A 57490-nucleotide genomic window follows, 5' to 3' on the forward strand; every position below is an offset into this window, starting at 1 on the left:
AGGCGGGCGGCCGCGTGATCGCCGATACGCACCGCGCGCTGACGCTGCGCGAAGCGAGCTACCCCGCCGTGATCTACGTGCCGCGTGAAGACGGGGACATGACGCTGCTCGCACGCACCGACCACGCAACGTACTGCCCCTACAAGGGCGACTGCGCGTACTACTCGATCGTGCCTGCCGGCGAGCGCGCCGTGAACGCGGTATGGACCTATGAAGCCCCGCACGCCGCGGTGGCCGAAATCAAGGACCACCTCGCGTTCTATCCCGATCGCGTCGATTCGATCGAAGTCCTTAACACCTGATTGCCCCGAACGTTTGCTGAACGAATTCAACCTTACTGGAGCAGAACCATGAGCACCGCACCCGTTGTTTTGATTACCGGCGCCCTTACCGGCATCGGCCGCGCCACCGCCCTCGCCTATGCCCGCGACAAGGCCAGCGTCGTCGTCTCGGGCCGCCGCGACGAAGCCGGCCGCGCGCTGGCCGAGGAAATGCGCGCGCTGGGCGCGCAAGCCGAATACATTCGCGCCGACGTCAGCAAGGAAGACGACGTGCGCGCGCTCGTCGAACGCACGGTCGAGCGCTTCGGCCGCCTCGACATCGCCGTCAATGCCGCTGGCGCCGAGGGTGAATCGGGCCCGGTCACGGAGCAGACGCCCGAGCGCTACGCCGCCGTGTTCGACGCCAACGTGCTGGGCACGCTGCTCGCCATGAAGCACGAACTGCGCGCCATGACGGCGCAGGGCAGCGGCAGCGTCGTCAACGTGTCCTCGACGATGGGCTCGCGCGGCGCCCCGAATGTCTCGTTGTACGTGGCCAGCAAGCACGCTGTGGAGGGCCTCACGAAGTCGGCCGCGCTCGAAGCGGCGCCGTTCGGCGTGCGCGTGAACGCCGTGGCGCCGGGCCCCGTGGAGACCGCCATGCTCGACCGCTTCACGCTGAACCCCGAGCGCAAGGCAGCCCTGCTCGCGAACGTGCCGCTCAAGCGCGCGGGCACCCCCGAGGAAATCGCGGATGCGATCCGCTTCGTCGGCTCGCATGCCGCCAGCTTCATGACGGGGGAGGTCCTGCGCGTGAACGGCGGCCGCACCGCGGCGTGACTGCCGAGCCCTGCCGGAGCCGATCATGATCTACGAGATTCGCACCTATACGTTCAAGCCGCTGCGCGCGGCGGACTGGCTCGCGCTCTACCGCGAGGAGGGCCTGCCGCTGCAACAGGAACTGCTGGGCAAGCTGGTGGGCTTCTTCACGACCGAGATAGGCGATCTGAGCCAGATCGTGCATATCTGGGCCTACGAGAGCCTCGACGACCGCCTCGCGCGCCGCGACCGCATGGCAGCCGACAGCCGCTGGCAGGTTTTCGGCGCCAAGGTGAAAGCGCTCGACATTCTCGTCGCGATGGAGTCGCGCCTCATGCGTCCCACCGACTTTTCGCCGCTGCAGTAGCGGCCCCTGCAATCGATCGCGCGGCGTCGCTTGCCGCGCCCTTTCGAAAAGGTCATCGCCATGTCCGCCCCACAATTCGACGCACTTCCCGCCGCGCTCAAAAGCGTGCAGGTTCGCCCCCTCTTCGTCCTGCACCTCGACGTCAAGCCGATCGAGATCGTCGGCCAGACGCCAGGCGCGTTCCGGCGCGTCGGAATCGTCCCGTCCGGCACGTTCGCGGGCGAACGCCTGGCCGGTGTCGTGCTCGACGGCAGCAACGACTGGCAAACCGTGCGTAGCGACGGCAGCACGCGGCTCGACGTCCGGCTTCTCCTGCGCACCGACGACGGCACGAACATCCTCATGTCGTATCAAGGCATCCGCTACGGCGAGGCCGATGTGCTGCGGCGCCTCGACAACGGCGAACCGGTCGATCCCGCGCGCTACTACTTCCGCATCAACCCGGTGTTCGAGGCGCCCTCGGGCAAATACGAGTGGCTCAATCGCGTGATCGCCGTGGGAACCGGCCACCGCTTCCCGGATGGCCCGGTCTACAGTGTTTTTGAAGTGCTCTGAGCCGTTTCGTTGCGGATTCCCTCCACTGCCTGCGCCGGCGCTGCGCTGTCGTGAGCCTCACCCGGCGGCGCAGCGACTCGCCGCCTTTTCCGCGTATTCCGCGGAGGGGCGGCGCCCACCCTCAAGTCTTGCCGCTCGCCTGCCGTTATCCATTTTGAATCGTTGTCTGCCGCAACGGCGGCGCCGAAGCTTTCTTTTCGCTCTCACGGAAAGCTCAAGGTGTGCCAGGATGCGCATATCCGTGCGGCGCGTCCGGCGCCGCCCACCGCCCCTTACATCCAACCGACATGCAACAAGGCACTCAGGCCACCGCCGCCAGCTTCGCCACGATGGGCGTCGATCTGCTCGCTTTTTTCGATGTGACGCCAACGTCTCTATGGCTCGAGGACTATAGCCAGTTGCACGCGCTGTTCGAGCGCTGGCGCGCCGCCGGCGTCACGGATATCCGCCGCTACCTGGAAGAAGAACCGCACCGCGTAGCCGAATGTTCGGCCTGCATCCGCGTGCTCAAGGTCAACCGCCACACGCTGCAGATGTACGGCGCGCGCGACTACGAAGAGCTCGCCCGGCATCTGGGCTCGGTGCTGCGCGACGACATGTTCCAGGCCCACGTGGGCGAACTCGAACAGATGTGGGCCGGCCACGCCACGTTCCAGAGCCAGAGCGTGAACTATGCGCTCGATGGCCGGCGCATGGACATCCTGCTGCGCGGCGTGATCCTGCCGGGCCACGAGCACGACTGGAGCCGCGTGCTGGTCGCCATCGAAGACGTCTCCGCGCTGGAGGAAGCACGCCATCGCGCGACGGCGAACCAGCAGTACGCGCTCGGCATTTTCGAGCACGCACCAGTTTCGCTCTGGGTCGAGAATTTTTCGGCCATCCGCCAGTTGCTGGAAGACGTGCGCATGCAGGGCATCGTCGATTTCCGCACGTTCACCGACGTGCACCCCGAATTCGTCGAACGCTGCATGAGCGAAATCCAGGTGCTGGATATCAACCACTACACGCTCGGCATGTTCCGCGCGCCGGACAAGGCCACGCTGCTCGCCCGCCTGCCCGACGTGTTCCGCGACGAAATGCGCCCGCATTTTCGCGAGCAGTTGCTCGATCTGTGGGAGGGGCGCCTCTTCCACCAGCGCGAGGTGGTCAACTACGCGCTCGACGGCAGCGAAGTGAACGTGCATCTGCAGTTTTCGGTGTTTCCGGGCCACGAGGAGCAATGGGATCTCGTGCTGCTCGCGCTCACCGACATCACGGCGCGCAAAAAAGCGGAGGCCTACCTCGAATTCCTCGGCAAGCACGACGTGCTGACGAAGCTGAAGAATCGCTCGTTCTATGTGGACGAACTGAACCGTCTTCAGCGCAAGGGCCCGTTCCCGGTGAGCGCCATCGTGCTCGACATGGACAACCTGAAGATGGTCAACGACCAGTTGGGGCATGCGGCCGGCGACGCGCTGCTGCGCCGCGCGGGCGAGGCGCTTGCCAAGGCGATCCAGAAACCGTATCAGGCCGCGCGCATAGGCGGCGACGAGTTCGCGGTGCTGATGCCGGGCGCAGACGAACGCGACGTGGAAGTGGTGGCCGAAAGCATCGGCAAGCTCGTGGATCTGAACAACCAGTTCTATGGCGGTCCGGCGCTCAGCTTTTCGCTGGGCTGCGCGACCTGCGAGGAAGGCGAAAGCGTCGAGGCGATGCTGCGCGAGGCGGATGTTGCGATGTATGACGCCAAACGGCGCCGCAACGAACTCAAGCCTGCCGTTCAAAATGGAGCGCATGGCGCCGCCACGCAGGCGGACGATATGTGAATCTCGCAGGGCTGCGGAGGGAAAACGGCGGAACGGAGAGACCGCGCCAGACGTCTTCGATTGATTCGGACGCCGATATAATGCGGTTGACGCGTCAATACGCCGGGACACCGCGCCCGACTACGACGGGCCGCTCGTGTTCGGCCATGCTCGACGATCCGCCGGCGGCACCGGCACCGCGCGCGAAGCGCGCGGCTACCAGCGGCACGCCTGATGGCAGGCGCGCCGGAGCAAACGGCATCAGGCGTTGACAGCGTCCTTGAAAGCCTTGCCAGCCGTGAACTTCACCGTCTTGGCCGCAGCGATCTGGATTTCCGCACCCGTAGCCGGGTTACGGCCCACGCGCGCGGCACGCTGGCCGGTCGAGAACGAACCGAAGCCGACGAGCTGCACGGAATCGCCCGCAGTGACCGTGCGCGTCACGACTTCGAGAATCGCGTCGATAGCGGCGCCGGTGGCTGCCTTGGTCTCGCCCGTGCTTGCGGCGACTGCGTCAATGAGTTCCTGTTTGTTCATCTGCTACCTGTGTTGAGTTGAGAAAACCTGCATACCCTACCTCACGCGGGCGAAACAGGCAAATCGGGTTGCATATCGATACGCGTCTTTCGCCCGCCCGGCACGGCTTTTGCGCGCGCCTTACAACGCATTTCGGCGTGCCACAGAGGAATAACACAAGATCGTGTCAGCGTGTCGGCGAAATGTCCGGTTGCGCTAACTCACTGGCCAGGAACGATTTATGCGCTCATTCAGGCATGAAAAGCTGACATTGCGCACTGCCGCAACTTACAGGAACCAGCGATATTCCCGGCTGCCGATCTCGTTCATGAAGTCCAGATGGTCCTGACGCTTGTTTTCGCAATACACCATCACGAAATCTTCGCCCAGGCCCTCGCGTACCGCCGGATGCTCGCGCATGGCGGCCACGGCCCCGAGCATGTCGCCCGGAAAGGCGATACCGCTCGAGCGATCTTCGTTGAGCGGCGCGATCGGTTCGCGGCCCGCGTCCAGACCGTGCTCGATGCCGGTCAGGATCGCGGCAAGCACGAGATAAGGATTGGCGTCGGCACCCGCCAGACGATGCTCGATACGCAGGTTCGCGTCGTCCGATTCGGGAATGCGGATGCACGCATCGCGATCTTCGAAACCCCAGCTTGCCCGGCTCGCGGCGTTCACCATGGCGCCGTAGCGGCGAAACGCGTTGTGATTGGGCGCGAAAATCGGCATGCAATGCGGCAGCAGCGCAAGACACCCCGCCACCGCGTGACGCAACGCCCGCTTGCCGTTTGCCGCCAGCACGTTGTGTCCGGCCTTGTCGTACAGGCTCACGTGAACGTGCATGCCGCTGCCCGGGGCGTCGAGCCAGGGCTTCGACATGAAGCTCGCCCGATAGCCGTGGCTCATGGCCACACCGCGCGTGCTGCGGCAGAACAGTGCCGACCAGTCGGCGGCACGCAGGCCGTCGTCGCAATGGCCGAAGTTGATCTCGAACTGGCCCGGCCCGAGCTCCGCAGTGATCACCGTGGCATCCACGCCCTGCTCGCGCGCGGTTTCGACCATGTCGTGCAGCACGCTCGAGAAACGCGAGAGGCGCTCGATATGCATGTTTGCCTGATCGTCTTCGTCGTCGCAGAACGGATCGCGTGCATGCGCCGGCAAGCCGTTCTTGAGCTTCGCGTCGAACAGATAAAACTCCAGTTCGAAGGCCACCACGGGACGCATGCCGCGCCTGGCGAAGCGCTCCAGCACCCGCGCGAGCACCTCGCGCGGCTCGAAGCCGATGGGCGTGGGCGTGCCGTCCGAGGTAATCAGCATCTGGCCCAGCGGCGCCTTTTCCCAGCGCACCCGCTTGAGCGTGCCCGGCACGAGTCGGCGCGTGGCGTCGGGGTCGCCGTCGTGAAAGCAGTAGCGGCCGATCGGGTAAACGCCCCCCTGGGTGCCGAGCAGCACACAGTTCTGCGGCAGCTTCAGGAGCGAGCCGGCCGCGACCTTTTCGAGCATCGCGATGGGATAGCGTTTGCCGTAGAAATGCCCCGGAATATCGAGGCAAATCAGATCGACATAGCCTACATCGGGATGCGCCTCGCGAAACGCACGCACTTCGCTGACGAGATCGACTGCGGAAGATGTCACGGTAAAGTCCTCGGTTGCGCAACAGACTACGGTTGATATTTTTAGTTATGGACTACTGATCGACTGGGCGATCCTCTCGGGTTCCGCACCGCACCTCGCAACGCGCAGCGCGCGACCTCTACGGCATCAGGTAAATACCCAAAGCACGCGCGCGGGCTTGTCGCCGAGATTCGCATAGCTGAAGCGACGCCGCGCGGGTAGCTGGAAGCTGTCGTTGGGCCGCAGCGTAACGGGCTCGTCCTCGCCGTCCAGCCAGATCGTCAGCTCGCCTTCCAGCACGAAACCGCCCTGTTCGTCGCTGTCGTCCACCGGACGGTCGCCGTTCGTGGCGCCCGGTTCCAGCAGACTCTCCAGCATCGAAAAGCGCGACGACATGCCAGGCGACACCAGCACGTCGGTAATGCCGCCCGCGTAATAGAGAACGCGCCGCTCGCCCGGACGCGTGACCCACGGCAGCGCGCGCGGCTTGCTCACGCTGTAGAAATAGGTGGTGGGCGTCTGCAGCGCCTCGCCGATGGCGGTGAGGTCCGTGACCGTGGGGCGCGAGAGCCCGCGCTCCACCTGCGAAAGAAAACCCACCGACCGCCCAATGCGCTTCGCGAGTTCGGCAAGCGTCACCTTCTTGTGCTTGCGCAGATCGCGAATCAGGATCGCCAGGCCTTCTATCTCTTCGTCTTTGTCCATTTCGATGCCCCGTCACACGACGTCGCGAAGCCGATACCACAGCTTGCCGAGCGCCTCGATCGGCGCGGCGAACCCTTCGCCGCCCGGAAAGGGCGGATTATGAATGCCCTGGTAAAGCGCGAGCAGGCAGTCGTCGCCGAGAATCGCGTCGGTGACGGCGCGCGCCGCCGCCAGCGTCGGCAGCACGCCGTGGCCGGAAAAACCTTGCAGCCAGTAGCGCTGCCCCTTGCGGCCCACGTCCGGCGTGCGCCGGATGCTGATGTCGATGTGGCCGCCCCAGGCATACTCCAGTTCGACGCCGCGCAATTGCGGAAAAGCGCGCTCGAGGCTCGGGCGTATGGAGGCGCCGATGTCCTTCGGAATGCCGCCGAGATACGTGCAGGCGCCGCCGAACAGGAGGCGATGATCCGGGCTCAAGCGGAAATAGTCGGGCACGAACTGGTTGTCGATCACGCAACTATTGCGCGGCAGGAGCGACTTCGCGAGCGCAGGGTCGAGCGGACGTGTCGCGACCTGATAGGTGCCGACGGGCAGCACGCGCCGCGCGAGATCGCGGTCGAGCTGGTCGATATAGGCGTTGCACGCGAGCACGAGGGTGTCGGCCCGCACCGTGCCGTCGCTCGTGTTCACGACGAAACCGGAGTCGGTCTCGCGCCACGCGAGCACGCGGCTCTGTTCGAAGATCCGGCCGCCGGCGCGCTCGATGGCATCCGCGAGACCGAGCGCCAGCTTCAGCGGATTCAGGTGCCCGGCCTCGGGATCGTAGAGCGCTGCGCGATAGCGCGGGCTACCCACCCATTCGGGCATCTCCGCTTCGGGAATGAAGCGCAGCTTGTCGTAACCCCACTTGTGAACGGCTTCGTCGCGCGCCTCCTGGAGCATGGCAACGCGGCTGGACTTCACGGCCGTCCACAGGCTGCCCGGCCGGTAATCGACTTCAAAACCGTGCCGCGCCGGCAGTTCGCGCACTTCGGCGGCGGCCCAGCACATGCTCTCCCACAGTTGCCGCGTGCGTTCGACGCCCAGCGAACGTTCGAGCGGGCCCATGTCGCACGACCAGCCGAGCAGCGCCTGGCCGCCGTTGCGCCCGGAGGCTGCCCAGGCCACCCGGCTTGCCTCCAGCAACGCGACGCGCTTGCCCGCGAGCGCGAGCCGCAGCGCCGAATGCAGGCCGCTGAAGCCGCCGCCGACAATGACGACATCGACGTTGCAATCGGCCGCAAGCGGCGCGCGCTCGGGCAGCGCGCCCGGCAAGGTGCGCGCGTAATAACTTTCTACGTGTTGCCTCGATTCGACGAACATGGCGACGTCTGTGAAAATATTCACGGTTAATTTCATGAAAAATTACCATGACAATTTCACAGAGGCAAGTCGTCGTATTGTGCGGCGCAACAGAGGTGTGACGCGAGTCACTGGGCACAGCGCCAGCGTCCGAGGAACTAAATCCTCCTCATTTTTCGTCTGAAACTGCGCCGATTGACATTTGGCAGACCGGAACTAAAGGTTCCCCATGTCTGCCGCAGGCGGAAACCCTTGATCGCGGCCCATTCTCCATCGGTCATGTCGGCGGGGTAACGCTTCGCCTTCTTTGCCGGATTTGCCTGGCAATCCTGATGTTCTTTTTTCCACCTCCTGCATTTAAACCACATCCAGGATTCATTTTCAAACATGCTCTGAGACCAAGACGATGAATGCGAGCTACGAGACGTTCACCGAGCTTAACGTCGAAGTGGAGGGCTTGCCCTTCATTGGCCGTTATCGGGTGATGTACGGGACGGTAATCGTCTATTTCGGAAGCGAAATCATGCAGTCGTCTGGCATCCGGGTCATTCGGACCCTCCGCGTATTCCCGTGTGCACCGCTCATGGATTCGCCTGATCTTCATCCCATAATCTACTTCGGCTCGGCCGCCTCAGCGGGATGTTCTGTCCAGTGAAATTGCCACGACCTATTTCCGGTCTTTCAGAAACGCCCGCCCGGCAGCCGTAATCGTAATGCTGGAGCGCGCGCCCGACGGGTAGCTCACAAAACCAGCACCGATCAGCTCCCGGGTAACCGACCAGCCGAGCGCCGGCGCGTCTCTCCCGTAGCGAACTTCGGCGAGGCGTTCCAGCGCCCAGATTGAGGACGCGGATATGGTTCGCTCGTTTAGCTTATCGTTGTCGTTCATCGTTTCTCCAAAGAATCAACAGCTTGAAGTGCCGCGTCTTCATCCGGGGCCGCGACCCGCACTTGCACGGCAGTCCCGCTGCGCACCCGTAACGCGTCAATTGCCATGCCGTCCTTCGCGTTAGCACGGCGCCCGCTCCCGGTCAGCAGGATGTCGCTCTCGAAGCGGCGTGCCACATTGACAACCGCGTCCCGGGTAGCTCGTGGCCCATTCCGGTTCCACCCAGAACCCGCTTCGAAATCCACAACGGTTGCCATGTTCTTTTTCAGAACCTCAGAACAGGCCACTGGATTCAGTGCGGGAATCGATCCGGCAGTCAGTGAGAAATGCCCGTAGTTCGCTTTCCCACGTCGTGACCTGAAGGTCGATACTGACGCTGGCAAGCCGCTTCATTTCGAGGTTCAGGTGCACCGCTTCAAGCGATCGGGGCCATACGCCCTGCACGAAACAATGACCGTCCACGTCAAGCAGCAGCAATGGATAACGCCGGAAGCGCGCACTGGCAACCGAGATCCCATCCAGCACGTGCCGGGCCGATTGACGTGGATAAACGAAGGCCAGGTGGAGCCCGGCCGCCGCGAGCTGCTCGCCGACGTCGTGGAACCGGTGGACCATCTGGAACCCGCGTTCGCCGCCGCGCCCCACTCCCACCGCGACCAGACCGCGACTTCCTGCAATCTCCCGCAAGCGCACCAGGCGCCGGTCAGGTAACAGCAGTACTCCATCCAGATCGAACATGACGACATCCTCAGCGAATCCGCCCGCAAGTTCGCTGAAGGGCGGCGAACGCAATTATAATACAGAGGCAATGCAATGTGTTTTACATTATAATGCCGTGTGTGCCGTCAAATGATCGATGCCCGCGAGACGCACCCTATTTTTCCCGACTGGCCCGAACCTGTTCCAATGGAAGCCGCAATGAACGCCACCCCCGCATGCCCGCAATGCTCGATGGAGAACACGTACCCGGACGGAGCGCTGTCTGTGTGCGCGGACTGCGGCCACGAATGGTCAGAGGCCGGGGGCGTCGACGCCGTAGACGAACTGGAAGGGAGCGTCGTCCGGGATGCAAACGGAACCGTGCTCTCTGATGGTGACTCGGTGGTACTCGTCAAGGATCTGCGCGTGAAAGGCTCGTCGATCACGCTGAAGATGGGTACCAGGGTAAAAAATATCCGGATCGTTGGCGGCGATCACGAGATCGACTGCAGGACCGATACCGGCAGCTTCATGCTCAAGGCCTGCTTCCTGAGGAAGGCCTGACCGGGTGCCCTGCGCCCGCACGCGAATCGCGGCGGTGTTTCACGCCCTTGTTTACCGGATATATCGAGAATGGACGGCGACCAGACATCCCGTGACGCAATCGTCGAGTTCCTCTCGACGCCGCCGAATGACAGGCGACCATTCGTGCTGGAAACGCAGCACGCCGTATCCTTGCACTTTGATCACTTTGCCACCCAGAGTTGCATGTCGATTCGTGCGCCGGACAGGCTCACGCTCGGCTATACGCGCACGATGATGGGATTCCTGCTGCTGCAGCCCGCTCCCAGGCAACTCTGCATGATTGGGCTCGGCGGCGGCTCGCTGGCAAAGTACTGCTATCTGCATCTGCCTGAGGCGGAGATCACGGCGGTCGAGATCGATCCTGAAGTGATAGCGCTGCGCGACGTGTTCAGGATTCCAGCAGACGACGCGCGCTTCAGGGTCGTTTGCGCCGATGGCGCTGACCACATCCGGAACGAGGACGTCGCCGCCGATGTCATTCTGGTTGACGCCTATGTTTCGGGCGGGATTGCCAGCCAGTGCACGGATATCGCGTTCTTCTCCGCATGTCGCGAACGGTTGACGGAGACGGGCGTCCTTGCGATCAATTTTACCGATGACGAACCCGCACTGGACCTTTACGTCGAACGACTGAAAGCCGTGTTCGGCGCCTCATACGCGTTGGTCCGATGCGGGGACGACAGCAATTACGTTGCTTTCGCCTGGAAAGGCAGAAGCCGTCTGCCGTCTTCGCGCGTCCTGCTGGATCGCGCCTTCTCGTATTCGTGGGCGGATGACCTGAGGCTACCGGCAACCGCCAGACGCCTGAAGGGCGGTGCGAGCCTCGACCCGAAGCGGTTGGTCTGGCGCGAGAACGGCCACGCACACTGGGAACAAGGCGCCTGATCCTGCTCGCAGATTCAGGCAGCTTCAGTCAGCTCCCGTTCGCGTTACGCCCGACCCGCTTTCCGAGCGCGCTCTTCGTCTTGTAGGTCACGCCGTGACGTTCGAGATATTCGCGGATCAACTGCCGGACAACCTGCGACGACGTCAGATCCTGCGCGGCACAGAGCTTCTCGAATGCCTCCTTCTTGGCGGGATCGATCAGGATGGTCAGGCGGGCGGTTTTCGTTTCCATTGGGGGCAGGAAAGGCAAGTATGATAATCGAATTATAATACACTCGCGTTCAATGCCAATGACCACGCGAGCGGCCGAGGTCGTCCCGGCAAACGCGTCTCCCGGAATATTGAAGCCCGGCGCCGCGAGGTCCCGGCGGCACAGCCGGAACAGCGGGTTCCAGATGTTTCCCCGCCTGATGCCCCTCCCGATGCGGGCTTACCCCCTGTATCCCTGTCTCCAGAAATACGCGAGTACATCGTCGGCTACAGGCACAACCGCCAGCGCGACGAGCGCCGCAGCGAGCGGAACGGTCGACACGTAACCCACGTGCCTGAACCCGATTGCGCCTGCCAGAGCGCCGACGAAAAAAGAAGCCAGCATCGTGCCGTGCGTCCTCAATTTCGCGCGGTTCGCGATGACCGCGTGCGCATCCGCGTCAACGGTCGGCCGGTTCCAGTAAAAGAGCTTGCCCAACTCTATCCCGAGGTCCGTTACGATGCCGGTCATGTGCGTCGTGCGGATCTCCGCACCCGACAGCTTCGCGATCATCGCGTTCTGCAGCCCCATGATGAAGCAGAGCAGGATCACGGTCACAGGCACAAAGAACGCCTCCCAAAGCGCGAGATGGCTGCCGAGCAAGCCGAACAGAAGCAGCAGCGTGGCCTCTACCAGCAACGGCAGGACGTACTGGCTTTGCAGGTTGCGCCGTCGCCCCCAGTTGACGAGCACAGCCGAGCACCCGGCACCGACAAGAAACGATGCGAGCGCACCCATACCGGCAAGCGCAAGACGAGCATCCCCGAGCGCGGTTTGGTCGGCGATCGCCGAGACAATGCCGCTCATGTGTGACGTGTATTGCCCGACCGCGAGGTAGCCGCCGGCGTTGGCCGCTCCCGCGACAAAAGCGAGCGACAACCCGAGCTGACGGTTTGCGCCTGCGCTGCGTCGCCTTCCCGTGAGGCTTCGAAAATACTGTGCTGGCATAGGATCTTCAGACGTTCGCCCGGATGTGGGCCCATATCCGATATATGGGGCTTTGAGGCACTGCGCCTTGCGCGCCTGCCCACTCGAAGCACCCGTCTTTTTGGCGTCATGTGCCTTTCATGATAATGCCATTAGTATACTCTGCTATCCACATACATCTTTCGATGTAATATTATGTATGCGCAAGACTGATCCGGCGTGCCGGGCTCGGTCCATGCCCCTCGTCCAATCCGAGCGCACTGGAGACCATCCGGATGGCAAACGTGTCTGGCGTGCATTTCGTCCTGCTGGTCGTGGCTGCCTGGCTCGCAGTCGGCGCGCTGGGCCTTGGGGTGCTGCATCGCACGCGGCTTGTCGCACACGGTCTGTTTCCGCTTGGCGCACTGGCTGGGTTGCTGCTGGGCGTGGCAGGACTTGCCGGCATCTTCGCCGAACCGTCCACTCTCGTGCTGCCGGTCGGTCTGCCCGGTCTTCCCTTTCATCTGCGCCTCGACCGGCTGTCTGGCTATTTCCTTTTCGTGCTCGGTGTCGTCACCGCAGGCATCGGCGCCTTCTCTGCCGGCTATTTCCGCAAAGGCGAAGGGACGGAGCCTGGGCTGATCTGTTTCGAATACCACGTGTGTGTCGCAAGCATCGCGCTTGTGCTCGTCGCAGACGACGCCTACGCGTTCATGGTGGCCTGGGAAACGCTGACGCTGTCCGCCACGTTCCTGGTGATGACCAACCACCGGATCGGCGAAATCCGGCGCGCCGCCTACCTGTACTTCCTGATTTCGCACGTCGGCGCGCTCGCACTGCTCCTTTGCTTCGGCATTCTGCAGGCTCGCACCGGCGACTACACCTTCGCCAACATGCGCGCGCAGTCGCCTGACGCGTTCTGGGCATCGCTCGCGTTCCTGTTCGCACTCGTCGGATTCGGCGCCAAGGCCGGCGTGTTCCCGCTACATGTCTGGCTGCCGGAGGCGCATCCGGCGGCGCCGTCGCCCGTGTCGGCACTCCTGAGCGGATTCGTGCTGAAAGTCGGTCTGTACGGCATGCTGCGCACCGTGTTCGACCTGCTCCACGTGCAGATCGCGTGGTGGGGCGTGCTGTTGCTCGTGCTCGGTGTCGGCACCACGCTGCTTGGCGTGGTGTTCAGCACGATCCAGGTCGACATGAAGCGCCTGCTCGCGTATTCGTCGATCGACAATGTTGGCCTGATGATCGCTGCGCTCGGACTCGCAGTGCTGTTTCGTGCTTGCGGCATGCCGCTTCTGTCGGCCCTGGCGCTGACCGCGATGCTCTACCAGATCGCCGCGCACGCATCGTTCAAGAGTCTGCTGTTCCTGGGTACGGGCGCTGTGCTCCACGCCACCGGAGAGCGCAATCTTGGCAAGCTGGGCGGCCTGATCCGCTTCATGCCGTGGACCGCGTGGGCCGTCCTTGCCGGTGTCGCAGCCAGCGCAGGCTTGCCGCCGCTGAGCGGTTTCGTCGGGGAGTGGCTCCTGCTGCAGAGTTTCCTGTTCGCACCGGGCTTGCCCAATTCCCTGCTCGCCATGACGGTGCCGATCGTGGCCGCGCTGGTCGCGATGTCCGCGGCGCTAGCCGGCTACACGATGGTCAAGTTCTTTGGCATCGTGTTCCTCGGGCAGCCGAGGGAAGCGAAACTGGCCCGCGCTCGCGATGCGAATGCATGGGAACGGCTCGCGTTCTGCTGGTTCGCGGCGGTCGGCGTGCTGCTCGGGCTGATGCCCGTTCAGTTCGTCAAGATGCTGGACCCGGTCACGCGTGCGCTGGTTGGGAGCGGCCTCGCCGCGAACAATCACGGCTGGCTGCTGTTCGCGCCGGTATCGACTGCACGGGCGAGTTACATGCCCGCCGTGTTCATGCTTTTCCTGATTGCCTGCTGCGCTCTCGCCTGGGTCCTGGTGCGGCGCTTCTACCACGGCCGGCTGCGTCGCGCGGCGCCCTGGAACTGCGGCTTTCCGTTCGCGACGGCGCGAATGCAGGACACGGCCGAAGGCTTCGGGCAACCGATCCGGGAGATCTTCACGCCGCTGCTACGCGTCGAGCGGCAATTGCCGTCGCCATACGATACGCAACCGGCCTACCGCGTATCGGTTACCGATCGCACGTGGTCCCTGTTCTACGACCGTATCGCGGCACTCACGCAGCGCGCGGCACGATGGGCTGGCCGGCTGCAGACAGGCAAGATCGCCGTGTACCTGACCTACAGCTTCGCCGTACTGATCCTGCTCCTGATGCTGGTGAGAAGATGGTAAGCGTATCCGGCGTGATCTCGCAGGCCCTCGAGATTGTCGTGGCGCTTGCCGGCGCCCCCCTGCTCACGGGCTGGATCAACCAGTGCCGAGCATGGCTGCAGAACCGGCGTGCGCCTTCCATCTGGCAGCCTTACCGGATGCTCCACAAGCTGTTCAACAAGGAATCGGTCGTCGCGCACAGCGCAAGTCCCGTCTTTCGTGGTGCACCTTACGTCGTCTGGGCCGCGATGACGCTTGCGTGTGCGATCGTACCCACGCTGTCGACCGAACTACCGCTGTCGCCCGCTGCGGACGCGATCGCGCTTGTCGGCCTGTTTGCGCTCGCGCGGTTCGCGTTATCGCTCGCCGCGATGGACATCGGTACCGCGTTCGGCACGCTCGGTGCCCGCCGCGAGATGCTGGTCGGCTTCCTCGCAGAGCCTGCGTTGCTCATGGTGCTGTTCTCCGCCTCGCTGATCACGCAGTCGACACTGCTCACGAGCATCGTCGCGACACTCGGCCGGGGTGAACTCACAATCTATCCGAGCCTGGCCTTCGCGGGTATTGCGTTCACGCTGGTGTCGCTCGCCGAGAACGCGCGGCTACCCGTCGACAATCCGGCCACCCACCTCGAACTGACGATGATCCACGAGGCGCTGATCCTCGAATATTCAGGACGACACCTCGCACTGATGGAGTGGGCCGCGAGTCTCAAGCTGTTCGCGTACTCGTGCATTGGCCTGGCGCTGTTCGTACCGTGGGGCATCGCCGGGGCAGGCAGCCCGTTTGCGCTGCTGCTCGCGCTGCCCGCGCTCTTCATCAAGCTGATGGCGGGCGGCGCGGCGCTTGCGGCAGTGGAAACCGCCAACGCAAAAATGCGGATTTTCCGGGTTCCCGAGTTTCTCGCCACCGCTTTTCTGCTCGCGGTCATCGGCATGCTCGTGCACATTTTGCTGGGGGCATGAATGCACGGCTACGCGACGCAACTGATCAATTTTCTCGCGGCCGTTCTGCTCGCGTTATCGTTCGCGATGCTGAGCCAACGCCGTATTCTCTCGCTGATCCACCTCTATACGCTGCAGGGTGTCGCACTCGTGCTGGCAAACCTGATCCCCGGATTCGTGACTGGCGACGCGCACCTGTACGTCTCCGCGGGCCTCACGCTCGTGCTGAAGGTCGGCGTGATTCCGTGGATCCTGTACCGGCTTGTGCGCCGGCTCAACGTCCGGGCCGATGTCGAGCCGCTCATCAACATTCCGACGACGATGCTGATCGGCATCGTGCTGGTCATCATTGCGTTCAACGTCGCCTCGCCAATCAGCCAGCTCGCGACCTCGGTCGCGCACGGCACACTCGGCATCGCGCTCGCGTGCGTGTTGCTGTCGTTCATGGCGATGATCACGCGCGCGAAGGCAATTCCCCAGGTGATCGGCTTCCTGTCGATGGAGAACGCGCTGTTCTTTGCCGCAACGGCGGCGACCAACGGCATGCCGATGATCGTGGAGCTCGGCATCGGGCTGGACGTGCTGGTCGGGATCCTGATTCTGGGCGTGTTCATGTTCCAGATCCGGGAGCAGTTCGACAGCCTGGACATCCATCACATCGAGAGCCTCAGGGATGAGTGACGCCCACGTCGTGCTCGCCGTGCTCGGCATTCCGCTCGTGGCCGCCGCCTGCCTGGCGCTCACGCGAGCGAGCCGTGTCGCGCGTCATATGAACATCGCCTTCAGCTTCGCGACATTCGCGGCGACACTCGTGCTCGCCGCGCGCACCGTCGACCATGGGCCGTCGTTTGCATTCGGCCGGGCATTTTTCGTCGATCCTCTCAACGTGTACCTCGTCGCGCTGACCGCGTTCGTCGGCTGGACGACGTCGATGTTCTCGCGGCCATACATGCGGGTCGAAGAGGCGCGCGGCCGGATGACGGCAAAGCGGATGCGGCTCTATCACAGCATGTACCAGATCTTCATGTTCGCCATGCTGCTTGCGCTGCTGACCAATAATCTCGGCGTGCTCTGGATCGCGATGGAAGCCGCCACACTCGCAACCGTGCTGCTCGTCAGCGTCTATCGCACCGCCGCGAGCCTCGAAGCTGCATGGAAATATTTCATCCTGTGCGGCGTCGGCATCGCGCAGGCATTGTTCGGCACGATCCTGCTTTACCTCGCTGCGAGCCGACAGTTGACCGATGTCGATGCGCTGCTCTGGACGAGCCTGGCCGCCGCCAGGACGCACCTTGATCCGAACATCGTATCGATTGCCTTCGTGTTCCTGCTCGTAGGCTACGGCACCAAAGTCGGCCTTGTGCCGATGCATAGCTGGTTACCGGACGCCCACGCCGAAGGCCCGACGCCGATTTCGGCCGTGCTTTCGGGGCTGCTGCTGAACGTCGCGCTGTACGCCGTACTGCGCTGCAAGGTGCTTGCCGACGGCGCACTGGGCAACGGTACGCCGGGGCATTTGCTGGTCGGGTTCGGGCTCGTGTCGGTACTGGTTGCTTCTTTCTCGCTGTTCCGCCAGAAAGACGTCAAGCGGCTGTTCTCCTGGTCCTCGATCGAGCACATGGGGCTGATGACCTTCGCGTTCGGACTGGGAGGCCCGATTGCGACGTTCGCAGGACTCCTTCACATGACCGTCCATTCGCTCGTCAAATCGGCGATTTTCTTCACCGTGGGTCACGCAGTGCAGAAGGCAGGCACGCAGGCGATCGAGGGGATTCGCGGGCTGCTGCAGGTCAGCCCGACCGTCGGCTGGGGGATGATGCTCGGCACGCTTGCGATCCTCGGCCTGCCGCCGTTCGGCGTGTTTGCGAGCGAATTCCTGATCCTGACGACCGCCATGAATACGATACCGTGGACGGCCCCCCTGCTCCTGCTCGGCCTCGCCGTCGCATTTGCGGCAATCTTCGCGCGCGTGCAGCGAATGGTGCTGGGTGGAACGACAACGGCAAAGCCGCTCGAACATCGCCCCGCGCTGCTGCCGGTATTCGTGCATCTGGGCCTCGGGCTGATGCTCGGTCTCTATGTGCCACCCTACCTGGCAACGTGGTATCGCCAGGCCGCGACGATGCTGGGAGGCTGAAGCATGCGGCTCGATACGGCACAGATCGAAGATGCGATCCCGCTGTCGCACTCAGCGGGCCAAATTCCAGCAGTTATCGCGGACGTCAACGAAGCGCGGTGGCTCGAAATCGCGCACACGGCGCGCTCACAGCAGAACCGGCTCATTGCGATGTGGGGCAGCGAAGCGCCCGATGGGATTTGTGCAGTGAACGCCGCGTACGAATGTGAAGACGGGATACTGTGGGTGCGTCTTGCGACGGAGCCTGGTCCGCCACCCGATGGAAGCTTTCCCGATCTTGCCGCCATTTTTCCGTACTCGGTGCGCATGCAGCGCGCAATCTTCGATCTCACTGGGCTGCGGGCTCGCGGGGCACAGGACGCGCGCGCGTGGCTCAATCACGGCAACTGGCCCAACGACTATTTCCCGTTGCAAAAACAGGCGACCGGTCTCGAAAAATTCGAATCGAGCGAGGCAGACTACCCCTTCATACAGGTCGCGGGAGATGGCGTTCACGAAATCGCGGTCGGGCCGATCCACGCCGGCACCATTGAGCCGGGCCATTTCCGGTTCTCGGTCGTCGGGGAAAAGGTGCTGCGCCTCGAAGAGCGTCTCGGCTACGTGCACCGGGGCGTCGAACGGTTGTTCGAACGAACCCCGGCCTCAGGTGGCCACCGGATCGCGGCACGGATTGCGGGCGACTCGACAGTTGCGTTTTCATGGGCGTACTGCATGGCGCTTGAGCAGGCATGCGGCACGGCAATATCGCGCCGCGCGCTGTACGTGCGCGCCCTCCTGCTGGAAAGAGAGCGTGTTGCCAATCATCTGGGCGACCTTGGCGCACTCGGCAACGATGCGGGGTTTGCCTTCGGACTCGCCCAGTTCTCACGGCTCAAGGAGGACTGGATCCGGATGAACGCCCACGTCTTCGGGCATCGTTATCTGATGGACCGGATCGTGCCGGGGGGCGTGGCAGTCGATATTCGCCCCGAGACTGCAACGGCACTCGTCAGGCAGTGTGACCGTATCGAGCGTGAAGTCCACGTCTTGCGCAAGATCTACGAAGACCAGTCGGGATTGCAGGACCGCTTTGCCGGCACGGGCCGGTTGACTGCCGATGTTGCCGGGCATTTCGGCGTGCGCGGCATGGCGGCCCGCGCCAGCGGCCAGACGTTTGATGTGCGCGCAACCTTGCGACCCGCTCCGTATGACGATGTGGCCGTCAATGCGCCATCCGACCCGCGGGGCGACGTCGCGGCGCGTGTTGCCGTGCGATTTACCGAAATCGATGAGTCACTGCGTCTGATACGTGCATTGCTGGCCGACCTTCCGGCTGGACCCGTTGCTATCGACATGAAACCGGCAACCGCGCATTCGTGCGGGACGGGCTGGGTGGAGGGGTGGCGCGGCGACGTATTCGTCGCGCTTGAGCTGGACGCAAACGATGTGGTTTCGCGCTGCCATTGCCACGATCCATCGTGGCAGGCCTGGCCAGCACTCGAGCACGCGATCATCGGCAACATCGTCGCGGATTTTCCGCTGATCAACAAGTCGTTCAACCTGAACTACGCGGGGCACGATCTCTGATGTGGCAACTCATCCGGCAATTCGCGCGCTCCGGCTTTCCGGGCGAACCAGCGCCAACCGTGGAAGATGCATGGCGACACGAAGAGCAAGAGATTCGTCGTGAAATACTCGATCTCCTCGGGCGCGCGCTGTGCATCCGGCAGATCGATGCGGGCTCCTGCAATGGCTGCGAACTGGAGATCCACGCGCTGAACAATCCCTACTACAACATCGAAGGTCTGGGAATCAGGTTCGTTGCGAGCCCCCGCCACGCGGACCTGCTGCTCGTGACCGGCCCCGTGACGCTGAACATGAAAGCGGCCGTGCTCGCCGCGTATGAAGCGACCCCATCCCCGAAGCTCGTTGTTGCCGCGGGTGAATGCGCATGCACGGGCGGAATATTTGCCGGCAGCTATGCAGTATGCGGCCCGGTTTCGTCGATCCTGCCAGTTGATGTGGCGATCCCTGGATGTCCGCCGCCCCCCAGCGATCTGCTACGGGGCATCCTGACGGCCTGCCGGGCACGTTAGCGCGATTCACAGGGAAGATCGACATCCAGGCGGGTACGCGCAGCGCCATGCCTCCACACACCGGGACGGGTCAATGCATGATGACGCTTTCGACGAAATGCGCGCGACTCTCGCGCTCGTGCGCCTGACCCGCGAACCCGTGGCGGATGACCGCCGCCGGAAACCGGTGGCCGTGATAAAGCGATTTGGTCTTCTTCATCGACACATCTTACCCAGCCACTTCGTCAACGTGACAGCGCCGTGCCTGGTGCGCCCATTCGCTCACATAGTCCGGCGCCACGACGCCGGTCGCGGGGCGATCCTGCTCGGGCGGCAACGGCCGCAGCGCCATCGGCAAAACGCCGGCCCAAACTGCGCGGTCCAGATCTTCCTCGTCATCGTTCGGACCGCCCGTACGGACCTTCGACGCGGCTTCCGCCAGCGAAATGCGCAGGACAGTCGTCGCCGCCAGTTCCTTGCTGTTGCCCGGGCGAGCCTCGCCGCCGCGCCCGGGCGCGAGGCGCTCCATGAAGGCATCGAGCGCCGCCGCCTTGTGCTCGGCCGATACGACCTCGAACGTGCCGTAGATCGCGGCCGAACGGTAGTTCATCGAATGATTGAACGCGGAGCGCGCCAGCACGAGGCCATCGAGATGCGTGATCGTCACGCAGACCTGTGCGCCCGCTTCTGCCACCTTGAGCATGCGGCTGCCGTTCGAACCGTGGATGTAGAGATACTCGCCCTCGCGCCAGCATGCAGTGGGAATGCAATGGACGCCGTGGTCGTCGGCGAAAGCGATGTGGCAGAGCCAGGCCGCGTCGACGATCGCGTGGAGCGTCGCCTTGTCGTAGAGGCCGCGGTGCGCCTCGCGGCGCACACGGGTGCGGGACGAAGGGGGCGTGTTGGCGTCGGCGGCGGTCATGGTCGGCGTCCTCGTGAAGTCGTGTGGAAAAGCCGATTACGATAGAGCGTTTGTGGCCCTACCGGTAGATCCAGCATATGGCTTCACGATAGAGCCACCGATGCACTGAGGCACGGCGGTGTTCAGGTCTTTGCGGAGGTCTTGCGAGCGGGGCGCGGCGGCGCGGCCGCATCCGGTGTCGCCCGGCCCGCTCGGCGTGGCGCCCGCCGTCCCGCCGGCGTTGCAGGGTTCTCGGCCGCCGGCACACGGCGCAGCGCCGCCAGTTCTTCCGCCTGCGCCGCATGGTTTGCCTGCATGGCCTCCAGACGTCCTTCCAGCATCCCGGCGCGATGACGCAGGTCGCCCAGTTGCGCCTGCAACGACTGGATTTCCGCGCGGGCGCTCTCCTCTGTCCGTGCAGCACGGCGCGCCGCCGTGTCCGCCTCGCGTTGCAGACGCGCATTGGCCGTGCGCTCGCGCTCGATTTCGAGCAATGCGCGCTTTTCCGCCGCATGCAGCCGTGTTTCGGCCAATTCGGTGCTGGCCCGCTGCTTATCGAGTTCGACCGCGAAATCGGTGCGCGCCTGTGCGAGCGCCGCGTCGCGAGCGCGCCCCTCCTGCTGCAGCCGCGCGACCTCGCCCTCCAGCGCGCCGACCGTCGCCGCGGCGGCGGCTTCGGCCTGTTCGAGCTCGTGAATACGGACCTGTGCGGCGAGCAGCGCGCTGGTGCGCTGCTCCAGCGCGGTTTCCGTGCGTTCGAGATCGGCCTGCAAGGCCGCCACTGCCGCCTGGGCTTCGCGGCGTGCCGCCTCCACCTCGTCGCGCAGCGCTGCGAGCGACGCCTGGGCCGCAGCGCTCGCCCGGGTCCAGAGTTCGCCGATCAGTTCGCCGGCTGCGCCCTGAAGCTCCTCGGGCATATCCGCGTGTTCAATGCGCACGCGGCTCTTCTCTCGCAACTCGTTCCAGAATTCCGCGAGCACGGCGGTGGGGGTGCCCATACTGCCCCGATGCACCAGTTGATACAGGCGATTCGCCGTCGGCGTGATGCCGTAGCGGAAAAACATGAGCGCGCAGACTTCGCGGTATAGCTCGCGGGTCTTGGGGAATTCCTCCTTCAACCGGTCGATTTCGGCGGCGAGGCGGGTTTCGTCCGGAAGGGTGCCGGTCATGGTGCGAGCGGGAAAGGTGGAGTTCGTTAATATTACAACGTAAACCGTTTTATATCTAACTTTTTTGATTTTTAATTTGACATTAATTTTATAATGTCGAAATTTTGAATTAAATCTAGAACTGTAAGTTCAGCCTCCCGTGGAGGCTCGCCCCCCGGTTGGTGCCGCCCGAGGGCTCACAAGTCACTTCAAGGCAACGGGGCGCTGTTGCCTACGCCCCCCTCGAAACCTCCTCCCTGAGTTCATCGACAATCTGGCGGCGCTGTTTCGGAGAGGCGCGGAGCAGAAGATTCAATGTGGTCATGAATCGCTGCTCCTCGCCCTTGTGCAGATTGACAAACGCAAGGAGAGCCCGCGCTGGTGTGCCCCCGCTCTTCACGGCGAGTTCGGCTGCGCATCGCAGGAAGGCTGGAACACGAGTGCAACCGCGGGCGCCGCGGCCCGATCGCCCACGTCAATCGCGATATGGGCGAGGACGCGCTTCGCTGCGAACGCAGCAAGCCATCGCCGCGCTAGTTGCGGCAGCACGTACTGCTCGATGAAGCCGATCAACAGCCGCGCCCCGGTCTCCTGCACCAGGCAACGCTCGACAATGTAGTCGATCACATCCGGCGAATAAGTCAGCTCGACCTGGCTGTTTTCCGCCATACGCCGAACCACGCGATCCAGATGCAACTGCACGATCCGGCCGAGCGAATCCTGGCCAAGCGGGCGATACGGCACCACCGTCACGCGGCCGAGGAACGCCGCCGGGAACGACTTCAGCAGTTCCGGCGTGAGCGCAGAACGCAGGTCATCGGTTTCCGGCGCGAGCGCCTCGTCGGCGCACAGGCTCGCGGTCAACGCCGAGCCGACGTTGCTCGTCATCAGAATGGTCGTGTTGCGGAAGTCGATATAGCGCCCGTCGCCGTCTTCCATGTAGCCCTTGTCGAGCACCTGATAAAACATTTCGAGAACGTCGCCGTGGGCCTTCTCGATCTCGTCGAGCAGCACGACGGAATACGGGCGCCGCCGCACCGCCTCGGTCAACACGCCGCCTTCACCGTAACCCACGTATCCCGGCGGGGCGCCCTTGAGGCCGGAAACGGTGTGCGCCTCCTGGTACTCGCTCATGTTGATCGTGATGAGGTTTTGCTCGCCGCCGTAAAGCGCTTCGGCGAGCGCGAGCGCGGTCTCGGTTTTCCCGACACCGGACGGCCCCGCCATCAGAAATACGCCACGCGGCTTGCGCGGGTCTGCGAGCCCCGCGCGCGCGGCCTGCACGCGCTCGCCGATCTGCTGCAGCGCGTCGCGCTGGCCAATCACGCGGGCGGCAAGTGTCGCCGGCAGCACCTGCACGGCCGTCACCTCGTCGGTCAGCATGCGGCCAACTGGAATACCCGTCCAGTCCGAAACTATTTCTGCGACGATCGCTTCGTTGACCTCGGGAAACACGAACGGGCTGTCCCCCTGCAACTGCGACAACGTGCGCTCAAGCTCGCGCAACAGGCCGATCGGCGTCTCCGTTTTGCCGGATTCGTTCAAGGTTTCACGCGCACTCGCGAGTGCATTCGCCGCCTCGGTCTGCGCCTGCCAGGCGGACTCGATGGCGCGCTCTTCGGCTTCGAGTCGGGCGATGCTCCCGTTGATGTCCGCGAGCGTGGCGTCGTCGCGCAGACCGATGCGCACTTCGTTGCCGAGCAGTTCCGCTTCGATGCGCGCGGCCCTCAGACGCTCGCGGACGCGCTGCAGTTCGCGCGGCGGCGCGTGCTGCGACAGCGCGACACGCGCACACGCCGTGTCGAGCAGGCTGATCGCCTTGTCCGGCAACTGACGCGACGGAATGTAGCGATGCGACAGCGTAACGGCCGCGCGAATCGCCTCGTCGAGCACCACGACGCCATGGTGGCATGCCAGCATACGCGTCAGGCCGCGCACCATGTCGATGGCAGACGGCTCCTCGGGCTCCATCACCTGCAGCACCTGAAAACGGCGCGTGAGCGCGGGATCTTTCTCGATGTGCCGCTTGTACTCCGCCCACGTGGTGGCGCCAATCGCGCGCAGGATGCCGCGTGCGAGAGCCGGCTTGAGCAGATTCGCCGCATCGCCCGTGCCGGCCTGACCACCCGCGCCAATCAGCGTATGGATTTCGTCGATGAACAGCACGACCGGGACCGGCGACTTCGTTGCCTCTTCGACCACGGACTTCAGACGCGACTCGAACTCGCCCTTCATGCTGGCCCCCGCCAGCAATGCGCCGACGTCGAGGCTCAGCAAGCGGACATCGGCAAGCTTCGGCGGCACATCGCCCGCCGCGATCGCAAGCGCCAGTCCTTCGACGATCGCGGTCTTGCCCACGCCGGCGTCGCCCGTGAGGAGCGGATTGTTCTGTCGCCGCCGCAGCAGCACGTCGATCATCGTTCGAATCTCGAGTTCGCGGCCCACGACGGGATCGATCTCGCCGGCGCGCGCACGTGAGGTCAGATCCGTGCAGAACTGCGCGAGCGCCCCGCCCGCCGCGGGCGTCGCCATGGCGCCGGAGGCTTCGCCGGGCAGCGCGGACGAAAAATCGGTCCGGTCATATGGCGCGTCGTCCGCTTCGGGCGATCCGTCGATCCACGCGGGCAGCCTGTCGTAAAGACCGTCGAGCGCAATCTTGCCGAACGCCGGTGAGATCGACAGCAACACGCGCCGCAGCTCCGGCGTCTCGATGAGCGCCGCGATCAGCCACGCGCCGCGAATGCGCCGGTCGCCAAACGCGAGCGTGGCCACCACCCAGGCGCGCTCGATCGCCTGTTCGACGTGATGCGAAAAATCGTTGAGAGAACTGGCGCCGGCCGGCAGCGCGGCCAGGGCGGCCTGCAGGTCCCGGTCGAGCAGTTCGCGACTGATGTCGCAATGCCTGACGATGCGGTGCAGATCGCTGTCGGGCTGCGCCATCAACTGATGGAGCCAGTGCACCAGTTCGACATAGGGATTGCCGCGCAGCTTCGAGAACGCGGTGGCGGATTCGATACTCCTGAAGAGCGTCGCGCCGAGCTTCCCGAACAGCGCGTGACGTGAAATGGCCATGAGCTAACTAATGTGGTGTGCGTAGTGATGATGACGTGTTCCGGCATCCGGATGTCGCTTGAGACCGACGTCCGGTACGAGAATCGGACGGATCGGACGATTCGGACGAATCTGACAACGGGGCAAACCGGACGAATCGGGCAGCGCAGAATAGCCCATCGCCCATCGCTTGTATTTGGGCCATCGCCCATATTCGCCGCGTGACTCGCGACGTACCATCTGCCGATTCAGTCACCATCCGCGCGCCGGCCTGCGGCCAGCAGCCTGCTCGCGGAGCGTTTGCCCACCCATGCTCCGGTTCAGCCGGGCGCACCCCTTGCGGTTGCGGGCCTTCACGTCATGTCCGATCTTTCATTCGAAGACCTGCTTTCCTGCAAGCCTGCCCCGTCTGATTCCGCAGGTCCCGACTCCCCTCCCGGTGTAGCGCCGCAGGTGGATGCGGTCGCCCCGAAGCTCGCGAGTCCGAATGACTTCAGCGACCTGATCGCCATGGTCGGGACATTTGCCGACGGCGACGGCGACAGCGACCCGCTGCTCGCCTTGCTCGACCGGTCGGCGCCCACGGAGAAAGACGGGTACGAAGGCAACGCCTTGCTCCTGCCGCTCCACGCCGACGAAACGGACCTGCTCGCCGCGCTCACGCGCGAATACCACCAGGCGCTGCTAAGTCAGAAGAGCGGTCAAGAACATGAACTGAAAACGGCTACCGCCGACGGCAGCGGGCCAATCGTCGTCGCGCCGCGGGACCCGTTCGCCGACCTCGCGAGCCATCCCGACTCCGAAGCATCGGTTTTCGATCTGCTCACGAAGGGCCGCACTATCGACACCCTGCTGGAAAGCCTCGACGCCTTCGACGCCGGGCAGATCTTCGAAGCAGAAAAGCATCACGACATCCTCGCCTTGCTCGCGCCGCGCGGCATCGCCGCACGGCGCACGGGTCACGCGGCCCCGCTCGCGCGCGAAGAACATCACATGATCAGCGTGGACAGCCACATGGCCATGCCTGACGCCATCGAAGAAGACACACCGGGATCTCCCCATGAAAATCACCGCTGACCTGCCGGCATCGGGCGCCTCGACGCTCCACGGCGTGCTGAACACGCAAACGCTCGACGAACTCAAAGCGCAAACGATGGAACAGGTACGCAAGCATCCGTCGAACGTCCGCGAACGCTGGCTGCTGTTCGAGCTGCTGTGCCTGGACGGCGAGTGGGAGCGCGCGCTGCGCCAGTTGCAGACGTGGGCCACGCTGGAACCCGAAGGTACCGCGCGCGCGCAGTTGTATCGCGGGCTGATCCAGAGCGAGATGTTCCGCACCGAAGTGTTCGCCGGCCAACGCATGCCGCACTCGATCGATCCGCTGCCGGCATGGGCAAACTCGCTGGCGCAGGCCAACGTGAAGCTCGGCGAAGGTCATATCGCCATCGCCGACGAACTGCGCAGCCTCGCCTTCAACGAAGCGCCGGCAACGCGTGGCCAAAGCACGCAGATCGGCGCCTTCCGGTGGCTGACCGACAGCGACAGCCGGCTCGGGCCGGTGTGCGAACTGGCGGTGGCGGGCGGCTACCGCTGGGTGCCGTTCGAACAGGTCAAATCGCTCACGCTTGGCCGCGTTACGGGACTGACCGACCTCGTCTGGCGCTCAGTCGTCGTGGGCCTGCGCAACGCCACTGTTCTGCGCGGCTATATGCCCGTGCGCTATCCCGGTTCGGAAAGCGGTCCGCATGCCGTCAAGCTCGCGCGCGAAACCACGTGGAAAGACGTGGGAGAAACCAACGTGATCGGGCTCGGCCAGAAAACCTGGACGACCGACCAGGGCGACTTCGGCCTGCTCGAAATCGACGAGTGCCGCTTCAACCACGACGAGCAGACATGAACGCCCCCGATCTCCTGCACCGTCAGGCGTATATGCCGTCGCTCATCGACCGTCTGCTCGACAATGCCCCCCAGCGCAAAACCGAGTATCCCGACGCGTATGCGCCCGACAGCGAAGGCATGCGCCGCATCATCCAGCGCGATCTGAGCCTGCTGCTCAACACCACGAGCTTCGAGGACGAACTGGACATGACGCGGCACGCGGTAGCCGCCGGGTCGGTGATCAACTACGGAATTCCCGCGCTGTCCGGCCACTATCTCAACAACCGCAACTGGGAAAGCATCGAGAAGATGGTCCGCACGGCAATCACTCGCTTCGAGCCGCGCCTGATGCCCGACTCGCTGCGCATCCGTCCGCTCAACAACGAGAACCCGATCCGCTACAACCGCCTCACCCTGGAAATCAGCGGGCTCATGCACTGGTCGCCCTATCCGCTCGAATTCCGCATTCAGAGCGCGTTCGACATCGAGATGAACCAGGTCACGTGCGATACGGACCCCGGCAGGGACCACTGACATGGATCCGCAATTTCTCGACTACTACACCCGCGAACTGACCTACATGCGGGAGATGGCCGGCGAGTTCGCCGCGCAGCATCCGAAAATCGCGCGGCGTCTCGGCATGGAAGGCATCGAGGTTGCCGACCCGTATGTGGAGCGCCTCATCGAGGCGTTCTGCTTCATGTCCGCACGCACGCAGATCAAGCTCGACGCCGAGTTTCCCCGCTTCACGCAGCGGCTGCTCGAAGTGACCTATCCGAACTACGTCGCGCCCACGCCATCGATTGCCGTCGCGCGGTTGCAGCCCAGCCTGCGCGCGGGCGATTTCACCAAGGGGGTAACGGTCCCGCGCCACAGCCAGCTACGCTCGGCAATCCCGTCCGGCGAGCAGACCGCCTGCGAATTCCGCAGCAGCCAGGATGTGACGTTGTGGCCCATCGAGATTGCCGAGGCGCGACTCACGGCCGTGCCGCCGGATATTCCCGACACCGATCGCCATCTGCTGCCGCATCAGCAGTTGCGCGGCGCGTTGCGCCTGCGCCTGCGCACGACCGGCGAGGTGAAATTCAACCAGATGACGCATTTCGACCGCTTGCCGATCTACCTCGGCGGCGACGAGCGCATTGCCTCGCATTTGTTCGAGCTGATCCACGCAGGCAGCGTCGCTTCCGTCGTGCGCACGCATGGCGCGCCGCGCGGCGAGGGGCATGTGGTTGCCAGGGCACCGGTCGAGTTCGAGGGGCTTCAGGCAGACCAGGGCGTGCTGCCGCTCACATGGAATACGTTCCACGGCCACAATCTGCTGCAAGAGTATTTCGCGTGCCGCCAGCGCTTCTATTTCTTTGCGCTGACCCAGCTTGCGCCGGGTCTTGCGCGCGTCGACAGCAAGGAAGCCGAGGTGGTGCTCTTGCTCGACCGGCTGCCGGAAGAACTCGCCACGCATGTCGATGCGTCCCGTTTCTTGCTGTTCTGTACGCCCGTCGTCAATCTGTTTCACAAGCGCACCGACCGCGTCGAAGTCAACCGCGCGCAGACCGAGTTCCATCTGCTCGCCGACCGCACCCGGCCGCTCGACTACGAGATCTTCTCGGTATCGCGCGTTTTCGGCAAGAAGGCAGAAACTTCGATCGAAGTCGACTTCAATCCGCTTTACCGGACACTGCACAGCGACGTGGGCAACCACGGCCGCTATTTCTCGACGCGCCGCGAACAGCGCGCGCTATCCGCCAACGCGCGCAAATACGGCACGCGCACGCCGTACATCGGCACGGAAGTCTACGTGTCGCTCGTCGACCAGACCGACGCGCCCTATGCGGACGACATGCGCTACCTGTCGGTCGAAGCCTGGGTCACGAATCGCGATCTGCCGCGCCTCATCCCGCGCAACGGCAAAACCGATCTCACGATGCCCGACTCGGTGCCGGTCGAGGGCGTGAGCCTCGTGCATCCGCCGAGCGCGCCGCGCGCGCCTTACGCGAGCGGCGAAACCGCCTGGCGCCTGATTCGCCAGCTGAGCTTCAACTACATGCCGCTCGCCGACCTCGATCACGGCGACGGCGGCCAGGCGTTGCGCAACATGCTGAGCCTCTTCATCACGCCAGGCGAGCGCGAGCAGGCGCGCCAGATCGAGGCGCTGGTGGGCGCGCGCACCGAACCCGTCGTGCGCCGCCTGCCGGGCCAAGGGTTGCTCGTCTACGGACGTGGCGTGCGGTGCGAGCTGACCGTCGACGAAACCGGTTTCTCCGGCATCAGCCCCTACCTGTTCGGCCTGGTGCTCGAACATTACCTCGCGCGTCATGTGTCGATCAACGTGTTCACCGAAACCGAACTCCGTTCGATGCAGCGCGGCCTCGTGACGCGATGGCAGCCGCGCATGGGCGGCCGCGGAGCCGTGTAGACATGGACATGCGCGATACGACTGCCTCCGCGCCGGCGGTGACTTCACTGGGTCCGCAGGCACTCCACGCCTGGTTCGATCCGGCCACGCCCTGGCAGTCCGGCTTCATGAGTCTGCTGCGTGCGATCGCCGCACGCGACCCGCACAGCCCGTTGCCGGGCACCGCGAGCCTGCCGCGCGAAGAGCCGTTCCGGATTGGCCAGCAACCGACGATGATGTTCGCGCCGCGCGAGATCGCGGCGCTCGGCATGCGCGACGGGCGCCTTGACGTGCGCCTGTTCGGGCTCGGCCTGTGGGGGTCGCAGGGACCGCTGCCGCTGCATATGACCGAGCTGGCATACAGCCGCTCCGAAAGTCATCAGGATCACACGCTCGTTCATCTCGCCGATCTGTTTCATCACCGCGCGCTCTCGCAGTTTTATCGCGCGTGGGCAGCGGCACAATCGACCGCGTCGCTCGACCGCCCCGACGACGAGACGTTCTCGTTCTACATCGCGAGCCTGATCGGCGTCGACCCGGACGAGGCCAAACGCTCGTGCCTGCCTACGCACGCGCGCTACAGCGCGGCGGCGCATCTGGTGCGCGAAGCGCGCAATCCGGACGGACTCGCCGCGATGCTCTCGAATTATTTCGGCATACCGATGAGGGTGGAGGAGTTCGTTTCGCACTGGATCCGTCTCGCGGATTCGGAGCACACGAAACTCGGCGTGCCGGGACCGACCGCCATCATGGGCGAATGCGCGCAGCTCGGCGAAGCCATTCCGGATCGGCAGCACAAATTTCGTCTGGTGGTGGGGCCGCTCGATCTCGACCAGTATTTGCGCCTCACACCGCACGGCGAGGATCTCACGACGTTCGTCGAATGGGTGCGGGCCTTCGTCGGCCACGAATACGCGTGGGAGGTCAAGCTGCTCGTCAAGCCGCGCGCCGCGCCCCCCGCCCGCGCCGACACTTCGCAAAGACTCGGTTATTCCACGTGGCTCGGCGAAGCCATGGACGAACAACCGGTTGTCGGCATGGTGTTCGAACCCGAGCAATACAACGACTGATTCTGGAGCCTCTCCGCATGAACGCCTCTTCCCCCGCCAACGCGCTGCGCTACGCGGACCTGCTCGAACCGGTTTGCGACGACATGCCCTGCGGCGCCGAACTCGACTACGATCAGGACTTCGTCATGCTGCTGGCCGCCGTGGCGCCGCGTGTCGAAGCGCAATACGGCAAATTTGTCGGCGTCCCGCAGGCCGCCAACTGGCCCGAGGTCGAACGCGATTGCCGGACGCTGCTGTCGCGTGCGAAGGATATCCGCCTGGCCGTCATTCTGCTGCGCTGCCGGGTCCGGCTCGACGGCGCGTCCGGGCTGCGCGACGGACTCGCGCTCCTCAAGTCCCTGCTCGAACGCTATGGCGAAGCGCTGCATCCGCGGCCCATCTTCGAGGGTGAACGCGATCCCGTCATATACGCGAATGCGATCGCCGCGCTCGCCGATCCGGACGGCGTACTGGGCGACGTGCGCGACATCCTCATGCCGAAAGCGGCGGGCGTGCAAATGCAGTTTCGCGACATCGAAAAATCGTTTTCGACGCCTCGCCTGAAAGACGCGCTGGCGCCGGAATCCGTCAACCGCCTGCTCAAGGAGTTGTGGGGACGGCGCGATGCCGTGATTGCGGCGTGCGTGGAAGCGCAGCGCCTGACGGCGGACATCGTGGCCTGGTGCGGCGCGACGCTCGGCGCCGATGCGCCCGATCTCGGCGTGCTGTCGAAAATACTGCAACCGTTTTCGCAAGCGCTGCTCGATGGCGGCGCGCCTGCGGCGATGCCGGCAACAGCGGCCGCCGCGACACCCTCAGCGCCGGCCGCAAGGCCCGCCACAGAGCCCATTGCCGACACGGCGCCTGCCCCGACGCCGGCGACAGCCGCTTGCGCGTCGATCCCGCAACCCGATCTGTCGCCCGGCTTGCCACCCGGTTTGCCTATGGGCGCCCCGCTGCCGAGGGACCGCTGGAGCGCGCTCGCGGCAATTCAGGAAACGCGTATCTGGTTCGAGCAGAACGAACCGAGCAGTCCCGTGATTGTCCTGTTGCGCCAGTCGGAGCGGATGGTCGGCAAGCGGTTTTCGGAACTCGCCCAGGTCATTCCGGCCGATCTGCTGGCCGCCTGGGACCAGATCGACGACTGATACGCCGCGCCTACGATTGCCTAGCTTCATTTCCCGTCAACCTCTCCGGTACGTCGGTCAACGAGAACCATTGCTCATGAAAAGACTCGTCCAGTTTCTTATCCTGCTTACCCTCGGGCTCGCGCGTATCGCATCGGCCACGTGTCTTCAACTGAGCGCCAGCGATATCGCCTATGTCCAGCAAAAATTGGGGGGCACGGCTTATCAGCAGTTCCAGGCCAACGTCCTGTTCCAGGATGCCTCGGTATCGATCGATCCCGGTCTATCCATCGGCTCGGTGATTGCGACGGGGACATCGACCGCACTGCCCGCCGCGACCTACGTCATGGTGTGCACGAACGGCGGCACGCTGACCATGAGCCTCAACGGGGCGACACCTTCGAACATAGCAGGCGTCTATAACACCAATGTGCCGGGTATCGGCTTCACGCTCAGCTACGTCCGCGCGAGCGGCAACACATCGGTTTTCCCGTACTCGACGTCCGTCCAGCCTGGCACGGAAGGTCCCAATCAGGCGGTCTACGAGACGCTGGGCGCCGGCGCGGAATTCCGCGTCCAACTGGTCAAGACGGGCGATATCGCCAGCAACGTGAACGTGCAGTTCCCCGGTACGATAGGCATGGGAACAACCGATGGGGACGCCAGGACCGTCATAACGGTTAGCGCCGGCGGCATGAACGTCAAGGTGCTGCCGAGCTGCGCGGTGGACAGCAGCACACTGAACATCGACTTCGGCACGTTCGGTCCCACCGACGTCTCCACTACCTCGGGCCCGACCCAGCCGGTCAACTTCAACGTGCTCTGCACGGGCCCGACGCCGCCGGCTTCGATTACCGCAGCGCTGTCCGGCACGCCCGATACGAATGCGCCCAGCATGCTCAAGAACACCGGGGCATCGAATCTGGCCATCCAGTTAAAGGAAACCGCTACCGGCACGGTCCTCCAGCCCAACAACCCGAACAGCACGCTCGTCCACACACCTGGCGGCGGCATGCAATCGCCATTCGCACTCCAGGCGACCGTGCTGCGCGTGGGAAGCACGGCGCCGACCGCGGGCAAGATCCAGGCAACCGCGACGATCACCATGACCATTCTCTAAGCCGCCCTTCGATCACGCACGCGACTGCACCCCTGTACCGGAATTCACCCGCATGACTGCTTTATTCGCCGCCCAACCCGACTCGATCTTTGTGCAGATTGCGAGCTATCGCGATTCGGAACTGATTCCCACCCTGCTCGACCTGATCAACAAGGCAAAAAAACCGGATCGGTTGCGCATTGTCGTCTGCTGGCAGCACGGCCCCGATGAAACGCTGGCCCGATTCTGGCAGCGGGGCTTCGGCAAGTGGCAGATGAAGAAAGCCGACGACTGGGCCGTTCAACACCTCAGCTACCGCACGGCGAAGGTGGAACTGATCGACGTGCCGCACATGATGTCGCAAGGCGCATGCTGGGCGCGTAATCGCCTGCAGCAAGAGTACGGCGGCGAGCGGTACACGCTTCAACTCGACTCGCATCACCGCTTCGTCGAAGGATGGGACACGCTTTTGATCGACATGCTGGAGTCGCTGCGCGAAGAAAGCCCGAAGCCCGTACTCACCGCGTATCTTCCGGGATTCGATCCGAAGAACGACACGGCCTTGCACGGGTCGCCGCAATTCATGGGCTTCTTCCGCTTCGGTACGGAAGGCGTGGTGATGTTTCGGGGCAAGTCGTTTCCCGCCGAACCGGCACTCGATCGCCCCGTTCGATCGCGCTTCTATAGCGGGCATTTCACGTTCGCCGACGGTCACTTTGCCGAGGTGGTGCAGCACGATCCCGACTACTTCTTCCTGGGCGAGGAAATTTCGATCACCGTGCGTGCGTTCACCCACGGCTATGACCTGTACCATCCGCACCGCCTGCTCGCATGGCACGAGTACACCCGCCAGCACCGCGTCAAGATGTGGGACGACCACGACGGCGAGGCCAAGGAGAAGGGCGAAATCGCCGAACACTGGGGCGAGCGCAATGACCGGGCGTATCTGCGCAATCGTGTGCTGCTCGGCATCGACGGCACGCCGCCGTCAACCCTTGATTTCGGCAAGTACGGCCTCGGCACCGAGCGCACGCTCGCGGAGTACGAGGTCTATGCAGGCATCAGCTTCGCATGTCGCGGCGTGCACGCGGCCCTGCTGAACCACGAACGGCCCGAGCCTCCCGGCACGCCGCTTCCCGACGCGGCAACGTGGCGAGCTTCGCTACGGCGCGCAAACGACGTTCGCGTCTGCGTGCATCAAAACACGTTCGACGAGCACGCTGCGACACCGGGCACACCGCAGACACTTCCGGGCGCAAGCTCCGCTGTCGTGACCATTTACGGCAGCGACGAGAGCGAACTGCACCGCGAGACAGTCGAAGCCGCCGATCTGCCCCAATACCGGCAGAACGGCTGGCTCGACTACCGCGTTATTTTCTTCTCAGCGCTCGAACGTATCCCAGCACGGTATATCGTCGAATTGCGCGACGAGGCCGGCAATCTGCTGAGCCGGGTCGGGAACGCCATCGTTGTCTGACGCTTCCGTACCGGCAAGGTACGGAAACCGCTGCGGCGCCGCCTGGCCAAGCGGATTGCACCAGGTCAGCGAATTCGGCGCGTAGCGGTACGGACTGATGCCGCCTTCGCCGGTGCGATCGGGGCTGATGTAGCGGCCCGCCTCCGGGTCGTAGAAACGCGTACCGTTGTAGTGCAGCGTCGTTTCTTCATCCGCATATTGCCCGGCGTAGCGCAACGGCTGTGCGACCGCGTCGCTGCGCCCCCACTCCTGCGTAACGGGATCGCCCCACGCGCGATAACGCCCTTGCCACACCACCTTGCCGGTTTCGTCGGTCAGCGCCATCGCCGTGCCGGCGGCATCGGTATGGTAGTGGTAGACCTGCGTATCGGCGATCTCGCCGTCGTCGCCGAGCGTCTGATCGATACACGCGAGCGGGGCGACACTTGTCGACCGGTCCGACTCCGGTTGATACAGATACGTGCGCAATGCGCCGCCGCGCTGCTCCTGGAGGAGCCGGCGCCCCTGCCACAGATAGCGCGTGAGTTCGTCTTGCGCCAGCGCGTGCGATCGCGGCGTCGGGCCGGATTCGACGCGCTTCGCGATCCGCCGGCCGAGCGCGTCATACTGAAAGCGCACGGTGCGGCCCTTGCGATGCGCGGCAATCAGCCGCCCTTCCGCGTCCCAGTCGAGCGACAGTGCATGATCGCGGCCGCTCCTGCGCACCAGGCGTCCCCACGCGTCGTACTCGTAGCGGTAGCCGCGGCATTCTGCGATCCGGTGATCGGCATAGACGGCCGGAAACCAGTTGCCGCCCGGCGTATCGAGCAGGTTGCCTGCGGCATCCCACGTGAAATACTCGATGCCCAGTTGCTCCGACACGCGCCGCAGCAGGCAGCCGCGCCGGTCGTAGTCGTACCAGGTCTGGCTTTCGACGGGTCCACCGGTTCTGACCGGCAGGCCGGCGGCGCTGTACTCCACTTCGCGCCACAACTGCATGTCGCTTTCGGCAGGCGCCGCGGGCGCCGACAGATCGTCGCTCGACACCGTGCGCCACCACACCGGCAAGCCGAGCGGCGAATAGCCCGTATGCGTGCGCAGACGGCCTTGCGTATGCGCCATCACGCGCCGCATTGCGTCGTACCAGAAGCGTGCGATCAGGCGTTCGTCCAGTTCGAAGGACGCGATATGACCCGTCTCGAAACGACGCGTACGCACCTCCTGCCCCTGCGGCAACCGCGTCGCAACGAGGCGGCCCATCGCATTGCAGGTGTAACGCAGTTCGCCGTTCGCACCGTGTTCCGCGATCAGACGGCCGCTCGCGTCATACTCGAAACGGACTTCATCGGAGCCGATGCCGAGCAGTTCGCCTTCTTTCGTCGGCGTACGGCTGACCGCCTCAAGGCCGCCCGCGGCGTAGCGGTACAGGTAGAGGTTGTGCAGCGTTTCACGCCGGGTGAGCCGCCCTGCCTCGTCGTAGGCGAACGTCTCGCAGCGCTCTTGCGCGCCCGCCTTCGACGTGACGCCGCAAATCTCGCCCGCATCCGTATAGTCGAAACGGCGCACCACACCGTCCGCATCGGTAATCGACCGGCAGTGGCTCGCGTCCCATTCGAGCGTCTGGATTGCGCCGTTCGCGCTTTCGATCCGCACGGGGCGGCCATGGGCGTCGTACTGACGCTCGATCGCGTGCCCTTCCTCGTCAACCGCGCGCACGACATTGCCGCGCGCGTCGCGATACCAATGCCGGCTCTGGCCGTTCGGCCCGGCGAACGAGGTCCGCTGGCCCGCGGCATTCCAGACATGGCGCTCCACCTGCCCGTCCGGGCGCGTCACGCACAGTGCCCGGCCCAGGCCGTCGCGCTCGATGCGCGTCACCCCGCCCAGCGCATCGGTCACGCCGATCAGATAGCCCGCCTCGTCGTGCTCGTAGTGCGTCTCGCTTCCGTCGATCTCCGTGCGCAGGGTGACTTGCCCCCACGCGTTGTATTCGTAGGCAGTCGCAGCACCCAGGGCGTCGATAGAGCGCGTGGCGAAGCCATTCGCGTCGTACTCGAAACGCGCGATTTCGCCGGACGGCATCTGGCATTGCACGGGCTGCAGGCGCTCGTTGCGCGACCAGATCTGCGTGCGGCCGTCGCTCGTCGTCACGGACAGGGGCTCGCGCGATGCAAACGCGTACTTCGTCGTGCGGGTCTTGCCGAGCAGATCCGTTTCCTCGCTGACGCGCCCGAGCGAATCGTATTCGAAGCTGACCTCGCGCTCGCCCGGGAGCCAGACCCTGGCCGGCGCATCGGTCTCGCGATAGCCGAAGCGATAGCGCCGCCCATCGAAGTCCGTATGCGACAGCACGCAGCCATACTCGTCGTATTGCCAGTTCGCGTCGCGGCCGAACACATCGCTCACCTGGCTGACCCGGTTGTCGGAGTCATAGGCGAACCGCTCGCGAGCGCCTTCCGAAGTGGCGCGCTCGACCACCCGCGCGACGCCGCCGGCCGTCTGCCACCTATACTGCGTGACCATGCCGAGCGGCCCCACCTCTTCGACGATTCGTTCGTTTTGCCAACCAAAACGGCGAACGACGGTACCGATGCGGTTGCGCACCTCCGTCAACTCGCCGTTCGAGCTATAACCATACTGGGCGAGCACGCCGGTCGGGCCGCCGTCCACGCATTCGATGGCGGCCAGGCGCGCGCCCGGCCTCGTTTCATAGTGCATCCGCAGCTCGTGGCCGCATGTGCCGCGCATGCGCAGCAACCGCCCCTCGGCGTCCCAGATGCAACCGATCCGCTGCCGGTGCAGATCCTCGACGTACTTCAGCCGGGCGATTCCGTTTGCGTCGAAGTCGCCGAAGACCCGGTAGTGCGGTGTCAGGTCGGCGACGACCATGCGGCCGTCCGGCAGATGAGCGAACTGCAATTGCGCCGACGGCGCGATCACCTGCGTTCCGCGCTCGGGAAACGGCACACTGAGCGCGTTGCCGTACTCGTCGACGTAGACGAGCTTGTCGCCCGACCTGTGCAGCGTGATTTCCCAGCGGGTGCGCCAGCCAACGCCGAACAGCCCGATCGCAGTGCGCGCGCTCGAATAGTAGCGGGACCATTCAAGCGGCAGACGGCCACGAAGCGAGAAATCGGTTTCGTCTGCGGGCAGACACACTTTGCTGCCGGACACCACGTCCACCGAGCGCAACAGAATGCCCGACAGCGCGCGGCGCATCCGATACCGGTCGACCAACTCGCCGAGCTGCTGGCAGCGGTCTGCCGTCTGCCCTGTGCGCGTCAGCGGCAACACCATGCCGGGCAGCTTGCTCAGGTCCGCGCCTGGCCCCGCGATTCCAGTCTCCAATGCCTCATCCTCAGCGTCACGAACCGATAAGCACGTCCGACACGCCGGAAGTGATCACCGAGCCACACGAAGTCGCGCCGGCGACCATCGCCGCCGGCACACCATTGACGAATACGCCGGCCGAGCCCGAAACCACGGCTTGCGCGGAGGGATGCTTCGAGCAGACTGCCGCACTGAGACCGACCAGCGCCACCGGGACGCCGTCGATCAGGACGTTCGGCGAACCGGTGACGATCATGCCGCCATGGCAGATCAGATCGCCGACGCGAGACATTGAAAACATGGGGGATATGCTCCTTTTGAAAGGACGGCAAGGTACCGACGGCCGCGCGCGGATGCGCGCTGCGGCCGGACACAGTCGTGGAACGTCGCGTTAGAGCTCGGAGACCGAGGGTGTCGGCGTTGGCGTTGGCGTTGGCGTTGGCGTCGGCGTCGGCGTCGGCGTCGGCGTTGGCGTTGGCGTTGGCGTTGGCGTTGGCGTTGGCGTTGGCGTCGGCGTTGGTGTCGGCGTTGGCGTTGGCGTTGGCGTTGGCGTTGGCGTTGGCGTTGGCGTTGGCGTTGGCGTTGGCGTTGGCGTTGGCGTTGGCGTTGGCGTCGGCGTTGGTGTCGGCGTTGGCGTTGGTGTCGGCGTTGGTGTCGGCGTCGGTGTCGGCGTTGGTGTCGGCGTCAAGCACGGCGGAGGCGGCGGAACAATCGGAAGGCATGGCAACGGGCAGTCGGGAATCCCCGGCGCGAAGCCCGGAAGGCCCAGCACGACCGGAACGGGAACCGTGACACCATTGCCGTCATCTCCGTCGCAGCAATCGTCGTCGCAAGGATTGAGTTCGAGCGGCATCCCCTTCACCACGACCTTTTTCTTACCTTTAATCAAGACTTCCTCGCCGACGAGCTTGATCTTGCCGTCGCCCGTCATCGTCAACGACGACTTGCCGCACACGATGGAAATCACACCGCCGGCAGACAGCGAGTACGCCCCGCCCACCGCATGCGTAGAGGCCCCGCCGATCGTCACGGTGCCCGCGCCACCCACCGTCAGCGTGGAGGCGCCGCCAACCGCTGTCACCAGCGCACCACCGACCAGCACCGACTGCGCCAGGGCAACCTCATACGAGGCAATGCCTCCGACGGTGCTCGTAAACGCACCGCCCACGAGAACACTGTGCGCCGCGCCGACGCCGACCGAATAATCGAGGCCCACGACGTGCGACTCGTCCGCCTTGGTCAAGCGGGTCATTTGCCGTTCCGCCTGAATCGAGAACTCTTCGGCCCCCACCGCGTCGTCGAAGCTCACGGCGTTGAAGTTGTCAACGCCGCCTTCCATCGAGCGCGACATCATCCCGCTCTGCGTCGCTTTGGCGGGCAACTCCCACGGCGTAGGCGTCACCGTGTTGTAGAGCGTGCCCGTAATCAGCGGGCGATCCGGGTCGCCGTTCCAGAAGTCGACAATCACTTCCTGGCCGATACGCGGAACATAGAGGCCGCCAAAGTTCTTGCCGGCCCAGGCCTGGCTCACGCGCACCCAGCAGGAATCCGTTTCGACGTTGCGGCCATAGCGGTCCCAAACGAAGCGAATCTTCACGCGGCCGAACTCGTCGGTCCACAGCTCCTGGCCTGCCGGCCCGACGACAATGGCCGATTGCGGACCGCTCACGACCGGCTTGGGCGTTGTCTGCGGCAGCCTGAACATTTCGCTCGTCGGCTGCACATCGAAACGGTTGACGAAGGTGTATTCGTAGTCGCTGCCCGACTCCTGGGGATTGCCGGTCACATCGAGCTCCGTCCCGATCACGAGGTATTCGCAGTTCGCCGCCAGGTAGTCGTAGTGGGTCAGGTCGAAAGTCTGGCCGCACGCGAGCCCGCGGACATTGCCCTCGCCTTTTCCGCGCGTGCCCGGCGCACGCAGCGCTTCCATGCGCGTGCGGGCCAGCAGCTCGCCGTGGCCGCCATCGGTATAGTCGCCGGGCCATTCGTAGCGCTCGAGCGTATTCCAGCTCGTCTCGCGCGGCTGCTGATTGATCTCGCGCATGTCGGCCCGCGAGCGCGTGAAGTCGAAATCGCTCGTCACATAATGACCCGTACAGAGCGATTCGGCCGTCGAGAACGTGTGGATATAGTCGCCCTCGGTGGTGCCGCCCTGCGGCTGGAATGCGAGCGTCCGGTACGCAGGGTTCGGCGACCGGCGGTGCGCGCCGATGTGATCGCACAGCACGAGCCGATGCTTGCCATCGACATGCTCGAAGAACCAGTAAATGCCCCATTCCTCCATGAGGCGCTGGATGAAATCGAAGTCGGTCTCGCCGTACTGCACCTGGAAACCGCGCGGCTCGTTGCGCGGGCTTTCTCCGGTCACGGCATAGCGGCTCACGTCGAGGCGCTTCTCGACCGGATAGGGATAGTCCTTCAAGACCTCGTCGATGATTTCGATGACGGTCTTGTCCTGAAAGATCTTGAAGTCGGTCGTGAGCGTTGCCAGCCATAGCCAGGGCTTCAGGACCACGCGGTAGACGTTAAAACGGCCTTCGCGATGCAGATATTGCGCCTCGACGACTAGCCCGGTGATCTGGCGCTCGGCGATGTCCGGCGACGGCTGCAGCTCGCCTGGCGCGTCGAGCTCCATCGTAACCGTCATCTCATTGCCGAGCAGCGCTTTCAGGTCGACGTTGGCGCTGACGGCAAGCGGGATGGCGTAATCGTCGGGGGTGCGGAGCAGCAACTCATAGGTGAACAGTTCGCCCAGATACTCGCTGCCGCTCAACGACTTGAACGCGAGTGCGGGCTGCCCCAGCAGTTGCGGCATCGCCGCACTGGATACCGTTACCGTGCGCTGCGCAAGACCTAGATTGCTCGAAGCATTATTTGACATGCAATCCTCTCAATTCCATTCATCGAATACATTCCGACGCGACATTCCCAACCGCGATTGCCGATGGCGCTACCGGACGCCTGCGGCGCCATCCGCCGCCGCATCCGGGCGGCTCCCGCCCATGCCCGGACTGCCGGGACACCGGAAGCCCCTCAGCAAGCCGGTCAACTGCGGCCCCGACTGCCCGCCCGTCGTCAGTTCGAGCACCGCATGACGGTCGTCGAAGTTGAAGTCCAGCGCATAGCGGTTCGACGACACGGTCGAGGTCAAGCGGCCGCGGTCGATCAGGCGCAATAACGCCCATGGCCCGTCGAGCATGATGGTCGACGTATCGGGTCGAACGCGCGGATTGGCGGTCAGGGCCGCCATCGAGCCCCCGCGCGGCCCGGGCCACGTGACCGGCCAGGTCGTCACCGGACCGTGCACGTAGCGCATGCTCTGCCCGTCGATGTCGAGCAGCAGTTCGGTGATCTCCGGATCGAGCGACGCAACCTTGATGCCGATCTTCCACGACATCCGGTTCGCGCCCGGATCGTGGAAGAACACCTCGCGAATCGCAGCCGCGCGTTCGAACGGTTCGAGGCTCGGACCCGGTATCGGCGGCATGCCGGGGCTCACCGGCTTGTAGCGCCACGGCCGCATGCTCGTGTCCACACGGCTTGCAAGCGTTTTCTGGAAGAAGTCGTCGAGCAGTCCGCCTGCCGCGAACACGCGGTTGAAGTCGTCCACGTCGACTTCCTGCGCGCTGGCCGCGAACGGATACTTACCTTCGAGCGCGCGACGACATTGCGCGCCGACGCTCGATTCGACCTGCAGCGCCAGCAACGATCCCACGCTGCGATCCACTTTCTGCAGCGACTGCGAAGCAATGCCTGCCAGCACCGCGCGAAACGGCGCCGGCAGCTTTTCCGCTTCGAGCCGCATCGTGGAGCCGAGATCGTCGACCGCCGGCATGCTGTTGGTGGCGAGCACGTTGCCGGCCATCATCAGATGCGTGTATTGCTCGTTGACGAGACCAATGATGCCGTCGAGCTGCAGCGCGCCGCCGCTCACCGCCGCGGGGCTGTCGGTTGCCGGACCGCTGCCCGTGCCGGCCCGTCCCGACACGACTTCGCGCAGCGCGGCAAAGCGGTTGTCTACCAGTTCCTTTTCCATCTTCTGCTGCGCGAGCTGGCTGATCGTCGCTGTCGCGGCCACGGCGCTCGCCACGCGCGAACGGCGCTTGACGGCGTTCGTCGCCGTATCGCCCAGCGACGGATCGTCCGCGCCGTCTGCCGCAGATAGCGATGTTTCGTGGACCGCCGTGCGCGCGAGCCGCGCAAGCGGCGAATCGGGCGCGGCCAGCGTGCGCAGCACCTGCAGATCGAGCGCCAGCGAACCGTCGTCGCCCGAAACGGGCCTCACGTCGTCGAGAAACTGCTGCCAGTAGTTGGCGTAGTCCGTCAGGTACTGACGGCGGATTTCATCGGCCAGTTTGTCCTGACCAGCGCGAAACACACCGCTCTCCGTTCCCGGCAACGACCATGCCGAAGGACCGGCAAGGCCCATGACCCATGCGTCCTGTTTTCGCGCTTGCCCGAGGAACTCGGGCAAGCGCTTGTTAAAAACCTCGTGATAGCCCTCGTAGGTGTACAAACCGGGGATGCCCCGCTCGAGCGCGGAGCCTTCCACCAGCGCAAAAACCGAGGTCGCCTGCGGACCCGCCGCGCGGATCAGCGTGACGTTCTCCGGCGCTTCCGCCGCCATCGAGTTCATCGCGCGCTCGTAAAGCCGCCCCGATGCCGGGTTCTGGCCGAGAAAGTCGCGTGCGCGCTTGACGAGCGCGACGTTCAGCGGCGTGGCAGGCGCCGTGGGCACGCCGTCGGCGAACAAGGCGTCCAGATGGCTTGCCATCACGTCGCGATCGCCCATCGACGCCACACTGCCCGCGTGCTCCCAGTCGCTCAGCACCCACGCCTTGATCGCCTTCGCGTCGTAGTGCGCGGGGTCGAACAGCATCAGGTACACCGACAGCGTGCGGTAGACGCCATCCGCATCCTGCGCACCGATTTGCGTATCGAGGACCGACTCAAGCCGACCGGCGATCTGCGGCAACAACATCTGGCTCAACAAACCGTTGTATGTATCGCTGGAGGCCTCGCGGACGGCTGGCACGGTATAGAGGCCATAGCGCCAGGCAATCCCCGGGCTGTCCAGATCCTCGTCGCCGAACTGCGGCAGATCGCGCGACGCGCTCAGCACCCGTGCCGTCCCGCCCGGCTGCGGCGCCTTGCGTTGCGACGCTACACGCGCGGCCAGCACATCGGTCTTTTTGTCGATCGCAGCCAGATAGCCGCGGTTGTTGTCGAAACTGACGATCAACGCGCCGATCAGCCACACCGCCACGGCAATCGACAACAGATGCCCAACGATGCGCACTGCGCGGAAGCGGATTTCCCAGTACGGGTTCGGCCGCACGAGATGCCCCTCGGCGAGGATGACGCGCTGGAACAGGTTGCGCAGGAAATACCCGCGATAGGCCGCTGGCGCGCCGTTGCCTGAAGACTGGCCGCCCGCTTTCGCCTCGCCGCCAAACAGGCCCGCGAGCCCGCGACGCAGCCGTTGCAGCAGCGTCGTGCTGTCGGCCGGCACCACTTCGTGCGTTTGCGCCGCGCTCGTGAAGTAGATGCCACGTAGTGTGGTGCTCAACTGCGCGTCGTCGTATTTCGAGTCGAGGAAAACCTGCGCGATCAGGTCGGCCAGATCCGCGCACAGGCTGCGGAACTCGGTCGGCAGCGCATACAGCTTCCGGCGCCGGTCGACCTCGTACACCTCCTGCAGCCTCGCGTTGATCCCGTCTTCGAGACTCTGCTCGAGTTCACGCAGTTCCGCTGCACAGCTCTCGCGCAGCGCGTCGCGACGCACTTCCACGGTCCCGTCCTGATAGGGCAGCGTGAAACCGAGAATCTGCGCGCGGCCTTCCGCCGTCAGCGAGTAAAAATACTCGGTGAAGCCCGGCAGCAAGTCGAGCTTGGTGACGACCACGTAGACCGGGAACCGGATACCGAGGTCGTGGCGGAGCTCTTCGAGCCGCGCGCGCATCGACGCGGCAAGCACCTTGCGCCCGGACTGCGGGGAGGTCAGCAATTCCTCAGCGGAGACGACCAGCAGCGCGCCGTTGATCGGCGCCCGCGCCCGGCGCTTGCGCAGCAGTCCGAGAAAGCCGCGCCATTCCGCTGCGTTTCTGCATTTCAGGCTTTCCTTGCTCTCGTCGTCTGCCGCCGTGTCCTGGACCGTATACCGTCCGGCCGTATCGATCAGGACGGCTTCATTGGCGAACCACCAGTCGCAATTCGCCGTCTCGACACGGCTCTTGATCGACGCCGCGACCATCTGGTCGGCGTCGGGAAAGTCGAGACCCGAATTGAGGATGAGCGTGGTTTTACCGGCGCCACCCGAGCCGATCACCATGTACCAGGGCAGCTCGTACAAAAAGCGCTGGCTTTCCAGCAGACGGCGCAGCCAGGCAGAGCCGCCCCGCAGCCGCTTGAGCCTGTCGATCGCCTTGTTGAGCACCGAATTGAGCGCACGGATTTCGTCGCGCGCAAGCGGATCGGTGCCAGCCTTCTTCGCAAACGGATGCAGGATGCGCTGCAGCAACTCGTCGTTGTTGCGCACGGCCTTCCACAACCCATAGAGCCCGTAGATCGCCGAACAGGCAAGCAGCACTGCGATCAGCAGCACGCGCGACCAGGGCGGCGCGAACGGATGCACGTCGCCGAATGCGAGCAGCGGTCCGAAATACCAGAGCGCAAGGCAAACCAGCGCAACCCAGATGATGCCGGGCGACCAGCCGAGCAGCCAGAACAGCAGCAGCGCGAGCAGCACGATAATGGTCAGCACGCGCGACAGCACGGTCTCGAGCGGCCGGTAGTCGCCGAAAGCGACGAGCGGCCCGACAAACCAGACAGCCGCGGCGACCAGGAAAATCGCCATGACCATCAAGGTCTGGCGCGAAAATACAAGCTTAAAGAAGCGGTTCAAGTAAGACATTCAGGCTTTCCCGTTATTGCGTGACGAGGACTTCCACGCGTCGATTGCGGGACCGGCCTTGCGCCGAGGTGTTGTCCGCGACAGGCTCTGCGTCGCCCTTGCCGATCGCCTCGATGCGGCCAGCCGGCACGCCATGGGCCATCAGAACGTCCGCCACGTATGCCGCACGCTTTTCCGACAACATCTGGTTGTTCGGGAACTCCGGGGTGTTGATCGGCTGATTGTCGCTATAGCCCGTCACCGTGACCTTGCCGCTCACGCGCGCCACCTCCTGCGCCACCCGGGTCAGCACGGGTTCCAGTTCCGGCCGGATGCCGCTGCGGCCCGGAAGGAACATGTAGTCGCCGTTGAAGACGACCTTGCTGCTTTGATCGTTCTCGTCCACGGTGAGCACGCCCCGCGAGATCTGGTCCTTCAACAGGATCGACAGACGCAGCCGCTCGTGAACCACGGGCGGCTCGGCCTTCACAGGCGTCCCGATCGCGCGGATCTTCGCCTCAAGTGCGTTGCTCTCGAACAGCAGCTGGTACTTGTACCAGGCAAACAGCGCGAACACGGACAGGGCGGCGACACCCGCCGTTGCCCAGACCGGCACGCTCCTCAGGAGCGGCATTTCGCCCGGTGCCTCGCCGCGCCAGTGCGGCGACAGTTCAACACGCATCGTGTCGCGCGCGCCGCTGATGAGCGTCAGCAGCCGCTGCCGGATCTGTTCGAGATGGCGGGGACCATCTACGACAACGCTGTAACGACCTTCGAATCCAAGACCGAGAATGCGATACATCACTTCGAGAACATCGACGTACTCCTGCGGATCCGTCGCCATGCGGCCGATCAGCAGGAAGAACTTCTCGCCCCCGTCCACCTCGCCGTCGAACGTAATCAGCAGCCCGCGTGCGGCCCAAATGCCGCCACCGCCCCAGTGGGTGCGGTTCGCGGCTTCGTCGAGCGCCGTACACAACGCATAGCGTGCAGCGGCCACGTGCTTCCACGGCAAATTCGCCTTGTCGCAGACTTTCTGGAACGCAGCAACCTCGCGCACGAGCAGCGAGCGCAGACTCGCGACCGCGGCAAGCGAATCGAGCGAAGCCGGCATATCGGCCAGCATGCGCAACAACGGTTGCGCCGCTTCGCACAACGGATTCCTTGCGGCCTTTACACGGGAGAGACGCGACTGCGAGTCTTCGGGCGGATCGAACGCCGTGGGATCGACGGCAGGTTCCTGGTCACGAGCGCCGCCCGTCGCCGGGCGCCCCGCCGGGAATGCCGACGGTAGCTCCCCCGCCGGTGCGGCGTTGCCGGGCTCCGACAGGAAGTCGAATGCGTCGTCGCCATATGCATCTGTACTCATTTCTGACGCACGCCCCACAGTTCAAGCTTGAGTTCCGGGAAATGCCCAGCGATGTGCATGGCGAGACCGCCGTGCCGCGCGATCTGCTCCCAGAACGGACCCGAGCGCGAGAGCTCGAAATAGATGAACCCCGAGTTGAATGGAATCTGGCGCGGCGGGACCGGCAACGGCACCATCGTCAAACCGGGCAGGTGCGAGCGGATCAGTTCCGGCAACCGCTGCGGATGGCTGATCTTCGTTTGCGCGAGGAACTGCTGTTGCAGCATTTCCGGGGACATCTGCGCCCCGGCCGCAAGCACGAGTGTCGAATAACCAGCCAGTTCGCCTGGCAAGACCGTCGCCGTGCGGACGCCGTGGGCCTGCTCCGTCAGCGCAATCGGCTGTGCACCGCGTATCAGCACCTGGTTAAGCAGATAGTGAACTTCGTCGACAAGCGGCCTGATGCTCTGGTACAACCGCGCGTGGTCATACCCCGGCGCCGGGGCCGGGCGCCGCGTTTGCGGGCGCACGAACGTCGAAAGCTCACCCGCAAAGAGAGCGAGTTCGCGATACAGATCCACGGGAGCGGTCTCTTCGAGCTGACAGAGGTGATCGAGCAACGGCTCATAGCGGTTGAGCACCTGCAGCAGCAGGTAGTCCGCCACCTCGGCTGCGGCGCCTGCGCGGCCATCCGTACCGGACAGACGTGCGGCCAGCGCGTCCGCCCGCAGTTTCGCGAGGCCGTGCAACTGCATCGTCCATTCGCGCAGCAGCGGATTCGCCCCGTAACCTGTGACCGGGGGAATGTGATCGGCACTATGGAGCGACACCGCGCCATCGGCGTGCAGCGTCTTCACACGCGTCAACGCAATGCCGATCCACGACTGGGTGAGCTCCTTCTCGGGCAAAAGCCGCAGACGCAGATTCGCGAGCTGGACTGGCTTCGGCCCCTGGCCGATCGCATTGCTGTCGCGCAGTTCCACGTCGTACGCAACATAGCGCGCGAGCGACCCATTCTGCTCTTCGAACGCGGTTTCTTCCGTATTGGGAAGACGCAACGGGACAGCCAGGTAAATCACCTGATCCTGATGCTCCGGCCCGATCGTCAGCGGCGGCGGTGGCGGCGTCAGACCGGGGACATCGAACGGCGTACCGTCCGGAAATACGCCTGATCCGCTCCTGAACACCAGCTTGCCAAACGACAAGGATTCCTTGTCGATTTCGTACTGACTGAAACCCCAAAAGAATGGGCTCAACGGAGCGCTCCGCCGGTGGGCGAGAGACTCCAGATACCGCTCCTGCTGCTGAAACAACTGCGGGCGCAGGAAGAGTCCTTCGCTCCAAACAACCTTGTTATACCAACTCATGGCATTAATCTGACTTTGAAATCGAAACGGTGCGCTGGTCGAGCCGGAGTATCAGCTTCTGTTGTTTGTCTGGTATGGCGACCCTGTACCACGCGGCATCGGGCGCCGCCGGCAAGCGGTAGACCGCACGCCAGACTGATTTTCCGAGGTCCCGGTAGCCCGCCAACACACCAATCGCGGTGGTGGCGGTATTCGACTTGCGGGCGATCTCCCGTTTGTCACCGGGTCGCAAGATCATTTCATCGACGACCAGCGCGTCGTCGCCAAGGACTTTCTTGTCGTCGCTTTGCAGAGTGAAAAAGTCAGCATTTTCGAATGCCGTTGCGGACTTCAACTCGTAGACCCGCACCAGAATCGGCGCCGCCGCTCCCCACTCGTTGGGATTGACGTTATCGGCCGCAACGACCTGCAGCCGCAGAACCGTTGGCTCCTTGCTGACAGGAGCGGGCGTGCTGCTGCATGAGGCCAGCAACAAGCCTGCTCCGCTCAGGGCCAGCCAGCCCAGGATGCGCACCCATAGCGCGAAGCGGGAGAATAAGTTCGGAACCATCTGATGGAATCAAGGACATCATGCCCGCCGTTCAGAACGAATTGACCAGGACGTCGGTATTCAAACCGGCATCCTGGCCAACAATCGTGGAGCGCCCCGCTGGAAGGACCCGGCGGGATCACGATTCAGGAGGACTGCAACTCAGGCGCTGTTCTTCTTGACGTCGAACGTTGCCGTAACCGCGCCGCCGCTACCGCCTTGCGCGTTCTGCACCACATATTCCTGCTTCATCTTTGCGAACGAAAGCGTCACCATCTCGCGCGGACGCGACTCGCTGTCGCTCACGCCCGACGGGCTGACCGAAGTCACCAGCACGTCGTCCATCGTGAACTTGATGTACTCGAGCGGGTTGCCGCCGGCCTTGCGCACGACAAGCTTCGCTTGATCGATGTGCTTGCCGGTCAGGCAGTACTGAGTGAGGTTCGGCGTCGCACGGTCCACGTAGTGTTCGAACGTGAGATCGCTCACCGTCGCACGGCCTGCGCCGCCGCCGGAGCCAAGATGCATGTTGGATTGCTGCGAAACGGCCCACGACCAGCTCAGGACATCGATTTCGTCCTTGTGGGTTGCGTCGGCCGACTCACCATCGATCCCGCTGATCTTGAGAAAGATGTCTTGCGCCATGAAACGACTCCTTGATACAGGGTTGGTTATGAAGAAGCTCTATCGAGATCCAGGCATATTTAATGAGCGCCTGTCCGCCGCTCAGTGACCGGAAAATGACCGGAAAATGACCGGAAAACCAGTCGAAGCCAGCAAAGCCTAATCAGGCCGCTTCCTTCACAAGCGGCAATTTCGCAACGAGGCGCAGCGAAACCGTCAGACCTTCGAGCTGGAAATGCGGACGCAGGAAGAACTTCGCCTGGTAGTAGCCAGGATTGCCTTCGACGTCTTCCACCACGACTTCAGCAGCCGCCAGCGGCCGGCGCGCCTTGGTTTCCTGCGACGAATTGGCAGGGTCCGCATCGACATAGTTCATGACCCATTCGTTGAGCCATTGCTGCATCTCGTCGCGCTCCTTGAACGAGCCGATCTTGTCGCGCACGATGCACTTCAGATAGTGGGCAAAGCGCGAGCAGGCAAACAGATACGGCAGACGCGCCGAGAGGTTCGCGTTCGCGGTCGCGTCCGGATCGTGGTACTCGACCGGCTTTTGCAACGATTGCGCGCCGATGAACGCCGCGTAGTCGGTGTTCTTGCGATGGATCAGCGGCATGAAGCCGTTCTTCGACAGTTCCGCTTCACGGCGGTCGGAGATCGCGATTTCCGTGGGGCACTTCATGTCGATGCCGCCATCGTCGGTCGGGAACGTGTGGCACGGCAGGTTCTCGACCACGCCGCCGCTCTCCACGCCACGAATCAGCGTGCACCAGCCGTAGTGCTTGAACGAGCGGTTGATGTTCACGGCCATCGCATACGCGGCGTTCGCCCATACATACTTGCGATGATCGGCGCCGTCGGTCGATTCCTCGAAATCGAATTCGTCGACCGGATTCGTCTTGACGCCATACGGCAGGCGCGCGAGGAAGCGCGGCATGGCGAGACCAATGTAGCGCGAGTCCTCCGAATTGCGCAGCGAGTTCCACGGCGCGTATTCGAGGTTCTGCGTGAAGATCTTCGTCAGGTCGCGCGGGTTTGCGAGTTCCTGCCACGAATCCATTTGCAATACCGACGGTGCCGCGCCCGTGATGAACGGTGCATGCGACGCGGCGGCCACCTTGGCGATCGACGCGAGCAAATCGACATCGGGCGGCGTGTGGTCGAAGTAGTAATCGGCGACGAGACAGCCGTACGGTTCACCGCCGAGCTGGCCGTATTCTTCTTCGTAGATCTGCTTGAAGAACGGACTCTGATCCCATGCGATGCCTTTATAACGCTTCATCGTGCGGCGCAGGTCGTCCTTCGAGACGTCCATGAAGCGGATCTTCAGCTTTTCGTCCGTTTCGGTGTTCGTGACGAGATGATGCAGGCCGCTCCAGGCACTTTCCAGTTTCTGGAAATCCTCGTGATGCAGGATCAGATTGATCTGCTCGGATAGCTTGCGATCGATCTCACCGATGATCGCCTCGATGTTCTTGTACGCGTCGTCGGAGACGGTCACGGACGCGAGCAGCGCCTGCTGCGCAAGCGTCTGCACCGCATTTTCGACGGCTTCGCGCGCACGTTCGGTTTTCGGCTTGAATTCGCGCGCGAGGAGCGCGTTGAAATCCGATTCACTGGTCACGCCTGGCGTTGCTGCGGCGCGGATATTCGGTTGACGTTCGGCCATCATTTCACCATTTTTCTGGATCTGTCTTCGCTTTAGAAAAGCAAAACTCATTCGTTGACTGCCGACTCGTCGGCCGATTTCACTTCGCGCTTCGGCGCCTTTGCCAGTGCATCGAGCAGGGCCGGGTCCCTCAGCACCTTGCTGACAAGGCCCTCGGCACCGCTCTTGCCGTCCATGTAGGTTTGCAGGTTGGCAAGCTGCGTGCGCGCGTCGAGCAGCTGCGACAGCGCGTCAACCTTCTTTGCCACGGCGGCCGGCGAGAAATCGCCCATGCTTTCGAACGTGATGTCGACCATCAGTTGGCCTTCGTTCGTCAGCGTGTTGGGCACCGCGAATGCAACGCGCGGCTTCATGGCCTTCATCCGCTCGTCGAAGTTGTCGATGTCGATGTTGAAGAACTTGCGGTCTCCGACCGCGGGCAGCGGCTCGAGCGGCTTGCCCGACAGATCGGCAAGCACGCCCATCACGAACGGCAGCTCGACCTTCTTTTCCGACCCGTAGATTTCCACGTCGTATTCGATCTGAACGCGGGGAGCACGATTACGTGCAATGAATTTTTGAGAATTGTTAGGAGCTGACATAGTGTCCTGACGTTATTCGCCCGAAGAATAAGAAAAGTGGCAGTACAACGCCGCTGCAAGCAGCAAAACTGCAACTTGGTGATATTAGAGGTCGGCGCTAATTTTCAACATGGGCGATTGCCCAAAATCGATCTCATTGATTTGATTCACTGGATGGTTTGATGCAGCCACCGTATAGGGGGTGACTGCGCGGTACGCAGACCGCATCAAGGCGTACCCGGGTCGGGAATGAGGCTGATCTCGACGCGCCGATTCGTGGCACGTCCCTGCACACTCGAATTGCTGGCCAAAGGACGCGTATCTCCGTAGCCCTGAATCGCGAAACGCGTGACCGGCAGCGACGCCTTGTCGACGAACCAGTCTCGGATCGCCCGTGCGCGCGCTTCGGATAGCGCCAGATTCGCCGCGTTTGCACCGACGTTGTCCGTATGGCCTGCGATGAGAATCTGCCTGTCGGGATGGGCCCGGATCAGATCGAGCGCGGCCTGGAGCTTGTACTCAGCGCCTGGCTTGAGCGTAGTCTTTCCGCTGTCGAAGAGCGACAGATTGTCGATCGTGGTGCTATCGGCCGTCGTGATGACCTCAGGCGGATGCCATGTCGCGATCGCTTGCTGCAAGGCAGCCTGCAACGCTTCGCCACGATAGAGCCCCCATCCCAGTTCTGCGGGCACACCGTCATGAGCGTAGCGCTTCAGCTGCTCGTATCTTCCGGTCAGCATACCGAATCGTTTTAACTTCACACCTACTTCGGTTTCCGGCGTATGGCGGAAGGAGTTGATATCGTCGGACACGGACGCGATCATCCTGCTGTTTGCCCACGCGGCTACACTGATCGACACGGCCAGCGCGACCGACGATGCCGCTGCCACGTGCACCATCGTCCCCTGCGGTTGACGCCGCAGGCTCTTCGGGTCAACGGCGACAGTAGCAACTGGTGTCGGCGCGGGCGGAACAGCGACTTGCCGGCCGATGACTTCCGGAAGCGGCAGTGGAAGCGGTTGCGCTCGCGGTCTCCCGGTCGGCAACAACAAACCCGTTCTGGTTGTGAGCCATCGCATCCACGCGCCGTGGCGAATGGGCCAATACCCGATGTCGGCCAGCAGCAGTCCGTGCAGAGAAAGCGGTGCCGTGTTTGCCGCTGAGGAGAAAATCGGCAGCAATGCGGAATCTTCGAGCCAGTCGAACACCCCATGCCCAAGCCCCGCGCGCGTAACGCCGTCCGGATGTGCGCTCGCGAGCGACATCTGATCCAGTTGCCCGCGGATCATGCGTACGAGCGGCCGCACGTTCGCGACACCATGCCGCGCGACAGACAGATCGATAGCGTCGCCAAACCAGACCGGCTTCGTGTCAGCCTCAGCGTCATGGTTCGTGCGCAAACACGCGTAAATCGCGATATAACATGGCAGCACACCTGCCCAATCGTGCGCGCTTTCGGCGAGTTCGTGACGCCATTCCGAGAATTCACAGCGAATGGTGGCATCGTCGTCATTGCCGTCGGGCACCATGGGCATCAGCACAGCATCCGGCAAACGCTGATACGAATCACGGATCGTGGCTATCGACCCAGCCAGTTCGGCCCGCGTCCTCACGAGCATCCACACGGCGTCGCCACGATATTGCTGGCTCGACGCGCGGCCACCACACTCAAACGTTGCAGCGGCATAAGGACCCACCACAAGAATGATCGGCAGTTCGTGTGAGGGATTCTGCTGAATCGCCTTGATCGGGACGGCTTCGTCCTGGTTGGGCAAGCGCGACCTGCCACGGCGAGACAGTAGCGCCGCGCCCATCGCTGCCATCAGGACAAGAACAGGCACGACCGGCCACCAGGGTTGCCAGTCCAACGGCAAAAACAGCCATATCAGGCCGGCCGTGAGCACCGCAAACCAGATCATTGGGATGCGGTAGCGGGTTGAAAAAATCTTCATGAATGCCCTTCCGGCAGGAGAGCAGCCTGCGAGATAGGCGTTTGCGGCAAGCGGTCGATCGCTGCGTTCAAACTGCGATCGAATGCCGTCCAAAGCGAAAGGATGGCTGCCACAACGACTGCGCCGGCGGCAATCCAGCGCGTGCGCTGCCGCGAAACGGAATCCTTCCGAGAATTGGACGCTATCGCGGCGCGCCCATATTCCGCGGGCGAGGTCGAGGATTTCGGCGCAGCCACGTTCCCTGGTCGCTTTAGGGCCAACCCCACTCGCTCGCGGCAGACGGTCGCGTCCTTGAGGCCGCCATCGAAGCCCACTTCCAGCAGGACACTATAGAATTCCAACGCGCCATGGCCGTGACGTTCGCCCCGCAGCACCTCGTCGATACGCTCCCGCACATTGACCGCACCGTCATGCAGACCGTGAAATCGTGCCTGCAGTGTTTCGCGTAGCCACTCGTCCTGCTGCGCGGGTGGCAATGCGCGCAACGTCAGTTCGTCGAGCAGAAAGCATTGCGCCAGGCTGGCTTCGGTGATATCTCTTGACGCATAGCCCCCATCCTTCATGTCCTGCCGAAGTGTTTCTACAAGTGTGGCACAGCGTGCACGCCAGACGTGGATCGCGGGCAGCTTCGCGCCGCCACGCAGCAACGCTGCATGCAGCACGGTCGAGCGTAATAATGGGGCTGTTTGATCGGAAATCATTGAAAAGCACAGTTTTCCAGATGAATCAAGGCATCTGGATCACGTAGGTAACGAAGGTGCTCACCATGCCGGGAGTCGTCGGCCCAGTCGCGTAGTACTTCGCGATGAAGTTGGCTGGCGTCGGGCCGTTCGGGTTGACTGGAATGACTTTCATCGTATTCCGGTCGCCCACCTTGATTGGTGAACCGTCTGCGTTCTCCAACATGACTTCCACATTGGACGCAGACGTCGTGCCGTCCGTAGCTTGCGGTATCAGACGACCGCTGGTTAGATCGGTCGTCGGGCCGCTTTCGAAATACACGAGCGCGCCCGTTACGCCACTGTCACATTGCATGGAAATGGTAAAAACCTTGGCGCCCGCCGTCAGTCCGGCCGTGTTCAGGCTTTGGGTCGATATTGTCGGTAACGTCACCGTCATGTCTGGCGAACTGACTACGGTGCACGTGTCCGCGATATAGATACCCGTGAAATGGAGCGTGACCGAAGGAGATTGAGCGCTCACATCGACCGGCGTAAATAGCGCACCGGTGGCGACGCACAGCATTGCGCAGGCAGTCCGGAAGCATTTCACCCTACTGTTCATTTTCCGACCTCCCGTATCGGCGCAATCATAGGAACCGTGACGCCGGGGAAAAGCCCCGCGTCACGGCTCGCAAGTCACTGAGGCAAACTGGGGGCTTCCGCATCCACGGAAGCGTTCGTTGTGTCCTTCTTCGTCGGCGCGGTCCAGATCAGCGAGGGGTCGCAGCTTAACTGGATGCGGGCAACGGTTCTTACGTCGTCGGTCTTGTTCTCCTCCGGGATAACGTAGGCCGTCACACACTCCTCCGACGGACCGTCACCCCACCGCGCGAGCAGCTTGCCTTTGCCTTCGAGACCGCGCAGGTATGCGAGACCGCCTTGACCGACAATGCCCACCGACTTTCCGGTTTCGTCCAGCACTTCCGAGCCCATCGGCAAAGCCTTGCCGTACTGGTCGTCGATCTCGGCGAAAATCGGCCTGCCAATAACCGTCGCGATCTTCACCTTCACGAGCGCGTCGGCGCGCGGCACCACCTCCTCGCTCGTGTTGCCCAGTTCGACATCGAGCGGCACGTCGCTCGGGTCGAGCGCGACGGTATTGACACGATAAGGCGTGAGCGAAGGCACGATCGCATAGCCGTTGCCATCGATGCGCGCGCCCTGGCCGTTGACGATCCGCCCGCCCTTCGCACCTTGCGCCTCGACGAGCGCGAACGCTTGACCCAGTGCCGGACTCAGCGTCACGCCGCCGCTATGGATGACCAGCGCACCGTCGGCGTTGAGTCCAAGCTGACGCGTCTGATTGCTAATCGACGCATTGCCGTTGTAAGTGCCGAACGGCGCACGATATTGGGCATAGCCACCCGTCGAATAGATCGCATCGCTACCAGCGACATTGCGCGACGCATTGACGCCGTAGTTGACTGGCGTCGGCCCCGTGGTATTGCCCGTGGCCGTTGTTTGTAGCGTGTTATCGCCACCCGAACTGCTCGTCAGATTAGTGGTCAGGTAGTCGAACATGTGGTGTTCGTTCGAATCGACCCGGCCGAGCGGAATGGTGACATTCAGGCCAACCTGCGTACTGATCTGCTCGTTCTGCAGGCGTGTGCGCTGCGCGTACAACGAGTACAGGATCCGCTTGTACGAACTGTTGAATCCAACCTGATATTGCAGGTCGTACCCTTTCCCCTCGCCCCAGTAGTTCTGCGAACTGCCGGCAATAAAGAACGAACTCGATTTGCCGATCGGCTGATTGATGTTCAATTGCAGACGGCTACGCGCGCGGTAGCTAGCAAGGCCCGCGGTATCTTCTGTGTAGTTGCGTGCGTAGATCGCGTCGTGCAGGCTGTAGAACCGGGAAGTCGAGTAACGATAGGCGGCGACAGAGAAGTTCGTATTGGGTCCAGGAAGCAGCTTGCTGTAACTGAGCCGGGTACTGTATCCAGGTGCCCCGCCGGAATCACCCGGCACGTCCGCCTTCGCCGCAGTGACATCCAGCGCAAAAGCGCCAACCTGGGTATTGAGCGCGACACCGAGGATTGCAGACCAATAGCCTTCCGATATCTGGCTGCCGGTATAGCCGGTGAACAGATTCGTGAGGCCCCGCTGGTAGATGACCTGCGCAACCCACGGATGAACGTCGAGAATCGGGTCGCGATAGACGCCGGAAGTAACGTTAAAACGCGACACGCCAGGCCGCAGCAACTGCGGCACCGAAGCGAAGGGCACGACAAAATTCCGTTGGCTACCGTCGGATTCCGTGATGGTCACCTGAAGGTCACCACCATAACCCGTCGCCGGAAGGTCGCGAAGTTCGAACGGCCCGGGCGGCACGCTAGTCTCGGCGAGGATGACGTTGTTCTGGCGCACCGTGATGCGCGCATTGGTATTCGCGACGCCGCGTACGACAGGCGCATACGAACGCATCGAATCGGGCAGCATGCGGTCGTCACTGGCAAGTTGTATACCACGCACGTTGAACGAATCGAATACGTCACCGCTCGTCGAGCTGTCGCCGATCGTCAGCTGACTCTTGAGTGCCGTAACGTCGTGCTGCGCGAACAATGCGACGCTTTGCCAATGCGCGCCCGACGCCTGGTTCTGCCAGCTTAGATTACCCCACTGGCGCAAACGCCAGCCGCCGACGTTGACACCGCTTTGAAGGCCGAGATAGACACTATTCAGATCCGTGCCGGTTCCGTTCTGGTGGCTCGTATAAGTCGCGAGACTATACTGGACAAAGCCGGCATTGATGCCACTGTCCCAGCGCGAAGGATCGACATAGCCGGCAGGCTCGCTACGCAACTCCACCTGCGCAATCGACAGGTCGAGTTTCAGATTGGCAGTGTCGAACGACGCAGCCGACCCCGGCACGGCCTGCGACAGCGGCATGCATTCCGACGACTTCTCTGCGTCGGGCGACCACTTTCCTGCGTCCTTGAGTCGCTGAATCACGCGGTTGGTATCCACGCCCATCCGGTCAAGGTCGGACAACGTGAAACATGGAGCGGCAACGTCCGATCCTGTTACAGCGAGAAACCGGACTTCGTAGCGTCCGCGCCCCCCACCGTTGATTGACAGGTCGAGTGGGTAAAGCCCGGGAGGAACCGGATTGCCGCGTGAATAGCGCGACAGGTCGGCGACGTTGCCGGAGAAAAATGCCGGGTTGAACTGGATTTCCTGCGGAGGCTCGCCCGGCGCAACGCGAGACGAGAGATCAGGCGCAGAAGTCATGGCAGGTTGCGCGCCGGTGGCGTCGCAGTTGCCGGCCAACTCCGATTCCGCGTTACCCGCCGCGCATGCAGCAAATGCGTGGTTCGGTGAAAATGCCCAGCATCCTGATGCCACGATTGCCGCCCAGGCTAGTGGGTGACGTCGAACCGGGACGTAGCGAGAGGTCGCCCCAACTGCCTTCTTGTAATCTTGCATACACGACATCACCGAGCTAGCTGAGTTATTGACCCTGCGGTACCTTCTCTTCCGACGCATCGCCAACCTGAGCCGAATCCTTGATCTCCGTTCCGAAATCGTTGAGAACCGAATAGGAGACTGTTCCCGGAGCCTTGACGTCGAGCAAACCAGATTGCGGAACCAGATCGACATGTCCAAACGGCGGCGCCATGTCCGGTCTCAGGGAGATCTTTTTGTCCCCCGCATCCAGTTCCGCCATTCCGATGGAAATGTAGTAAGCCGAAGGATTTTCTAAACGGATAACGTGTTCACCCTTGTCTCCCACTGCAAGATGCCACTTGAGCTTCGAACGCTCCGCGGTTGGATCGTCGAGCAGCGACGCAGGGCGATAGAACAACTTGATTCGCGTTCGGAACGCAAGCTGGATCATGTTGCGCTGATCGGCATCGGCAGGCTTAGGCGGAATTTCCAGCACATTCAGCCAGTAAACCGATTCACGGTCCTTTGGCATATCGCCGCCCGTGAACATGATGCGTAACGCCTGCCCCTTGTGGGGCTCGACACGGAATACCGACGGCAGCAGCGCAAAGGGCACCTTGATCTCATTCGGCGCGGCCGCAGCATTGCCGTCGTCCAGCCACGCCTGAACCAGCACTGGCTGGTCCTCGACATTCTTCAACCGGACATTGACTTCGCGGTTTTGAGCGGGATAAACAACGCGCGTACCGGTAATGGTGATCGCAGCGTGCACGGCAGAAGCGGTCAGGCCGCAGACGATCGCGGCGACAGCAAGAATTCGGGACTTCATTGAATGCACTCGCCCCCTCTGACTGACCGAATGACCAGCATGCTTCCCCGGTTGCTCCCGGGGTAGAGGAGCAACCGGAGATCATTCAACCGTGGTTGACTTGATATTTACTGATACGCCAGCGTGTAACTCGCGACAGCCGTCACATTACCGGCTTCCGTTTTACCGGTTGCGTAGTACTGGCCGTAGTAGCTCATCGTGGCGGTGTGCGCACTTGCGTCGATCGGATAGAACGAACCCGTGCTGCCGAGCAGAATCGGCGTTTTGCCGTCCTTGTCGATCAGTTGCACTTCCACGTTGGTAGCCGGCGATGCGATCGCCTGGTTGACGATGTTTCGGGTGTCCGGATCCATGTTCGTTGTTTCAAAGTGTGCCGCGACACTGCTCAGGTTGGCAGGGCACTGCGAAACCGAAATGGTGAAATTCGTGGTAGCAGCCGTGTCGCCCTTGTTCGGCAGCGATTGTGCAGAAACGGTGTCCAGCGTGACCGTCTTGTTGACGTCACCGGCGTTGATCACACACGTATCGGCAGTCAGCTTGCCGTTGAACGTCACCGTGCCAGTACCCGGAGCGGGCGCTGCAAAGACCATCGGTGCGACGGAGAGCCCAGCCAGAGCCATCGTCAGTTGCATGAGTTGCTTCTTC

At 63.4% G+C, this 57490-nt stretch carries 51 protein-coding genes (2 of these 51 running past the window's edge); 21 read left to right on the plus strand and 30 right to left on the minus strand.

Annotated elements, in window-relative coordinates:
- The 5 genes from BFE01S_RS11080 to BFE01S_RS38290 form a co-directional block, all read left to right on the plus strand.
- Positions 1-302 carry the 3' portion of a DUF427 domain-containing protein gene (locus tag BFE01S_RS11080; protein ID WP_028225545.1) on the plus strand. 88 nt of this gene lie to the left of the window's left edge, so 302 of the gene's 390 nt are visible here — the last part of the coding sequence; the start codon falls outside the window, past its left edge; the stop codon is at positions 300-302.
- 48 nt (positions 303-350) lie between these two features.
- A complete protein-coding gene (locus BFE01S_RS11085; protein ID WP_028225546.1) occupies positions 351-1100 on the plus strand; it encodes an SDR family NAD(P)-dependent oxidoreductase in 750 nt (249 codons plus the stop codon).
- Positions 1101-1125: 25 nt separating this feature from the next.
- A complete protein-coding gene (locus BFE01S_RS11090; protein WP_028225547.1) occupies positions 1126-1446 on the plus strand; it encodes an NIPSNAP family protein in 321 nt (106 codons plus the stop codon).
- A gap of 60 nt (positions 1447-1506) precedes the next feature.
- Complete coding sequence (locus tag BFE01S_RS11095; protein ID WP_042337549.1) at positions 1507-2001, plus strand: DUF3237 domain-containing protein; 495 nt, start codon at positions 1507-1509, stop codon at positions 1999-2001.
- Positions 2002-2288: 287 nt separating this feature from the next.
- Complete coding sequence (locus BFE01S_RS38290; RefSeq protein ID WP_456088835.1) at positions 2289-3806, plus strand: diguanylate cyclase domain-containing protein; 1518 nt, start codon at positions 2289-2291, stop codon at positions 3804-3806.
- A gap of 240 nt (positions 3807-4046) precedes the next feature.
- Here the strand turns inward: BFE01S_RS38290 and BFE01S_RS11105 are convergent, their stop codons facing one another.
- The 8 genes from BFE01S_RS11105 to BFE01S_RS11140 all read right to left on the minus strand — a co-directional run bounded on the left by BFE01S_RS11105 (position 4047) and on the right by BFE01S_RS11140 (position 9528).
- Positions 4047-4322: an HU family DNA-binding protein gene (locus BFE01S_RS11105; protein ID WP_028225549.1), complete on the minus strand. Its 276-nt coding sequence runs from the start codon at positions 4320-4322 to the stop codon at positions 4047-4049.
- 267 nt (positions 4323-4589) lie between these two features.
- On the minus strand, positions 4590-5936 hold the full coding sequence (locus BFE01S_RS11110) for a glutamine synthetase family protein (RefSeq protein WP_028225550.1): 1347 nt from the start codon (positions 5934-5936) through the stop codon (positions 4590-4592).
- Between the two features lie 126 nt (positions 5937-6062).
- Positions 6063-6620 carry a helix-turn-helix domain-containing protein gene (locus BFE01S_RS11115; RefSeq protein ID WP_028225551.1) on the minus strand — a complete coding sequence of 186 codons (558 nt, stop codon included), beginning with the start codon at positions 6618-6620 and terminating at the stop codon, positions 6063-6065.
- Positions 6621-6632: 12 nt separating this feature from the next.
- Complete coding sequence (locus tag BFE01S_RS11120; RefSeq protein ID WP_028225552.1) at positions 6633-7922, minus strand: NAD(P)/FAD-dependent oxidoreductase; 1290 nt, start codon at positions 7920-7922, stop codon at positions 6633-6635.
- 137 nt (positions 7923-8059) lie between these two features.
- A complete protein-coding gene (locus BFE01S_RS45005; RefSeq protein WP_169742620.1) occupies positions 8060-8290 on the minus strand; it encodes a hypothetical protein in 231 nt (76 codons plus the stop codon).
- 278 nt (positions 8291-8568) lie between these two features.
- The gene (locus BFE01S_RS11130; RefSeq protein ID WP_028225553.1) at positions 8569-8790 is read right to left on the minus strand and encodes a hypothetical protein; all 222 of its coding nucleotides are present in this window, start codon (positions 8788-8790) and stop codon (positions 8569-8571) included.
- Positions 8787-9047, minus strand: a complete 261-nt coding sequence (locus tag BFE01S_RS11135) for an HPr family phosphocarrier protein (protein WP_028225554.1) — start codon at positions 9045-9047, stop codon at positions 8787-8789. Before BFE01S_RS11135 ends, BFE01S_RS11130 begins: the two co-directional genes overlap by 4 nt.
- Positions 9048-9063: 16 nt before the next feature.
- Positions 9064-9528 (minus strand): hypothetical protein, encoded by a 465-nt coding sequence (locus BFE01S_RS11140; protein WP_028225555.1) that lies wholly within the window; start codon positions 9526-9528, stop codon positions 9064-9066.
- Positions 9529-9708: 180 nt separating this feature from the next.
- Here BFE01S_RS11140 and BFE01S_RS11145 point away from each other — a divergent pair, with 180 nt between their 5' ends.
- Both BFE01S_RS11145 and BFE01S_RS11150 read left to right on the plus strand, forming a co-directional pair.
- Entirely contained in the window at positions 9709-10053 is a 345-nt protein-coding gene (locus BFE01S_RS11145; RefSeq protein ID WP_028225556.1) for a zinc ribbon domain-containing protein YjdM, read from the plus strand.
- A gap of 69 nt (positions 10054-10122) precedes the next feature.
- Positions 10123-10959, plus strand: coding sequence for a fused MFS/spermidine synthase (locus tag BFE01S_RS11150; RefSeq protein WP_028225557.1), 837 nt, complete (start codon positions 10123-10125; stop codon positions 10957-10959).
- Between the two features lie 28 nt (positions 10960-10987).
- On the opposite strand, the gene BFE01S_RS11155 is transcribed toward BFE01S_RS11150, so the two are convergent.
- The gene (locus BFE01S_RS11155; protein ID WP_028225558.1) at positions 10988-11191 is read right to left on the minus strand and encodes a ribbon-helix-helix protein, CopG family; all 204 of its coding nucleotides are present in this window, start codon (positions 11189-11191) and stop codon (positions 10988-10990) included.
- Between the two features lie 198 nt (positions 11192-11389).
- Positions 11390-12157, minus strand: coding sequence for a YoaK family protein (locus BFE01S_RS11160; protein ID WP_028225559.1), 768 nt, complete (start codon positions 12155-12157; stop codon positions 11390-11392).
- A gap of 254 nt (positions 12158-12411) precedes the next feature.
- Between BFE01S_RS11160 and hyfB the strand changes: the two genes are divergently transcribed.
- The 6 genes from hyfB to BFE01S_RS11190 are packed head-to-tail and all read left to right on the plus strand — an operon-like array spanning position 12412 to position 19553.
- Positions 12412-14418 (plus strand): hydrogenase 4 subunit B, encoded by a 2007-nt coding sequence (gene hyfB / locus BFE01S_RS11165; protein WP_028225560.1) that lies wholly within the window; start codon positions 12412-12414, stop codon positions 14416-14418.
- A complete protein-coding gene (locus BFE01S_RS11170) occupies positions 14412-15362 on the plus strand; it encodes a respiratory chain complex I subunit 1 family protein (protein WP_028225561.1) in 951 nt (316 codons plus the stop codon). Before hyfB ends, BFE01S_RS11170 begins: the two co-directional genes overlap by 7 nt.
- Complete coding sequence (locus BFE01S_RS11175) at positions 15363-16022, plus strand: formate hydrogenlyase (RefSeq protein ID WP_028225562.1); 660 nt, start codon at positions 15363-15365, stop codon at positions 16020-16022. It begins immediately after the preceding gene.
- Positions 16015-17478: a hydrogenase 4 subunit F gene (locus tag BFE01S_RS11180; protein ID WP_028225563.1), complete on the plus strand. Its 1464-nt coding sequence runs from the start codon at positions 16015-16017 to the stop codon at positions 17476-17478. Before BFE01S_RS11175 ends, BFE01S_RS11180 begins: the two co-directional genes overlap by 8 nt.
- A 3-nt stretch (positions 17479-17481) precedes the next feature.
- The gene (locus BFE01S_RS11185) at positions 17482-19044 is read left to right on the plus strand and encodes a hydrogenase large subunit (RefSeq protein ID WP_028225564.1); all 1563 of its coding nucleotides are present in this window, start codon (positions 17482-17484) and stop codon (positions 19042-19044) included.
- Positions 19044-19553, plus strand: coding sequence for an NADH-quinone oxidoreductase subunit B family protein (locus BFE01S_RS11190; protein WP_028225565.1), 510 nt, complete (start codon positions 19044-19046; stop codon positions 19551-19553). Before BFE01S_RS11185 ends, BFE01S_RS11190 begins: the two co-directional genes overlap by 1 nt.
- Positions 19554-19623: 70 nt before the next feature.
- On the opposite strand, the gene BFE01S_RS46250 is transcribed toward BFE01S_RS11190, so the two are convergent.
- From BFE01S_RS46250 to tssH, 4 genes are all read right to left on the minus strand, one after another.
- A complete protein-coding gene (locus tag BFE01S_RS46250) occupies positions 19624-19752 on the minus strand; it encodes a hypothetical protein (protein ID WP_281177398.1) in 129 nt (42 codons plus the stop codon).
- Between the two features lie 9 nt (positions 19753-19761).
- The gene (locus BFE01S_RS11200) at positions 19762-20454 is read right to left on the minus strand and encodes a pyridoxamine 5'-phosphate oxidase family protein (RefSeq protein ID WP_028225566.1); all 693 of its coding nucleotides are present in this window, start codon (positions 20452-20454) and stop codon (positions 19762-19764) included.
- 122 nt (positions 20455-20576) lie between these two features.
- Complete coding sequence (locus BFE01S_RS11205) at positions 20577-21602, minus strand: DNA-binding protein (protein WP_028225567.1); 1026 nt, start codon at positions 21600-21602, stop codon at positions 20577-20579.
- A 375-nt stretch (positions 21603-21977) separates the two neighbouring features.
- Entirely contained in the window at positions 21978-24653 is a 2676-nt protein-coding gene (gene tssH / locus BFE01S_RS11215; protein ID WP_028225568.1) for a type VI secretion system ATPase TssH, read from the minus strand.
- A 339-nt stretch (positions 24654-24992) separates the two neighbouring features.
- On the opposite strand from tssH, the gene BFE01S_RS11220 reads away from it, so the two are divergent.
- The 8 genes from BFE01S_RS11220 (at position 24993) to BFE01S_RS11255 (ending at position 33657) form a co-directional block, all read left to right on the plus strand.
- Positions 24993-25709 carry a TagK domain-containing protein gene (locus BFE01S_RS11220; protein WP_156966977.1) on the plus strand — a complete coding sequence of 239 codons (717 nt, stop codon included), beginning with the start codon at positions 24993-24995 and terminating at the stop codon, positions 25707-25709.
- A 76-nt stretch (positions 25710-25785) separates the two neighbouring features.
- Positions 25786-26529, plus strand: coding sequence for a type VI secretion system accessory protein TagJ (locus tag BFE01S_RS11225; RefSeq protein WP_245621092.1), 744 nt, complete (start codon positions 25786-25788; stop codon positions 26527-26529).
- Positions 26526-27044 carry a type VI secretion system baseplate subunit TssE gene (gene tssE / locus BFE01S_RS11230; protein ID WP_028225571.1) on the plus strand — a complete coding sequence of 173 codons (519 nt, stop codon included), beginning with the start codon at positions 26526-26528 and terminating at the stop codon, positions 27042-27044. Before BFE01S_RS11225 ends, tssE begins: the two co-directional genes overlap by 4 nt.
- A 1-nt stretch (position 27045) precedes the next feature.
- Positions 27046-28926: a type VI secretion system baseplate subunit TssF gene (tssF, locus tag BFE01S_RS11235; RefSeq protein ID WP_028225572.1), complete on the plus strand. Its 1881-nt coding sequence runs from the start codon at positions 27046-27048 to the stop codon at positions 28924-28926.
- Positions 28927-28928: 2 nt separating this feature from the next.
- Positions 28929-29975, plus strand: coding sequence for a type VI secretion system baseplate subunit TssG (tssG, locus tag BFE01S_RS11240; RefSeq protein ID WP_042337500.1), 1047 nt, complete (start codon positions 28929-28931; stop codon positions 29973-29975).
- A 17-nt stretch (positions 29976-29992) separates the two neighbouring features.
- Positions 29993-31102 carry a type VI secretion system protein TssA gene (locus BFE01S_RS11245; protein ID WP_028225574.1) on the plus strand — a complete coding sequence of 370 codons (1110 nt, stop codon included), beginning with the start codon at positions 29993-29995 and terminating at the stop codon, positions 31100-31102.
- 76 nt (positions 31103-31178) lie between these two features.
- Entirely contained in the window at positions 31179-32201 is a 1023-nt protein-coding gene (locus BFE01S_RS11250; protein WP_028225575.1) for a fimbrial protein, read from the plus strand.
- A gap of 52 nt (positions 32202-32253) precedes the next feature.
- Positions 32254-33657 carry a GlcNAc-transferase family protein gene (locus tag BFE01S_RS11255; RefSeq protein ID WP_028225576.1) on the plus strand — a complete coding sequence of 468 codons (1404 nt, stop codon included), beginning with the start codon at positions 32254-32256 and terminating at the stop codon, positions 33655-33657.
- Here BFE01S_RS11255 and BFE01S_RS11260 read toward each other — a convergent pair.
- The 16 genes from BFE01S_RS11260 to BFE01S_RS11335 form a co-directional block, all read right to left on the minus strand.
- Positions 33562-36933 (minus strand): RHS repeat-associated core domain-containing protein, encoded by a 3372-nt coding sequence (locus BFE01S_RS11260; RefSeq protein WP_042337501.1) that lies wholly within the window; start codon positions 36931-36933, stop codon positions 33562-33564. The genes BFE01S_RS11255 and BFE01S_RS11260 overlap by 96 nt on opposite strands.
- 67 nt (positions 36934-37000) lie before the next feature.
- Positions 37001-37267, minus strand: coding sequence for a PAAR domain-containing protein (locus tag BFE01S_RS11265; protein ID WP_028225578.1), 267 nt, complete (start codon positions 37265-37267; stop codon positions 37001-37003).
- Positions 37268-37357: 90 nt separating this feature from the next.
- Positions 37358-39847, minus strand: a complete 2490-nt coding sequence (locus tag BFE01S_RS38300) for a type VI secretion system Vgr family protein (RefSeq protein ID WP_042337502.1) — start codon at positions 39845-39847, stop codon at positions 37358-37360.
- Positions 39848-39916: 69 nt separating this feature from the next.
- Entirely contained in the window at positions 39917-43879 is a 3963-nt protein-coding gene (gene tssM, locus BFE01S_RS11275) for a type VI secretion system membrane subunit TssM (RefSeq protein ID WP_028225579.1), read from the minus strand.
- A gap of 13 nt (positions 43880-43892) precedes the next feature.
- On the minus strand, positions 43893-45227 hold the full coding sequence (gene tssL / locus BFE01S_RS11280) for a type VI secretion system protein TssL, long form (protein ID WP_028225580.1): 1335 nt from the start codon (positions 45225-45227) through the stop codon (positions 43893-43895).
- The gene (gene tssK / locus BFE01S_RS11285) at positions 45224-46573 is read right to left on the minus strand and encodes a type VI secretion system baseplate subunit TssK (RefSeq protein ID WP_028225581.1); all 1350 of its coding nucleotides are present in this window, start codon (positions 46571-46573) and stop codon (positions 45224-45226) included. The genes tssL and tssK overlap by 4 nt, the downstream gene beginning before the upstream one ends.
- Before the next feature lie 4 nt (positions 46574-46577).
- A complete protein-coding gene (tssJ, locus tag BFE01S_RS11290) occupies positions 46578-47123 on the minus strand; it encodes a type VI secretion system lipoprotein TssJ (protein WP_042337503.1) in 546 nt (181 codons plus the stop codon).
- Positions 47124-47264: 141 nt separating this feature from the next.
- Positions 47265-47747, minus strand: a complete 483-nt coding sequence (locus BFE01S_RS11295; protein ID WP_028225583.1) for an Hcp family type VI secretion system effector — start codon at positions 47745-47747, stop codon at positions 47265-47267.
- A gap of 142 nt (positions 47748-47889) precedes the next feature.
- On the minus strand, positions 47890-49395 hold the full coding sequence (gene tssC, locus BFE01S_RS11300; RefSeq protein WP_407668201.1) for a type VI secretion system contractile sheath large subunit: 1506 nt from the start codon (positions 49393-49395) through the stop codon (positions 47890-47892).
- Between the two features lie 44 nt (positions 49396-49439).
- Entirely contained in the window at positions 49440-49973 is a 534-nt protein-coding gene (tssB, locus tag BFE01S_RS11305) for a type VI secretion system contractile sheath small subunit (RefSeq protein ID WP_028225585.1), read from the minus strand.
- A gap of 206 nt (positions 49974-50179) precedes the next feature.
- Entirely contained in the window at positions 50180-51904 is a 1725-nt protein-coding gene (locus BFE01S_RS11310; protein ID WP_028225586.1) for an OmpA family protein, read from the minus strand.
- Positions 51901-52605, minus strand: coding sequence for a DotU family type IV/VI secretion system protein (locus tag BFE01S_RS11315; RefSeq protein ID WP_028225587.1), 705 nt, complete (start codon positions 52603-52605; stop codon positions 51901-51903). Before BFE01S_RS11315 ends, BFE01S_RS11310 begins: the two co-directional genes overlap by 4 nt.
- A gap of 25 nt (positions 52606-52630) precedes the next feature.
- Positions 52631-53149: a fimbrial protein gene (locus BFE01S_RS11320; protein ID WP_042337504.1), complete on the minus strand. Its 519-nt coding sequence runs from the start codon at positions 53147-53149 to the stop codon at positions 52631-52633.
- A 113-nt stretch (positions 53150-53262) separates the two neighbouring features.
- A complete protein-coding gene (locus BFE01S_RS11325; RefSeq protein WP_245621083.1) occupies positions 53263-56055 on the minus strand; it encodes a fimbria/pilus outer membrane usher protein in 2793 nt (930 codons plus the stop codon).
- 25 nt (positions 56056-56080) lie between these two features.
- The gene (locus BFE01S_RS38305) at positions 56081-56845 is read right to left on the minus strand and encodes a fimbria/pilus periplasmic chaperone (protein WP_042337506.1); all 765 of its coding nucleotides are present in this window, start codon (positions 56843-56845) and stop codon (positions 56081-56083) included.
- Between the two features lie 107 nt (positions 56846-56952).
- A protein-coding gene (locus BFE01S_RS11335; RefSeq protein ID WP_028225590.1) for a fimbrial protein crosses the window boundary here: on the minus strand, positions 56953-57490 show its 3' portion. 2 nt of this gene lie beyond the right edge of the window; 538 of the gene's 540 nt are visible here — the last part of the coding sequence; only part of the start codon is in view: it crosses the right edge, with 1 base visible at position 57490; the stop codon is at positions 56953-56955.

The sequence above is a fragment of the Paraburkholderia ferrariae NBRC 106233 genome (assembly GCF_000685035.1).
Lineage (GTDB): Bacteria > Pseudomonadota > Gammaproteobacteria > Burkholderiales > Burkholderiaceae > Paraburkholderia > Paraburkholderia ferrariae.

Excerpts from the sequence above, each read along its gene's own strand:
- BFE01S_RS11095 (WP_042337549.1), top strand. The coding sequence starts at position 1,507 with ATGTCCGCCCCACAATTCGACGCACTTCCCGCCGCGCTCAAAAGCGTG.
- BFE01S_RS11130 (WP_028225553.1), bottom strand. The coding sequence starts at position 8,790 with ATGAACGACAACGATAAGCTAAACGAGCGAACCATATCCGCGTCCTCA.
- BFE01S_RS11120 (WP_028225552.1), bottom strand. The coding sequence starts at position 7,922 with ATGTTCGTCGAATCGAGGCAACACGTAGAAAGTTATTACGCGCGCACC.
- BFE01S_RS11135 (WP_028225554.1), bottom strand. The coding sequence starts at position 9,047 with ATGGCAACCGTTGTGGATTTCGAAGCGGGTTCTGGGTGGAACCGGAAT.
- hyfB (WP_028225560.1), top strand. The coding sequence starts at position 12,412 with ATGGCAAACGTGTCTGGCGTGCATTTCGTCCTGCTGGTCGTGGCTGCC.
- BFE01S_RS11175 (WP_028225562.1), top strand. The coding sequence starts at position 15,363 with ATGCACGGCTACGCGACGCAACTGATCAATTTTCTCGCGGCCGTTCTG.
- BFE01S_RS11155 (WP_028225558.1), bottom strand. The coding sequence starts at position 11,191 with ATGGAAACGAAAACCGCCCGCCTGACCATCCTGATCGATCCCGCCAAG.
- BFE01S_RS11170 (WP_028225561.1), top strand. The coding sequence starts at position 14,412 with ATGGTAAGCGTATCCGGCGTGATCTCGCAGGCCCTCGAGATTGTCGTG.
- tssF (WP_028225572.1), top strand. The coding sequence starts at position 27,046 with ATGGATCCGCAATTTCTCGACTACTACACCCGCGAACTGACCTACATG.
- BFE01S_RS38305 (WP_042337506.1), bottom strand. The coding sequence starts at position 56,845 with ATGAAGTCCCGAATTCTTGCTGTCGCCGCGATCGTCTGCGGCCTGACC.
- tssG (WP_042337500.1), top strand. The coding sequence starts at position 28,929 with ATGGACATGCGCGATACGACTGCCTCCGCGCCGGCGGTGACTTCACTG.
- tssC (WP_407668201.1), bottom strand. The coding sequence starts at position 49,395 with ATGATGGCCGAACGTCAACCGAATATCCGCGCCGCAGCAACGCCAGGC.
- BFE01S_RS11190 (WP_028225565.1), top strand. The coding sequence starts at position 19,044 with ATGTGGCAACTCATCCGGCAATTCGCGCGCTCCGGCTTTCCGGGCGAA.
- tssJ (WP_042337503.1), bottom strand. The coding sequence starts at position 47,123 with ATGGTTCCGAACTTATTCTCCCGCTTCGCGCTATGGGTGCGCATCCTG.
- BFE01S_RS46250 (WP_281177398.1), bottom strand. The coding sequence starts at position 19,752 with ATGAAGAAGACCAAATCGCTTTATCACGGCCACCGGTTTCCGGCGGCG.
- tssK (WP_028225581.1), bottom strand. The coding sequence starts at position 46,573 with ATGAGTTGGTATAACAAGGTTGTTTGGAGCGAAGGACTCTTCCTGCGC.
- tssH (WP_028225568.1), bottom strand. The coding sequence starts at position 24,653 with ATGGCCATTTCACGTCACGCGCTGTTCGGGAAGCTCGGCGCGACGCTC.
- BFE01S_RS11245 (WP_028225574.1), top strand. The coding sequence starts at position 29,993 with ATGAACGCCTCTTCCCCCGCCAACGCGCTGCGCTACGCGGACCTGCTC.
- BFE01S_RS11180 (WP_028225563.1), top strand. The coding sequence starts at position 16,015 with ATGAGTGACGCCCACGTCGTGCTCGCCGTGCTCGGCATTCCGCTCGTG.
- tssM (WP_028225579.1), bottom strand. The coding sequence starts at position 43,879 with ATGTCTTACTTGAACCGCTTCTTTAAGCTTGTATTTTCGCGCCAGACC.
- BFE01S_RS11105 (WP_028225549.1), bottom strand. The coding sequence starts at position 4,322 with ATGAACAAACAGGAACTCATTGACGCAGTCGCCGCAAGCACGGGCGAG.
- BFE01S_RS11090 (WP_028225547.1), top strand. The coding sequence starts at position 1,126 with ATGATCTACGAGATTCGCACCTATACGTTCAAGCCGCTGCGCGCGGCG.
- BFE01S_RS11315 (WP_028225587.1), bottom strand. The coding sequence starts at position 52,605 with ATGATTTCCGATCAAACAGCCCCATTATTACGCTCGACCGTGCTGCAT.
- BFE01S_RS11220 (WP_156966977.1), top strand. The coding sequence starts at position 24,993 with ATGTCCGATCTTTCATTCGAAGACCTGCTTTCCTGCAAGCCTGCCCCG.
- BFE01S_RS11310 (WP_028225586.1), bottom strand. The coding sequence starts at position 51,904 with ATGAAGATTTTTTCAACCCGCTACCGCATCCCAATGATCTGGTTTGCG.
- BFE01S_RS11295 (WP_028225583.1), bottom strand. The coding sequence starts at position 47,747 with ATGGCGCAAGACATCTTTCTCAAGATCAGCGGGATCGATGGTGAGTCG.
- BFE01S_RS45005 (WP_169742620.1), bottom strand. The coding sequence starts at position 8,290 with ATGTTTGAAAATGAATCCTGGATGTGGTTTAAATGCAGGAGGTGGAAA.
- BFE01S_RS11150 (WP_028225557.1), top strand. The coding sequence starts at position 10,123 with ATGGACGGCGACCAGACATCCCGTGACGCAATCGTCGAGTTCCTCTCG.
- BFE01S_RS11140 (WP_028225555.1), bottom strand. The coding sequence starts at position 9,528 with ATGTTCGATCTGGATGGAGTACTGCTGTTACCTGACCGGCGCCTGGTG.
- BFE01S_RS11265 (WP_028225578.1), bottom strand. The coding sequence starts at position 37,267 with ATGTTTTCAATGTCTCGCGTCGGCGATCTGATCTGCCATGGCGGCATG.
- BFE01S_RS11160 (WP_028225559.1), bottom strand. The coding sequence starts at position 12,157 with ATGCCAGCACAGTATTTTCGAAGCCTCACGGGAAGGCGACGCAGCGCA.
- BFE01S_RS11145 (WP_028225556.1), top strand. The coding sequence starts at position 9,709 with ATGAACGCCACCCCCGCATGCCCGCAATGCTCGATGGAGAACACGTAC.
- BFE01S_RS11200 (WP_028225566.1), bottom strand. The coding sequence starts at position 20,454 with ATGACCGCCGCCGACGCCAACACGCCCCCTTCGTCCCGCACCCGTGTG.
- tssB (WP_028225585.1), bottom strand. The coding sequence starts at position 49,973 with ATGTCAGCTCCTAACAATTCTCAAAAATTCATTGCACGTAATCGTGCT.
- BFE01S_RS11185 (WP_028225564.1), top strand. The coding sequence starts at position 17,482 with ATGCGGCTCGATACGGCACAGATCGAAGATGCGATCCCGCTGTCGCAC.
- BFE01S_RS11085 (WP_028225546.1), top strand. The coding sequence starts at position 351 with ATGAGCACCGCACCCGTTGTTTTGATTACCGGCGCCCTTACCGGCATC.
- BFE01S_RS38300 (WP_042337502.1), bottom strand. The coding sequence starts at position 39,847 with ATGTCAAATAATGCTTCGAGCAATCTAGGTCTTGCGCAGCGCACGGTA.
- BFE01S_RS11225 (WP_245621092.1), top strand. The coding sequence starts at position 25,786 with ATGGAACAGGTACGCAAGCATCCGTCGAACGTCCGCGAACGCTGGCTG.
- BFE01S_RS11255 (WP_028225576.1), top strand. The coding sequence starts at position 32,254 with ATGACTGCTTTATTCGCCGCCCAACCCGACTCGATCTTTGTGCAGATT.
- BFE01S_RS11250 (WP_028225575.1), top strand. The coding sequence starts at position 31,179 with ATGAAAAGACTCGTCCAGTTTCTTATCCTGCTTACCCTCGGGCTCGCG.
- tssE (WP_028225571.1), top strand. The coding sequence starts at position 26,526 with ATGAACGCCCCCGATCTCCTGCACCGTCAGGCGTATATGCCGTCGCTC.
- BFE01S_RS11320 (WP_042337504.1), bottom strand. The coding sequence starts at position 53,149 with ATGCTGTGCGTCGCCACCGGTGCGCTATTTACGCCGGTCGATGTGAGC.
- BFE01S_RS11115 (WP_028225551.1), bottom strand. The coding sequence starts at position 6,620 with ATGGACAAAGACGAAGAGATAGAAGGCCTGGCGATCCTGATTCGCGAT.
- BFE01S_RS38290 (WP_456088835.1), top strand. The coding sequence starts at position 2,289 with ATGCAACAAGGCACTCAGGCCACCGCCGCCAGCTTCGCCACGATGGGC.
- BFE01S_RS11325 (WP_245621083.1), bottom strand. The coding sequence starts at position 56,055 with ATGCAAGATTACAAGAAGGCAGTTGGGGCGACCTCTCGCTACGTCCCG.
- BFE01S_RS11260 (WP_042337501.1), bottom strand. The coding sequence starts at position 36,933 with ATGGTGTTGCCGCTGACGCGCACAGGGCAGACGGCAGACCGCTGCCAG.
- tssL (WP_028225580.1), bottom strand. The coding sequence starts at position 45,227 with ATGAGTACAGATGCATATGGCGACGACGCATTCGACTTCCTGTCGGAG.
- BFE01S_RS11205 (WP_028225567.1), bottom strand. The coding sequence starts at position 21,602 with ATGACCGGCACCCTTCCGGACGAAACCCGCCTCGCCGCCGAAATCGAC.